This window comes from Caballeronia sordidicola (assembly GCF_000729995.1).
Classification (GTDB): domain Bacteria; phylum Pseudomonadota; class Gammaproteobacteria; order Burkholderiales; family Burkholderiaceae; genus Caballeronia; species Caballeronia sordidicola_A.
Genome location: NZ_JNFG01000202.1, coordinates 1 through 57671 on the forward strand (window position 1 = coordinate 1; position 57671 = coordinate 57671).

The 57671-nt window shown below is 61.9% G+C and carries 41 protein-coding genes and 1 pseudogene; 20 read left to right on the forward strand and 22 right to left on the reverse strand.

The window, feature by feature from the left end; all coding sequences use genetic code 11:
• Positions 1–2506, reverse strand: a pseudogene (locus FH08_RS0140320) (hypothetical protein); the annotation flags it as partial.
• Positions 2507–2908: 402 nt separating this feature from the next.
• A complete protein-coding gene (locus tag FH08_RS0140325) occupies positions 2909–3517 on the reverse strand; it encodes an META domain-containing protein (protein ID WP_031363787.1) in 609 nt (202 codons plus the stop codon).
• Positions 3518–3800: 283 nt separating this feature from the next.
• Between FH08_RS0140325 and purT the strand changes: the two genes are divergently transcribed.
• From purT to FH08_RS0140355, 5 genes are all read left to right on the forward strand, one after another.
• Entirely contained in the window at positions 3801–5075 is a 1275-nt protein-coding gene (gene purT, locus FH08_RS0140330) for a formate-dependent phosphoribosylglycinamide formyltransferase (RefSeq protein ID WP_081889743.1), read from the forward strand.
• Positions 5076–5142: 67 nt separating this feature from the next.
• Positions 5143–5298: a DUF6726 family protein gene (locus FH08_RS52285; RefSeq protein WP_326929010.1), complete on the forward strand. Its 156-nt coding sequence runs from the start codon at positions 5143–5145 to the stop codon at positions 5296–5298.
• Positions 5299–5428: 130 nt separating this feature from the next.
• Positions 5429–5839 carry an MliC family protein gene (locus tag FH08_RS0140340; protein ID WP_235210658.1) on the forward strand — a complete coding sequence of 137 codons (411 nt, stop codon included), beginning with the start codon at positions 5429–5431 and terminating at the stop codon, positions 5837–5839.
• A gap of 356 nt (positions 5840–6195) precedes the next feature.
• The gene (locus FH08_RS0140345; protein WP_031363790.1) at positions 6196–7665 is read left to right on the forward strand and encodes an aldehyde dehydrogenase family protein; all 1470 of its coding nucleotides are present in this window, start codon (positions 6196–6198) and stop codon (positions 7663–7665) included.
• Between the two features lie 552 nt (positions 7666–8217).
• On the forward strand, positions 8218–9825 hold the full coding sequence (locus FH08_RS0140355) for a DEAD/DEAH box helicase (protein WP_081889745.1): 1608 nt from the start codon (positions 8218–8220) through the stop codon (positions 9823–9825).
• Positions 9826–9937: 112 nt separating this feature from the next.
• On the opposite strand, the gene gluQRS is transcribed toward FH08_RS0140355, so the two are convergent.
• Together gluQRS and FH08_RS0140370 are read right to left on the reverse strand one after the other, a co-directional pair.
• Positions 9938–10840: a tRNA glutamyl-Q(34) synthetase GluQRS gene (gluQRS, locus tag FH08_RS0140360; protein WP_031363793.1), complete on the reverse strand. Its 903-nt coding sequence runs from the start codon at positions 10838–10840 to the stop codon at positions 9938–9940.
• Between the two features lie 99 nt (positions 10841–10939).
• On the reverse strand, positions 10940–11827 hold the full coding sequence (locus FH08_RS0140370; RefSeq protein ID WP_075583444.1) for a sulfurtransferase: 888 nt from the start codon (positions 11825–11827) through the stop codon (positions 10940–10942).
• A 238-nt stretch (positions 11828–12065) separates the two neighbouring features.
• Here FH08_RS0140370 and dnaE point away from each other — a divergent pair, with 238 nt between their 5' ends.
• Positions 12066–15626 (forward strand): DNA polymerase III subunit alpha, encoded by a 3561-nt coding sequence (dnaE, locus tag FH08_RS0140380; protein ID WP_031363796.1) that lies wholly within the window; start codon positions 12066–12068, stop codon positions 15624–15626.
• Between the two features lie 11 nt (positions 15627–15637).
• The gene (locus FH08_RS0140385) at positions 15638–16735 is read left to right on the forward strand and encodes a glycosyltransferase family 4 protein (protein WP_031363797.1); all 1098 of its coding nucleotides are present in this window, start codon (positions 15638–15640) and stop codon (positions 16733–16735) included.
• On the opposite strand, the gene FH08_RS0140390 is transcribed toward FH08_RS0140385, so the two are convergent.
• Entirely contained in the window at positions 16704–17471 is a 768-nt protein-coding gene (locus FH08_RS0140390; protein WP_031363798.1) for a glycosyltransferase family 2 protein, read from the reverse strand. The two genes, FH08_RS0140385 and FH08_RS0140390, sit on opposite strands and share 32 nt — an antisense overlap.
• A 441-nt stretch (positions 17472–17912) precedes the next feature.
• Between FH08_RS0140390 and FH08_RS0140395 the strand changes: the two genes are divergently transcribed.
• From FH08_RS0140395 to msbA, 6 genes are all read left to right on the forward strand, one after another.
• Complete coding sequence (locus FH08_RS0140395; protein ID WP_031363799.1) at positions 17913–19010, forward strand: glycosyltransferase; 1098 nt, start codon at positions 17913–17915, stop codon at positions 19008–19010.
• Positions 19007–19855, forward strand: coding sequence for a polysaccharide deacetylase family protein (locus FH08_RS0140400; protein ID WP_031363800.1), 849 nt, complete (start codon positions 19007–19009; stop codon positions 19853–19855). Before FH08_RS0140395 ends, FH08_RS0140400 begins: the two co-directional genes overlap by 4 nt.
• A 90-nt stretch (positions 19856–19945) precedes the next feature.
• A complete protein-coding gene (locus tag FH08_RS0140405; RefSeq protein WP_031363801.1) occupies positions 19946–21226 on the forward strand; it encodes a nucleotide sugar dehydrogenase in 1281 nt (426 codons plus the stop codon).
• Between the two features lie 103 nt (positions 21227–21329).
• Positions 21330–22466, forward strand: coding sequence for a glycosyltransferase family 9 protein (locus FH08_RS0140410; RefSeq protein ID WP_031363802.1), 1137 nt, complete (start codon positions 21330–21332; stop codon positions 22464–22466).
• Positions 22463–23755, forward strand: a complete 1293-nt coding sequence (locus FH08_RS0140415) for an O-antigen ligase family protein (RefSeq protein ID WP_031363803.1) — start codon at positions 22463–22465, stop codon at positions 23753–23755. Before FH08_RS0140410 ends, FH08_RS0140415 begins: the two co-directional genes overlap by 4 nt.
• Before the next feature lie 282 nt (positions 23756–24037).
• Entirely contained in the window at positions 24038–25756 is a 1719-nt protein-coding gene (gene msbA, locus FH08_RS0140420; protein WP_200878866.1) for a lipid A export permease/ATP-binding protein MsbA, read from the forward strand.
• A 208-nt stretch (positions 25757–25964) separates the two neighbouring features.
• On the opposite strand, the gene FH08_RS0140425 is transcribed toward msbA, so the two are convergent.
• The 3 genes from FH08_RS0140425 to FH08_RS0140435 all read right to left on the reverse strand — a co-directional run bounded on the left by FH08_RS0140425 (position 25965) and on the right by FH08_RS0140435 (position 30294).
• Positions 25965–26603: a VC0807 family protein gene (locus FH08_RS0140425; RefSeq protein WP_031363805.1), complete on the reverse strand. Its 639-nt coding sequence runs from the start codon at positions 26601–26603 to the stop codon at positions 25965–25967.
• A gap of 69 nt (positions 26604–26672) precedes the next feature.
• Positions 26673–26975, reverse strand: a complete 303-nt coding sequence (locus FH08_RS0140430) for a hypothetical protein (protein ID WP_031363806.1) — start codon at positions 26973–26975, stop codon at positions 26673–26675.
• A gap of 106 nt (positions 26976–27081) precedes the next feature.
• Positions 27082–30294 carry a multidrug efflux RND transporter permease subunit gene (locus FH08_RS0140435; RefSeq protein WP_031363807.1) on the reverse strand — a complete coding sequence of 1071 codons (3213 nt, stop codon included), beginning with the start codon at positions 30292–30294 and terminating at the stop codon, positions 27082–27084.
• 1004 nt (positions 30295–31298) lie between these two features.
• Here FH08_RS0140435 and FH08_RS53800 point away from each other — a divergent pair.
• The gene (locus FH08_RS53800) at positions 31299–31670 is read left to right on the forward strand and encodes a type II toxin-antitoxin system RelE family toxin (RefSeq protein WP_235210659.1); all 372 of its coding nucleotides are present in this window, start codon (positions 31299–31301) and stop codon (positions 31668–31670) included.
• The gene (locus FH08_RS0140445; protein ID WP_031363809.1) at positions 31667–32038 is read left to right on the forward strand and encodes a helix-turn-helix domain-containing protein; all 372 of its coding nucleotides are present in this window, start codon (positions 31667–31669) and stop codon (positions 32036–32038) included. Before FH08_RS53800 ends, FH08_RS0140445 begins: the two co-directional genes overlap by 4 nt.
• 20 nt (positions 32039–32058) lie before the next feature.
• Here FH08_RS0140445 and rng read toward each other — a convergent pair whose 3' ends face one another.
• From rng to upp, 9 genes are all read right to left on the reverse strand, one after another.
• Positions 32059–33528 carry a ribonuclease G gene (rng, locus tag FH08_RS0140450; protein WP_031363810.1) on the reverse strand — a complete coding sequence of 490 codons (1470 nt, stop codon included), beginning with the start codon at positions 33526–33528 and terminating at the stop codon, positions 32059–32061.
• Between the two features lie 7 nt (positions 33529–33535).
• Positions 33536–34156 carry a Maf family protein gene (locus FH08_RS0140455; protein WP_031363811.1) on the reverse strand — a complete coding sequence of 207 codons (621 nt, stop codon included), beginning with the start codon at positions 34154–34156 and terminating at the stop codon, positions 33536–33538.
• 76 nt (positions 34157–34232) lie between these two features.
• Positions 34233–34703 (reverse strand): 23S rRNA (pseudouridine(1915)-N(3))-methyltransferase RlmH, encoded by a 471-nt coding sequence (gene rlmH / locus FH08_RS0140460; protein ID WP_031363812.1) that lies wholly within the window; start codon positions 34701–34703, stop codon positions 34233–34235.
• Between the two features lie 107 nt (positions 34704–34810).
• The gene (rsfS, locus tag FH08_RS0140465; RefSeq protein WP_031363813.1) at positions 34811–35248 is read right to left on the reverse strand and encodes a ribosome silencing factor; all 438 of its coding nucleotides are present in this window, start codon (positions 35246–35248) and stop codon (positions 34811–34813) included.
• Positions 35249–35264: 16 nt separating this feature from the next.
• Complete coding sequence (locus FH08_RS0140470) at positions 35265–35990, reverse strand: nicotinate-nucleotide adenylyltransferase (protein WP_081889747.1); 726 nt, start codon at positions 35988–35990, stop codon at positions 35265–35267.
• Between the two features lie 67 nt (positions 35991–36057).
• Positions 36058–36981: an oxygen-dependent coproporphyrinogen oxidase gene (hemF, locus tag FH08_RS0140475; RefSeq protein WP_031363815.1), complete on the reverse strand. Its 924-nt coding sequence runs from the start codon at positions 36979–36981 to the stop codon at positions 36058–36060.
• Between the two features lie 218 nt (positions 36982–37199).
• Complete coding sequence (gene purD / locus FH08_RS0140480) at positions 37200–38489, reverse strand: phosphoribosylamine--glycine ligase (protein ID WP_031363816.1); 1290 nt, start codon at positions 38487–38489, stop codon at positions 37200–37202.
• 595 nt (positions 38490–39084) lie between these two features.
• Positions 39085–39813 (reverse strand): YebC/PmpR family DNA-binding transcriptional regulator, encoded by a 729-nt coding sequence (locus FH08_RS0140485; protein ID WP_031363817.1) that lies wholly within the window; start codon positions 39811–39813, stop codon positions 39085–39087.
• 417 nt (positions 39814–40230) lie between these two features.
• Positions 40231–40884, reverse strand: coding sequence for a uracil phosphoribosyltransferase (gene upp, locus FH08_RS0140495; RefSeq protein ID WP_031363818.1), 654 nt, complete (start codon positions 40882–40884; stop codon positions 40231–40233).
• 350 nt (positions 40885–41234) lie between these two features.
• Between upp and FH08_RS0140500 the strand changes: the two genes are divergently transcribed.
• The 5 genes from FH08_RS0140500 (at position 41235) to kdpE (ending at position 47444) form a co-directional block, all read left to right on the forward strand.
• Positions 41235–42014, forward strand: coding sequence for an SDR family oxidoreductase (locus tag FH08_RS0140500; RefSeq protein WP_031363819.1), 780 nt, complete (start codon positions 41235–41237; stop codon positions 42012–42014).
• 50 nt (positions 42015–42064) lie between these two features.
• Positions 42065–42451 (forward strand): methylglyoxal synthase, encoded by a 387-nt coding sequence (locus tag FH08_RS0140505; protein ID WP_031363820.1) that lies wholly within the window; start codon positions 42065–42067, stop codon positions 42449–42451.
• A gap of 46 nt (positions 42452–42497) precedes the next feature.
• On the forward strand, positions 42498–43472 hold the full coding sequence (locus FH08_RS0140510) for a quinone oxidoreductase family protein (protein WP_031363821.1): 975 nt from the start codon (positions 42498–42500) through the stop codon (positions 43470–43472).
• Positions 43473–43884: 412 nt separating this feature from the next.
• Positions 43885–46749 (forward strand): sensor histidine kinase, encoded by a 2865-nt coding sequence (locus tag FH08_RS0140515; RefSeq protein ID WP_031363822.1) that lies wholly within the window; start codon positions 43885–43887, stop codon positions 46747–46749.
• Positions 46746–47444 carry a two-component system response regulator KdpE gene (kdpE, locus tag FH08_RS0140520; protein WP_031363823.1) on the forward strand — a complete coding sequence of 233 codons (699 nt, stop codon included), beginning with the start codon at positions 46746–46748 and terminating at the stop codon, positions 47442–47444. The genes FH08_RS0140515 and kdpE overlap by 4 nt, the downstream gene beginning before the upstream one ends.
• Here kdpE and FH08_RS0140525 read toward each other — a convergent pair.
• The 5 genes from FH08_RS0140525 to FH08_RS0140545 form a co-directional block, all read right to left on the reverse strand.
• The gene (locus tag FH08_RS0140525; protein ID WP_031363824.1) at positions 47420–48076 is read right to left on the reverse strand and encodes an SDR family oxidoreductase; all 657 of its coding nucleotides are present in this window, start codon (positions 48074–48076) and stop codon (positions 47420–47422) included. The genes kdpE and FH08_RS0140525 overlap by 25 nt on opposite strands.
• A gap of 133 nt (positions 48077–48209) precedes the next feature.
• A complete protein-coding gene (locus tag FH08_RS0140530) occupies positions 48210–51533 on the reverse strand; it encodes an efflux RND transporter permease subunit (protein ID WP_031363825.1) in 3324 nt (1107 codons plus the stop codon).
• Positions 51534–51537: 4 nt separating this feature from the next.
• Entirely contained in the window at positions 51538–54666 is a 3129-nt protein-coding gene (locus FH08_RS0140535) for an MdtB/MuxB family multidrug efflux RND transporter permease subunit (protein ID WP_031363826.1), read from the reverse strand.
• Positions 54667–54699: 33 nt separating this feature from the next.
• Positions 54700–56055, reverse strand: coding sequence for an MdtA/MuxA family multidrug efflux RND transporter periplasmic adaptor subunit (locus FH08_RS0140540; protein ID WP_031363827.1), 1356 nt, complete (start codon positions 56053–56055; stop codon positions 54700–54702).
• A gap of 598 nt (positions 56056–56653) precedes the next feature.
• Complete coding sequence (locus FH08_RS0140545; RefSeq protein WP_031363828.1) at positions 56654–57484, reverse strand: IclR family transcriptional regulator; 831 nt, start codon at positions 57482–57484, stop codon at positions 56654–56656.
• Between the last annotated feature and the right edge of the window lie 187 nt (positions 57485–57671).

A 57671-nucleotide genomic window follows, 5' to 3' on the forward strand; every position in this document is an offset into this window, starting at 1 on the left:
TTTCAGGGGCGGGAGGCGGGCTCGTACTCGCGCGCGGAAAGTGGACGACGTTCGACGCGTGGTCCGGCATCGGGTCGGGTTGCGCTTCGGGCGCGGTTTGCCATTGCGGTTCGGTTGGGCGGTCGGATGGCGTTGGTGTCGCGTATCCGTTCGGGGTCTCGGTGCTGGTTTCAACGCTCGTGCCGGTTTCGTCCGGCGTGGTGTGCGGCGTCTCGACGACTCTGAACGGCGGACGTGCGGCGCCCGCATCTGCTTGCCACGGCGGCGTGTGGACGTGGCCCGTGGACGCGGTTGCGGGGCTTCCCGGTAGCGGCGATGCGGGTGTCACCGGGACGATTTCATGCGTCGTCTGCACGGGGTGCGTTTGACCGGCGCGGACAGCCCACGGCGGGAGATCGGCGAGATCAACGGGCGTGTGCGCTGGTGTTGGGGTTGGCGTTTGCGTAGAAGGTGACGTCGTCGCGTTCGGCGTTGCCGGTTCCAGGCGCGTAAATGAACCGTTCGATGGGTTGGGCGCGGGGTTGCCGGCAATGCCGGAAGAGGCCAGATGCGCGATTCCATCGATGTCGGCCAACCCTATCGGATTCGACGTCCGATTTGTGGCCGCGTCGTTGTCGGCGCGCTGCACAGGTGGTTGCGACAACGGGTTCGAACGTAGATCGATCGATTGAGTGGTGACCGGCGCCGTTGCCTGGGTTTGCTGGATACCGTTGTCGCGGGGTGTCGGCGATGCAGGATAGGGCAGGGCGCCGTTGTTGCGGATGTCCGCGTTGCTCGTGCTTGCGTACTCGCTGGTCTCCGGCTGCGTCGACTCTCGTACGCTAGGCTGGGTGCCCGAGGCGAACGTGTAGCCGTCGCGTAACGAAGCGCTCGACGAATACGTGCCCGCAATACTCGATGCCGACCTCGACGCGACGCCTTCCGCCTCTCCTGGCTGCTCGGTCTGGTTCGCGGATGAGCTGGTTATCGGCGATACCGGATCGGTCGGGAGCGTTGCCGCGGGCGTACTAATAGCTGAGGAGACTGGGGGAACGGAACCGGCGGGGGAACGAGCCGAGGCGGCCAGCGTACCCGAAGTACCCGAAGCGTTCAAGGCCGCTGCGTTATGTCCGTTGCCCGCACCATGTGTATCTGGCGACGCTCCCGCTTCCCGTGCGGCATCGGCGTCGCCTGCGCGCGTGGTCCATTGCGCCGTGATTTGTTCGATGGAGCGCAGCGTCTCCTTGATATGTTCAGGTGCTGGCGGAGGACCGGCGGGCTTGGCGGGAACCGCCTCGGACGCCGTTGTCGCAGCGAAAAAAGAGTCGATCGAGACGACCGGAGGAACCGACTTGCCGGAGCCAGGGTTCATCGATGTATTGCGCGAAGCGGCGTGAGGAACGCTGGAGGAACCCGACGCACGAACGGCGCTCGGTGCGCTCCGGTTCAGCGATGACCGCGATACGTCTGGACGCCGCGACGCGGCAGTATCCACCGAATGGGCGGTTGCGCGTGTTGTCGAGGTCCCAGCGACAGCAGAAGGCAAGGTACTCGCCGTACCCGCCGCACTCGCGCCGCGCGAGATGCCAGCCGATCCAGCTCCTGTCGCCGCCGCGTTCACACCCGCTGCACTTTCCCGCATTCCCGACGACGCTCCCGCCCCCGAGCCGGTCTTCAACCAGCCCGCCGGCGCGATGGGTTCGAGCGGCTCCCGCGCGCCTGCTCCACGAGCGCTGTGCGAAGCGGCCGGGCGTGCATCGGGGAAGCGGTCCGAATAGCTGTCTTTGGCCTCACCCGGTTCACGATGTGTCGGTGACAAGGGTTCGATCGGGCGCGCAGCCTCGGGTCCGCGCAACGGCCGCTCTGCGTCGCTACGCCGTGCCGGCTGCGGACGCCAGACTGTCGGCCGCTGATAGCGCCCGCCCTGGCGTTGCGTCGCTGTCGGCAAGCCGAGCGCCGGAGCATCGTGCGAGGCTCTGCCAGAAGTCGTGACACCGCTCCCCACCGCGCTCCCTGACTTGAAACTGCCGAGACCCGTGCTTGCACCCCGCGTTTCCGCCTTGTCGCGCGATGCTCGTCCGCGTGCCGGTTTCTCGCGGACCGTCCGTTCCCTTGGCGTGAACCACTCGGGTTTCAGACCCAGGCCGAACGCGCCGTTGGCCCAGCCAAGCGTTTCGCGCCACTGGAACCCGCAGAGCCACGGCAAGCTGATCAGGAACACGACGGCCGCACCGGCCCCCACGCTCAGCGCAGCCGGCGTACTGACGACGCCGGCCTGTCCGCCCAGGCCGACTAGCAACGCGTGCCCGAGATGGTCGATATCGGTGGCGAATGCGAAGGAATGAAACAGTGCGGCTTCGAGCGTGCAGCTCGCGAGGAGCACGCAGAAGAAACCTAGCCAAAGCCGAATCGTGCCCGGACCGCGCAGGCCGCCGCCGTTGGGAAGAACGGACTTGACGATGCGCCAGAGAAGGGGGATGAACCAGACGGCCGAAGCACCGAACCAGCCGAAAACTACCGTGTGCATGCAAGGAACCAGGAATGATGTAAGCGATGTGAGCAGCGAACCCAGGCTCGGACAAAATGAATCAGATGAATCGATAACACCGAGTTTAACCGCCCTGAACGCGGCGAGGGCGGGCGGTGGTCAAGCGATCAAGCATTCGGCCGCAGGTAACGATTGATGCATCGAGACGATGTCAGCCGGGTCAGTGGGCGTTCACATTCCGATTTGAAGTGGAATAGTCAAACGAGCCGCCAGACGAAAAATCAACACGTTTAACGAAGTCAAACGCCCGGGCGCAGAATCCCTTGACTCGACCAGGCGCCAACGCCCAACAGATTCCGCGACGACCGCCCTTAATGCAACGGCCGACTCTCGACCTCGACCGTCAAAACCCCCGACCCTCCAAATTGGCCCTCATCGATCTCAAGGTTGCGCTGCTTGTGTGAACGTCATTACGTCGCCGTTCTTGAGCGTGATCTGCAATTGCTGCGGCGGCTGCATTTGCACGCCGGTCTTTTCGATCTCCGTCAGCCCGTGCAGGAACGGTTGTTCGAGCGCGCTGCCCGGTCCCGGCGCGCAGGCCATCCGCGTGCTGGCAAGAGGGCCGAAAGAGAGCTTGCCGTCGGCCAGGTCGTAGGTGCCGGCGAAACGGTTGCATCCGGAAAAGCCGTTCGTTTTGCGTTGGCCGCCTTGCGTCGAAAAATTCAGGGTGATCGGCGCCCCGCCAGCGCTGTTGCCAGAACTACCCGCCGGACTCGACGGGACCGGGCGCGTCTTGCCATCGGCATCAGCCCAACTGGTGAGTTGCCATTGGGTATCGTCGAGAAGCTGGGTTGCGGCCGGGTTGTAAGGATCGGTCGGCGGTGCGGCGCTGTCCGGATGCGTCGGCATCGTGCAACCTGCTAACGCCGCTCCGAAAGCGAGGGTCACGATCGACGCCACGGCGGCAAATGTCGGCCTGGAACGCGGGAACGCAGCATGGACCCGGCTGCGCGCCGAAACACGCGCAGGTTGCGAACGGGAAGGCTGCATCGACATGGAATTTCCTCGGGAGCTGGCAAAACCGTAAGGGTATCGCACTCGTCCTAAGATTGACCAAGGCAGATTGCGGCAAAGTCATAGCAACATGTAAAGAAAAGTTAGCCGAGCCTCCCGTTCGATGAAGCGGAAGCGCCCGCGCATACGGCCGGTGGCCATCCTCCACGTCAACCCGGTTCTGCCGGGCCGCGGCCGGAGCCGCAACACCGATCGCGTCTCTGAAAGGGTGCGCATGTTAACATTGCGGGCTTATCAGGCCTCTTTTTCTGGAGCATCCATGCAGAGCGCGAAGTCCGCTGCGTCCGCCGTTTCTTCCCCTCAATCCGGCGCGCAGCCGGTGAATCAGCCGGCGAACATCGGCACGCCGCTCACGCCCGGCGCGACGCGCGTGATGCTGCTCGGCGCGGGCGAACTCGGTAAGGAAGTGATCATCGCGTTGCAACGCCTCGGCGTGGAGACCATTGCAGTCGACCGTTACGCCGATGCCCCCGGCCATCAGGTCGCGCATCGTTCGCACGTGATCGACATGACCGACGGCGCGGCATTGCGCGCGTTGATCGTTTCTGAACGGCCGCATTTGATCGTGCCGGAGATCGAGGCCATAGCAACCGATACCCTCGCTGAAATCGAAGCCGAGCAACTCGCCGTTGTGATCCCGACCGCGCGCGCGACGCAGCTCACCATGAACCGCGAAGGCATTCGCCGTCTCGCTGCTGAAACGCTCGGCCTGCCGACGTCGCCGTATGCGTTCGCCGAGTCGCTCGACGAGATGACCGCGGCGATCGGCAAGATCGGTTTTCCGTGCGTGGTGAAACCGGTGATGTCGTCGTCGGGCAAGGGGCAGTCGGTGCTCAAAAGCGCCGCGGATATCGAACCGGCCTGGCAGCACGCAATGGCCGGCGGCCGCGTCAATCACGGCCGGGTGATCGTGGAAGGGTTTATCGACTTCGAGTACGAGATCACGCAGCTCACCGTGCGCGCGGTCAGTCCGGAGAAGGGCGACCTGCAGACGTATTTCTGCGAACCGATAGGCCATGTCCAGGTGGCGGGCGACTATGTGGAATCGTGGCAACCGCAGGCAATGAGCGCAGCGGCGCTCGCAAAATCGCGCGATGTTGCCGAGAAAGTCACCACGGCGCTCGGTGGCCGCGGATTGTTCGGGGTCGAATTGTTCGTGCGCGGCGACGACGTCTGGTTCTCCGAGGTCAGCCCGCGACCGCACGACACGGGTCTCGTCACGCTCGCCACGCAGCGCTTCTCCGAATTCGACCTGCACGCACGCGCGATCCTCGGCCTTCCCGTCGATACAACGTTGCGCGCGCCGGGTGCATCGGCGGTGATTTATGGCGGGCTGGACGAAGCGGGCGTCGCGTTCGAAGGCGTCGCCGATGCGCTCGCCGTGCCCGACTCGGACCTGCGCCTGTTCGGCAAACCAGAAAGTTTTGCGAAGCGCCGCATGGGCGTCGCGCTCGCAACGGGACGCGATACCCACGAAGCGCGGGAACGCGCGAAGCAGGCCGCGTCTAAGGTAAGACCCGTCTCCACTCGATGACGGCAACACGCCGCCGGCGGCGAGCTTTTCGCGGGCGGCACGGAGGTTTCAAGTGAAATGGTGTGCGATGGTCGCGCTGTGCGCGACGTTGGTTGGTTTGGCGGGGTGCGGTGTGGCGGCGGCGCCGTGCCGGGTGGCATCGGCGGGATTGAAGATGGTGCCGTTGGTCGGCCATGTCGCGGCGGCGCCGACCGATGTATGCGCGGACGTAATCGATCCGTGACGAGCATTGGGTGAGTAGTTTGAAGGCGTCGGCTATTCCGGCAGGCCGGATTCGACGCCGCTCCGTGCATCTGAAGCCTGGCCGATGCACGGCGGGTTCATCGGGAAAGAAGCAACGAAAGGATGCAAAGATGAAGGATGGAAATAAGAAGGCGCTTATCCAGCGGGTCGAACCAATGATCAGATCGGTCGCTTTGACGGCCGGTACGCTGTGTCTCGCGGCCGTGACCCATTCGGCAGTCGCAATGCCGCTGACCGTGCCACAGATTCAGACGGCGACGACCAACACGCTGCGTTACGAATGCCACGGCGGCAGCACGCTGACCGTGCAGTACATGAACACGAAGAACAAGCAGAGTTTTGCGCTTCTGACCGTCGATGGCCGGAAAATGCTGTTTGTGAACGTGCTGGCGGGGTCGGGGGCGAAGTACGTCGGCGATCACTACACATGGTGGACCAAAGGCCCGGAAGGTTCGCTCACCGACGACACCGCCGATCCCAACGGCCCGCCCATGCTTGCCGACTGCAAGACGGGCAGCTAGAGCGCCGTTCGAACGCATGATGAAAGAAGAGCCCGTTCCGATTCACATCGGAACGGGCTCTTCGCATTCGACGTCCGATCCTGCAGAAAATCCTTAAACCTCAACGCACGTGAGGGTTGAAGGCTAACCCTGCTGCCGACTTGAAACCGGGCCGTGGCCGGCAACATCGAATGGCTATCCGGAGTAAGGTTGTGTTCTTTCGCGCAGACCGCGCGCGGGTCAACTGACCTTAAACGGACGGCCAGGCGCCGCGCGACCCTCGTGAAACCTCTGTGCGCCCTTCACGTGGCCATCATCCCGCAACGCCCGAAATCCAGCGGCTTAGCGCGCAACTTTAGACACATGGGGAGGCTGACATGCTGAAGAAAACCTATCCGTATTACCTGGCCAACGTTGCCGTCGCGGCGAACACGGACCTGGAAGTCACCGATAAATTCAGCGGCGAAGTGGCCACCCGCGTGGCAATGGCGGACGCCAAAGCGATCGATGCGGCCATCGGCCACGCCGTTGCCGCGCAACGCGCGATGCGCGAATTCAAGCCGTATCAGCGTCAGGCGGTGCTCGATCATTGCGTGAAGCGTTTTCGCGAGCGTTTCGACGAACTCGCCGAGGCGCTGTGCATTGAAGCCGGCAAGCCGATCAACGATTCGAAAGGTGAGGTCACCCGTCTTATCGATACCTTCAGGGTCGCAGCCGAGGAGTCGGTGCGCATTGACGGCGGCATGATCAACCTGGAGATTGCGCCGCGCGCGGCTGGTTATCACGGCTATTACAAACGCGTGCCAATCGGACCGTGTTCGTTCATCTCGCCGTTCAATTTCCCGCTGAATCTCACGGCGCACAAGGTTGCGCCGGCTATCGCGGCGGGTTGCCCGTTCGTGTTGAAACCTGCGAGCCGCACGCCGGTCGGCGCGCTCATCATGGGCGAAATCCTCGCCGAAACCGATCTGCCAAAAGGCGCGTTCTCGATCCTTCCCGCTCATCGCGACGGTGCTGATCTTTTCACCACCGACGAACGATTCCGTCTCCTGTCGTTCACCGGATCGCCGGCGGTCGGCTGGGAGCTGAAGAAAAAAGCGGGCAAGAAGAAGGTCATCCTGGAGTTGGGCGGCAATGCAGCGGCCATTGTCGATCGCGATCAGGCCGACCGGCTGGACTACGTCGTGGACCGGTTGGCGTTCGGCGCGTTCTATCAGTCGGGGCAAAGTTGCATCGGCGTGCAGCGGATCCTGATTCACGCCGATATCTACGACGCGTTGCGCGAAAAGCTCATCGCGAAAACGAAGTCGCTGAAAATGGGCGATCCGAAAGATGAAAAGACCTTCGTTGGCCCGATGATCTCCGAATCCGAGTCGAAACGGCTGGCCGGCTGGATGGAAAGCGCCGTGGCGAGCGGCGCGAAAATCATCGCGGGCGGCAAGGTCGAGGGCGCAATGTTCGAAGCGACGCTGCTGGAAGGCGTCAAGCGCGACCAGGACCTGTACCGGAAGGAAGCGTTCGGGCCGGTCGCCATACTCGAAAAGTTCACGGACTTCGGCCAAGCTCTTGAAACGGTCAATGACAGCGACTTCGGCCTTCAGGCCGGCGTGTTCACGGACAGCCTCACCAACGTGAATCTTGCGTGGGACGAACTGGAAGTCGGCGGCGTGGTCGTCAACGACGTTCCGTCATTTCGCGTTGATAACATGCCGTATGGCGGCGTGAAGGATTCCGGGCTGGGCCGGGAAGGCGTGAAATACGCGATCGAGGACATGACGGAATTGCGTCTGATGGTCGTCAGAGATGCGCCGAAACCCGCACCGAAACCGGCGCAGAAACCGAAATAGGCTGTTATGGCAATCGGGGTCGCCGCGCCGAGGCCCGTCCGGCCGGGCTTCCCGGCTATGGGCGGCCGCTGGAGGCGCGTCGCTGATGAACGTGATGGCAGGCGGGGGAGTGCTACAATAGCGGGCTTTCCCGGAGTCCGAACGCCTCACCCGACGGTGATTGAGAGTCGGACGGGAGGCCTGGTCGCTGGGCTGGCAGGCCGATGTTCTTCCCTGTCGCTTGCCAAAGGCTTGCCAAGGTTTTCATGCCCGCGGCGGTTGCCGTCATGTTGGCCGTCATGGTCAAGCAGCACCAGCACTTGCCACTCGTACTTAGCCGTTTGCACTTGCTTTGTACCGTACTACGCCATCCGGTTGCGTCAGACCGGATCAAGCGAGGATTCGCAGCAATCGAAACCCTGCGGGTCTGAAGTCCGCGCGTTGATCGTCGTTTGCCGGTTGCATCGACGAAACACGCGGTTCTTCTTCATCCGATGTCCATGAGCGGTGGAATGACCGCTCGCGCGCCGCTCCGGCGCATTTTTAGCGAAAGCGAAAGCCACCAAAGTCACCATGTCCGATTCCGTCGCCACGAACCCGTCCGCCGCTTCATCCGACGCCGCACCCGGGGCTGATTCCAGCACCGAAGTTCAAGCGAGTCTTGCCGCGCCTGTTGCCGCGCCCGCTCCCGCGCTTGAGTTGGGCGCCACTGAATCCGCCGTGCCCGGTCCCGTGCCCACGTTCGACCAGTTCGGCCTGTCCGCCGACATCCTGCGAGCGGTGGTCGATTCCGGTTACACGATTCCCACGCCGATCCAGGCGCAAGCTATCCCCGTGGTGCTGGCCGGCCGCGACATGATGGGCGCCGCGCAAACGGGCACGGGCAAGACGGCGAGCTTTTCGCTGCCGATCATCCAGCGCCTGCTGCCCATGGCCAGCACGAGCGCATCGCCCGCCCGTCACCCCGTGCGCGCGCTGATTCTCACGCCGACGCGTGAGCTCGCCGACCAGGTTGCCGCGAACGTGCAGGCCTATTCCAAGCACACGCCGTTGCGCAGCACGGTGGTGTTCGGTGGTGTCGACATGAACCCGCAATCGGAAGCGCTGCGGCGCGGGGTTGAAATCCTGATCGCCACGCCCGGGCGCTTGCTCGATCACGTTCAGCAAAAGACGCTGAATCTCGGCCAGGTGCAGATTCTCGTTCTCGACGAAGCCGACCGGATGCTCGACATGGGCTTCCTGCCAGATCTGCAGCGCATTCTGAATTTGCTTCCGAAGGAACGTCAGACGCTGCTGTTTTCCGCCACCTTCTCGGGTGAAATCAAGAAGCTTGCAGCGACCTATTTGCGCAATCCGCAAACCATTGAAGTCGCGCGCAGCAATTCCACGAACGCGAACGTGCGGCAGATCGTTTTCGAAGTCGCGGAAAGCGATAAATCCGGTGCGGTGACGCAACTGATTCGCGAGCGCGGCCTGAAGCAGGTTCTCGTGTTTTGTAACAGCAAGATCGGCGCGAGCCGGCTGGCGCGCGTGCTGGAGAAGGACGGGATCGTTGCGACGGCGATTCACGGTGACCGTACGCAGGGCGAGCGCATGCAGGCGCTCGATGCATTCAAGAAGGGCGAGATCGAGGCGCTGGTTGCAACCGATGTGGCCGCCCGGGGTCTCGACATCACCGACTTGCCGGCAGTGATCAACTTCGACCTGCCGTTCAGCGCGGAAGATTACGTTCACCGGATTGGCCGTACGGGTCGCGCGGGCGCAACGGGTGACGCTTTGTCGTTGTGCAGCCCGAACGAGCGCAAGCAACTCGCCGATATCGAAAAGCTGATCAAACGGCCGCTCGAAGTCATGGTGCTGAAGGTCGACGTGCCGGTGCGGCGCGAATCGTCTTCTGCGCCTCGTCGCGAAGAGCGCTCGGGCCGGCCGGAGCGCGGTGAACATCGGCATGCGCGCAGCGAGGAGCCGCGTCGCCGTTCGACGTCGTTCGAGCGTTCGCATACGCGTCAGCAACCTATCGACGATTTCTTCCTGAAGCCGTACGTGCCGTCGGCGGCATCGACGAGAAAAACGCAGGACGACGCCGCTGCGGAAGCCGAACGCAAGAGCACGCCGCGTCAGCCGCTGGCTGCGCTACTCGGCGGTTTGGGTATGCCGCGGAGAACGACTTCGGGGTCTTGAGGTTATTGGGTGGTTGTTAGGGTCAGGGTCAGTGGGAAAACGATGAAGCGGCAGAGATGCCGCTTTTTTGTTTTTTTTAACGCTCTTTTTTCAACGCTCTGAAATCAACGCCCTAAATCGCGAACCGCTTTGCCCACTGCGCCGTTACATCGGAGAAAAACGCTTGGAACGAACTGGCCGGGGACGGGTGCAGACCGAGATGCTTCGCCGCTTGCGTCAACTCAACCAGCGGGGCTCCGGTATCAAGTGCTGTTGCGCCCGTTTGCTTACTGAGTTTCTCACCTTGCTCGTTCACTATGACGGGCACGTGCAGATAAGCAGGCGTTGAAACACCCAGGCAGCGCTGCAAGTAAATCTGGCGCGCAGTCGAGTCCAGCAGATCGGCGCCCCGCACGATATGCGTAATGCCAGCATCCGCGTCATCGACGACAACCGCCAATTGATACGCCCACTCGCCATCCGCACGCTTCAGCACGAAGTCGCCGACGTCGCTTGCCAGATCCTGCGTCTGCATTCCCTGCCAGCGATCCTTGAAGCTCATAACGGCGGCGTCGCCATCAGGAACGCGCATCCGCCACGAGCGCGGTGCTTTGCCATGCAGCCCGTTGCGACACGTGCCCGGATAAGCCAGCGTGGCGTGTCGAGCGTGGCCGGCGTGGCGGTTTTGGCCGACCGCGAGCGAATCAGCTATCTCGCGGCGCGTGCAACCACACGGAAACACGAAGCCGGCGGTCAGTAATTGGTCGAGCGCCCGCTGATATGCAATTTCACGCTGACTCTGCCAGACCGGTTGTTCGGCGGAAAACATGCCAAATCTGCCGAGCGTGTTGAGGATTTCCTCGGCCGCGCCCGGCACTGTGCGCGGGCCGTCGACATCTTCAATCCTTACCAGCCACGTTCCGCGATGAGCCCGTGCATCGAGAAAACTCGCCAACGCGCTCACCAGCGAGCCGAAATGCAGCGGACCCGTGGGTGAGGGCGCAAAGCGGCCCCGATAGCCCGGTTCAGGGTTCATCCCGCCCGCCGACCTGTCGACGTAAGCTGCAACGCGGCCATCAGATCAGCGCGGAGCACGCGATGAAAGATCGTCCGCTTGCGTTTCAGCGATGCATGCCTACGATTCATGCCGGCCATGGTTCGGACCGGGGAACGACGCTTGGCCGTCTGCGGTGATCGCCGCGTGTGCCTCGTCGGTATCGGCTGCGTCGTCTTCCGTGCTTGCCGTGGCTGCCGAAGTTCGATCCTCTCCGTTCTGCGCAATCGCCGCGGGTTCGAGCGCGGCATTCAACGCCGTCCGGTGATCGAATACAAAACACTCACCGTGGTAATGCGCACCGCCCACTTCCTCGAAGTACTTGAGAATGCCTCCCTCGAGTTGATAGACGTGGTCAATACCCACTTCCTTCATGTGGATCGCCGCTTTCTCGCAGCGAATCCCGCCCGTACAGAACGACACCACCGTCTTGCCTTCGAGATCCGCACGATGCTCCTCGATCACGCCTGGAAACTCGCTGAATTTCGCGATGCGGTAATCGAGCGCCTGATCGAACGTACCGACGTCGACTTCGAACGCATTGCGGGTATCCAGCATGACAACGGGACGGCCCTCGTCGTCATGGCCCCGATCAAGCCATGACTTCAGCGTGGCAGCGCCGACGGACGGCGCGCGCCCCGATTCAGGCCGGATCGCCGGCTTTTTCATGGTGATGATTTCGCGCTTCAGCTTCACGAGCATCTTGCCGAACGGCTGAGTCGCTGACACGCTTTCCTTGAACTCGAGATCGGCGAATTTGCCCTCGAAGAGCGGATCCGTACGAAGGTAGTGCATGAACGCGCCAATCTGTTCCGGCTCGCCCGCGACAAACAGGTTGATGCCCTCCGGCGCGAGCAGGATCGTGCCGCGCAGGCCGAGTCGGGTGCACCGGTCCACAATCAGCGGACGCCAGTCGGCGCCGCTCTCAATGGTCACGAACTTATACGAGGAAAGGTTGACGATGCTCATGACGCAAATGCTCTTAAAGTGCTGGAAAACGGGCGTTGCCGGAGGAAAAAGCGGTTTCAACAAGCGCCTGAGGCGTTCATCGAATTCGTATTATCCCGCAAACGGCGCGCGCTTCCGACTAGACCGATCGGCCGATGCCTCCACGCCGATGCGGCACTTTTTTCAAGCAACTTGATTCGCCTAGACCAAACGGCTAACGCAGTCTTCGGAGCGAATTTCGCGAATAGGCGCATGTACAATATCGTTCATGTCAGATCCCCGCTTTGTCCATCTTCGTGTTCACTCCGAATTCTCGATTGCCGACGGCATCGTGCGCCTTGACGACGTCGTTAAAGCCGCTGCCAAGGACGGTCAGGGCGCGCTCGCGCTGACCGATCTCGGCAACGCTTTCGGCCTCGTCCGTTTCTACAAAGAAGCGCGCGGCAAGGGTGTCAAACCCATTGCCGGCTGCGACGTCTGGATCACCAATCCCGCAGATCGCGACAAACCCGCGCGGTTGCTGTTGCTGGTGAAAAACCAGCGCGGTTATCTCAACCTGTGCGAGTTGTTGTCGAAAGCCTGGTTGACGAATCAATACAGGGGTCGCGCAGAAGTCGAATACGAGTGGCTGGAAAGCGGGTTGTCGGAAGGCTTGCTCGCGCTGTCGGGCGCGCAGCATGGCGATATCGGCATGGCGTTTGCCGCCGGAAACGACCAGGCAGCGGTTCGTCACGCAGAGCGCTGGAGCAAGCTCTTTCCGGGCGCGTTTTATATCGAGTTGCAGCGCGCTGCGTTACCGGGTGGCGAGACCTATATTCAACAGGCCGTCGCACTGGCCGCGAAGCTCAAGCTGCCGGTAGTCGCTACGCACCCCATGCAGTTCATGACGCCGGACGATTTCACGGCGCACGAAGCCCGTGTGTGTATTTCCGAGGGCGATATCCTCGCAAATCCGCGGCGTCAAAAGCGCTTCACGACTGAGCAATATTTCCGCACGCAAGAAGAGATGTGCGCGTTGTTCGCGGACATTCCGTCGGCTCTCGCCAACACAGTCGAAATTGCGAAGCGCTGCAACCTGAAGCTCGAACTCGGCAAGCCGAAATTGCCGCTGTTCCCAACGCCCGATGGCATGTCGCTCGACGACTACCTTGTGCATTTGTCGAAGGAAGGTCTCGAGAAACGGCTGGTCCAGCTTTATCCCGATGAAACCGCGCGCGAAGCGCAGCGCGAGACGTATTACGCGCGCCTGGAATTCGAGTGCAAGACCATTATCGGCATGGGCTTTCCTGGCTACTTCCTGATCGTCGCCGACTTCATCATGTGGGCGAAGAACAACGGCGTACCGGTCGGTCCGGGCCGTGGCTCGGGCGCGGGTTCGCTGGTCGCGTATGCGCTGTTCATTACCGACCTCGACCCGCTCAAATACAACCTGCTGTTCGAGCGTTTCCTGAACCCGGACCGTGTGTCGATGCCTGACTTCGACATCGACTTCTGTCAGGAAGGGCGAGACCGCGTCATTCAGTACGTGAAGCAGAAATACGGCGCGGACGCCGTGTCGCAGATCGCGACCTTCGGCACGATGGCGGCGAAGGCCGCCGTGCGGGATATCGGCCGGGTGCTGGATCTCGGCTACATGTTCACCGATGGCATCGCCAAGCTGATCCCGTTCAAGCCGGGCAAGCACGTGACCATTGCGGACGCATTGAAGGAAGAGCCCACGCTGCAGGAACGCTTCGACAACGAAGACGAAGTGCATCAGCTGATCGAACTCGCGCAACGCGTGGAAGGGCTGACGCGTAACGTCGGCATGCACGCGGGCGGCGTGCTGATCGCGCCGGGCAAGCTCACCGACTTCTGCCCGCTTTATACGCAGGGCGAAGACGGCGGTGTGGTCAGCCAGTACGACAAGGACGACGTGGAAGCGGTCGGGTTGGTGAAGTTCGACTTCTTGGGACTGACCACGCTCACCATTCTCGACTGGGCGGAGAGGTACATCCGCCGGCTGGATCCATCGAAGCAAGACTGGAATTTGTCGCAGGTTCCGCTCGACGATCCCGCCTCGTTCCAAATCCTCAAGAAAGCCAATACGGTGGCAGTGTTTCAGCTGGAAAGCCGCGGCATGCAGGGCATGCTGAAGGATGCACAGCCTGACCGTTTCGAGGACATCATTGCGCTGGTGGCATTGTATCGGCCGGGTCCAATGGACCTGATCCCGAGCTTCTGCGCGCGTAAGCACGGCCGCGAGATCGTCGAGTATCCGGACCCGCGTGTGGAGTCCGTCCTGAAAGAGACCTACGGCATCATGGTCTATCAGGAGCAGGTGATGCAGATGGCGCAGATCATCGGCGGATACTCGCTCGGTGGCGCCGACTTGCTGCGTCGCGCGATGGGTAAGAAGAAGGCCGAGGAAATGGCCGAGCATCGCGAACTGTTCCGGCAGGGCGCGGCGAAGAATGGACTGACCGCGACAAAAGCCGACGAAATCTTCGACTTGATGGAGAAGTTCGCGGGCTACGGTTTCAACAAGTCGCACGCGGCCGCTTACGCGTTGCTCGCGTATTTCACGGCATGGCTCAAGGCGCATCATCCGGCCGAATTCATGGCGGCGAATATGTCGCTCGCCATGGACGACACGGACAAGGTCAAGATCCTGTTCGAGGATTGCATCGTCAACAAGATGGCCGTGTTGCCCCCGGACATCAACCAGTCGGCGTACCGGTTCGAGCCGGTTGCCGAAGCTAACGGCACGCGTTCGAAGACCATTCGATACGGCCTCGGCGCGGTGAAGGGCAGCGGGCAGAGTGCTATCGAAGAAATCTTGCGCGCGCGGGAAGAAGCGCCGTTCACCGATCTCTTCGACTTCTGCATGCGGGTTGACCGGCGCATGGTGAACCGGCGCACGGTGGAAGCGCTGATCCGTGCCGGCGCGTTCGATTCGCTGCATGACAACCGGGCGCAATTGATTGCATCGGTGCCGCTTGCCATGGAAGCGGCCGATCAAGCCGCGGCCAACGCCATGCAGTCCGGTCTCTTCGACATGGGCGACGAACCGCAACAAGGCCATGATCTCGTCGATGAAGCCATGTGGTCGGACAAGAAGCGCTTGCAGGAAGAAAAGAGCGCGCTGGGCTTCTACCTCTCAGGCCATCTTTTCGATGCCTACAAGAGCGAAGTGCGGCGCTTCGTGCGCCAGAAGATCGGCGAGTTGAAGGAAGGGCGCGACAAGCTTGTCGCAGGCGTGATCACCACCATGCGCACCCAGATGACCCAGCGCGGCAAGATGCTGATCGTGAATCTGGACGACGGCACCGGCCAGTGCGAAGTGACCGTGTACAACGAGCAGTTCGAGGCGAACAAGGCGCTCTACAAGGAAGACGAGTTGCTGGTCGTGCAGGGCCAGGCGCGCAATGACGCGTTTACCGGCGGCATCCGCTTCACGGTGGAAGCGGCCATGGATCTCGAACGCTCACGCAGCCGCTATGCGCAGGCGGTGAAGGTGGAAATGAACGGCAACGCTGACGCACTGCGGCTGAAGAAAGTGCTGGAAGCGCATAGCGCGCCGCCTGAACAGGCTGTTGCACCGGCCGCGGTGCAGGCGCCATCGCGCGGAGGTTCGCGAGGCGGCGATCGCGACGGTGGTCGTGGCCAGCGGCCGCCCGTCCATATCCCGAATGGCCTAAACGTGAGCATCGTGTATCGCAGCGAGCATGCGGAGGGCGAAGTACGGCTCGGCGACGCGTGGCGCGTCAAGCCGACCGACGATCTCATCACGGCATTGCGCGGCGAATTCGCGGGAAGCTCAATCGAAATCGTGTATTGATGCGCGCCGGGATGAAAGTCGCCATCTCCGCCAACGCGCTGAAACTGAGCGGTGGACTTGAGCGTTACGCGCTGGACCTGATCCGGGGGCTCAACGCGGCCGGATTCACGGGCGAGCGTAAGCCGGTGTTTTTCGCGCGCAAGATCGATACGTCGCAGCCGGAAAGCCAGATGGTCGATACGCGCCGGATCAACGTATCGTTCCTGCCTTCCAAGCTGCGCGACACGTACTACAACTGGGCGCTCAAACGGGCGCGCAAGAAAGCGCGAGTGGATCTTCTGATTGGCTGCAATCGTGTGGAGTCCTCCGAGATAGCGATTTGCGGCGGTACACATATCGGCTTTCTCGCCGCGACCGGTCGGCACGAGCGCCGCTCGGACAGCCGCCAGATTGTGCTTGAGCGTTTGCAATACGAGCAAGCCGGCGTGATCGTCGCTCACTCCGACATGATGCGCGACGAATTGCGCTCGCTCTACGGTGTGGCCGACTCTAAGATCCGCGTGCTTTATCCCCCGGTGGACGGCACGCGCTTTTCCCCCGTGCCGGACGAAAAGCGCAGCGAGCTGCGCCGCCAGTTTGGTTTCGCCGATCACGAAATCGTGCTGCTGTTTCCATCGAGCAGCCACGAGCGCAAGGGATTGCCGCTGATCGAGGCGGCGCTGCGCGACAGCGGCCTGCCGGTGGTGGTTGCGGTGGCTGGGCGGCCGCCCGCGCAGACCTCGGCGCAGGTGCGTTACATCGGCTATGCAAAGAATATCGAGGATGCTTATCGGGCTGCCGATTTCACCGTGCTAGCCTCGAAGTACGAGCCGTTCGGGCTGGTCGGTATCGAATCCGTGATGTGCGGCACGCCGGTGATTTTTCCAACCAGCGTAGGCTGTTGCAGCGCGATTTCGGACAACGCAAAATTTACCTTCGAGCCGGGCGACGCAGATGGCCTGCGGCACGCCGTTCGGCGTGCACTGGATGCAAAAAGTACCAAAGTGACAGCGGCGTCCATTCTCTACGACACCAGCATTGCCGCGCACATTGCGTTGTTGCTGGCGCTCGCCGAGGGCATCGCTGCCGACATGCCGGTCAGCGCATCCGGTTCAGTTCAGAGAGCTTGAGAAACCGGTAATACACGGTCTGCGCGTTGAACACGGCAATCATGAAACCTGCACGGCCGTCGAGAAAACCGCGTCGCAGAAGGTAGGTACGGACAAAAGCCCACGCCCCGCGCAGCACCGCAGTGGCCAAGCTGCCGCGTTTTCCCGCCGCGTGGCGTTGACGCGCCCCGGCCGTGGAATAATTATCCAGCTTGCGCAAGACAGTCTCGAAGTCCTCGTAGGAATAGTGCATCAGCTTGCCCTGCAGGCGCGCGACCTTGGTGGCATCGGGGTTCGTCAGCACCAGCCGCTCGTGCACGAGGTCATCGGAGAAACGGGCTGTGCCTCGTTTGAACAAACGCGGAATCCAGTCTGGATACCAGCCGCTGTGCCGCACCCATTGCCCGCAAAAATTCGACAGCCTGTCTACCGCGTAGACGTCGGCTTGCGGCTTCGAGAGGGCCGCACGGATCGCGGCGCCCAGATCCGGCGACACCACTTCGTCCGCGTCGATGGACAACACCCAGTCGGTCGTGAGCGCATCGAGTGCACGATTTTTCTGCGGCCCGAAGCCAGGCCAGTCGGGCGCCTCGACCACGCGCGCGCGATGCGCCTCTGCTATGCCGACGGTTGCATCGGTACTGCCGCCGTCGATCACGACGATTTCATCGGCGAAGGAAACCGCTTCCAGACACTGCGCGAGGCGTGCGGCTGCATTGAAGGTAATGAGGGCAATACCGAGCGTTGGACGGGTCATGGGGCTTAAGCGTGGGGTATGCGAATTGCTATAATTTGATGCAAAAAATTTCAGCGGTGAATGCTGCGTTTATAGTCGCTGTCTCGTTGCTTGTCTCGTCCGTAACAGGGCCTGCCAGGCTTGGCGAGACCGGGTGAATTCACGCCATACGCGTTCCGCATCAATCCTGGCCGCCCGGCCACCGTTATACCAGACGAATGACCACATGCCGCCGGTCGGCAGGGCCATGGGCTTGAAAAGCCGCGGCCGGCCGGGACCGAATGCCTCGCCGGAGAAGATGCAAACGCAAGCGACCAGGCGCACGGGATTCAGCGCGCTGACATTGCACATGAAGCACATGAGGCGCATGAAGTACACCAAACGCGGGGCCACGGCCCGAAGTCCAACGTCAGCGCCATTTCCCTTGAAACTATCAAGATTTACCCGGAGTTCGCCATAGTAATGAAACCGCTGAGAATTTTGCACAGCGAATCGTCCAACGGGTGGGGCGGTCAGGAGCATCGGACGTTCAAGGAAATGCTCGCGCTGCGCGAACGCGGTCATTCGCTCGAACTCGTGTGCGTGCCGGGTGCGCGGCTCGGCGAGCGCCTTGCTGCGGAAGGTTTTACGGTCCACACCACGACCATGCGTTCGGGCGCCGACGTCAGCGCGGTTGCGCACATGCGGCGCATTCTCAAGCAAGGCCGCTTCGATGTGCTAAACACCCACAGCGGCCGGGACAGCCTGCTTGGCGGCGCTGCCGCGCGGCTTGCGGGCACGCCGCTGATCGTGCGGACCCGGCATCTGGCGCTCGCCATCACGTCGCGGGCGACCTACACCTGGCTGCCGCACAAGGTGGTGGCGGTGAGCCAGTCGGTGATGCGTTACCTGGTGTCCGAGGGTGTGCCGCAGAAGGATATCGTCACGATCTATACGGGCATCGTCAAGTCGCAGTCCGTGAGCCGCGCCAGCTCCACGTTGCGCGCGGAACTGGGTCTTGGCGAGGATGCCGTGATCGCGGGCACGGTGGCGATCATGCGCGACAAGAAGGGGCATCCCGACCTGATCCGGGTCGCGAAACCGTTGATCGACCAGCGGCCGAACCTGCACTTCGTCTTCGCCGGCGACGGTCCGCTCTTCGACGAAATTCAAGCGGACGTGCAAGCGCAAGGTCTTGCCGGCCACATCCACTTACTCGGCCTGCGTCGTGATATCCCGAACGTATTGGCGGGTTTCGACCTGTTCGTGCTGCCGACTCATCAGGAGGCGTTGGGCACGTCGTTCATCGAGGCAATGGCAGCAGGCCTTCCGGTGATCGGGACGGCGGTGGACGGGGTGCCGGAAGTGATCGATGACGGCGTGAACGGCCTGCTCGTGTCCGCACACGACGACCCCGCGCTGGCCGCTGCAATGCTGCGCCTGGTCGACGCGCCAGACGAACGCCGCCGTATGGGCGCGGCCGGTTTGCGGACCACGCAGACGCGCTTTTCCGTCGATACCATGGCTAGCGAGATGGTCGCGTTTTACCGAAGCAGCCTGAGCGAGCGGGGTGTTGCATGAACAAGCCGCTGAACACGAAACGGAACCCGGCGCGCTCCGTGCCCGTGCTGATGTATCACCACGTGAGTCCGGCGGCGGGGGCGGTGACGGTGTCGCCCGAGCATTTCGCGGATCAGATGGCCATGCTCGCACGCGAGGGGTACACCACGCTCGGCGCACGGGCGTTCAGCGAATATCTGGCTGGCAAGCGTGTGCCGGCGAAGTCGGTCGTGCTCACGTTCGACGACGGTTATCTCGATAACTGGGTTCACGCGCATCCGGTGCTCGCCGAACACGGTTTTACGGCGCTCGGATTCCTTGTGTCGGGCTGGGTGGCGAGCGGCCCTGTGCGCCCGAACGCGGCGGACTCCGCATCTGCCGAAAGCTTGCCGAACCTGCTGGGCCACTCGGCAGCGAAGGCGGCAATCGAGGCCGGTGAGACCGACCGGGCCGTCATGCGCTGGTCGGAAATCGATGCAATGCGTCAAGCCGGGACGTTCGAGTTTCACAGCCACACGCACACGCATACTCGCTGGGACCGCGTGAGCGCGAATGCATCCTCCAAACGCGCGAGCCTGCGCGACGACCTGCTGCAAGCAAGGGCGGCACTCGCGCAGCACCTCGGGGACGTCTCGGATCATCTGTGCTGGCCGCAAGGCTACTTCGATACCGACTACGTGGAAGAAGCGCAAGCAGCGGGTTTTCGCCATCTGTACACCGTTGAGCCCGGCACGAACCGGCGTCACGGCGATCCAGCGCGCATCTTGCGCCTGGACGTGCGCGACAAGCCGGCCGCGTGGCTGAAAAGCCGTCTGTGGGTGCATAGCCGGCCGCTTCTCAGCCGCCTTTACCTGAAGGTCAAATGACGGCGTGCCGCCGGTTTGCACGTCGCTTGCTGAGTCACCGGGAGCGGCCTTCGGGCATGCCCATCTTGAAAATTATGAGTACTTCTTACCATGCATGATCGCTACATTTCTGTTATTGGGCTGGGCTATGTGGGTTTGCCTGTCGCCATCGCGTTCGGCCTGCAACGCCGCACGATTGGTTTCGATACGAGCCCGGGTCGGCTCGCCGATCTGCGTGCAGGCCTCGATCGCAATGGCGAAACCAGCCGCGAGGAACTGGCTGCTGCTTGCCTCGAGCTGACCGATAGCATCGACACACTGCGGCAAGCCGATTTTCATATTGTCGCGGTCCCTACGCCAATCAGCTCGGGCGCGCAGCCGGACCTGATGCCGGTGAAGCAGGCGTCGGAAACGGTCGGCCGCGCACTCAAACGCGGCGATGTGGTGGTGTATGAATCAACGGTCTATCCGGGTGTCACCGAGGAAATCTGCATCCCGATCCTAGAGCGTGAATCGGGCCTCAAGCTGGGCATCGATTTCACGGTTGGCTACAGTCCGGAGCGTATCAATCCCGGCGACAAGCAGCACACGTTTCACAATATCGTGAAGATCGTGTCCGGTTCGGATGCCGCAACGCTTGATCTCGTGGCGAAGGTCTATGGCTCGGTGGTGATGGCCGGTGTGTACCGTGCCGGTTCGATCAAGGTGGCCGAGGCCGCGAAGGTCATCGAGAACACGCAGCGTGATCTGAATATTGCGCTGATGAACGAGGCGGCCATCATCTTTGATTACCTCGATATCGACACACGCGAAGTCCTGGACGCCGCCGGCACCAAGTGGAACTTCCTGGATTTCACGCCGGGACTGGTGGGCGGACATTGCATCGGCGTGGATCCGTATTATCTGACGCACAAGGCGCAGGTCTCCGGTTATACGCCCCAGGTGATCCTGGCCGGGCGCCGCGTGAACGACGGCATGGGCCGGTTCGTGGCCGATCGCGCCGTCAAGACGCTGATCCGGACCGGGCGCGCGCCGCTGCGTGCCAAGGCGACGGTGCTTGGGCTAACGTTCAAGGAAAACTGTCCGGATTTGCGCAATTCGAAAGTGATCGATATCGTGCATCACCTGCAAGACTACGGGCTCGAGGTTCAGCTTCACGATCCGCTCGCGGATGCCGTGGAAGCCTTCGATGAATACGGCGTGACGCTGACGGGTTTCGACGCACTGGAACCCGCCGATCTGATTGTGCTGGCGGTTCCACATCGCGAGTTCTTGATGAAGCCGGACGCGTTGCTGGCGCTGGCGAAACCCGGCGCCGTGTTCGCCGATGTCAAGTCGAGCCTGCCGCTTGATGCAATCAGCGCGGCCGGTCTCGTAGTATGGCGTCTGTAACAACCCGGAAAACAACTCGGATAACAACTCGAAAAACCCGGAAATTCGGGGCTCACCGCGACCAACCGGCATAATCTGGGTTTCACGTAGGAACGCCACCTGAATGAGCCGACTTTCCGGACGCGTTCGCATCTTCGCTCGCGCGTTGCCCCGGCTGGCGTTGAAGCCGCTGCGCCGCAAGCCGCAAGCCTTGAAGCGCATCCTGATTGCGCATCATTTGCTGCTCGGCGACACCCTGCTGCTCACGCCGCTCGTCGCGAAGCTTCGCGCGCAATATCCTGACGCGCACATCGTGCTGACTTGTCCCAAGCCGATCGTGCCGCTCTATGCGGGCAGGCCGTTTGGTCTCAACGTCATTGCCTTCGACCCGCGCGACTTCCGCTCGGTCAACGCGGTGCTGCGTTCGGGACCGTATGATCTTGGCATCGTGGCCGGGGATAATCGGCACGCGTGGCTTGCATTAGGGGCCGGGTGCCGCTGGATCATCGGACATGCCGCGGACACACCGGCCTGGAAAAACCTGCCGCTCGACGAAGCCGTGCCGTATCCCGACGCGCCCGCGGCATGGGCCGACCTCGCCGCCGAACTGGTGGCCGGGCCGCCGCCCCGGCCGTATCGGTTGAGCGATTGGCCTGCGCCTGCACCCGCCGTATTTTCAGAACCCGATGCGCGTGCGTTGCGAAGTCCTTACGTGGTCTTACATCCGGGCGCGAGCACTGAGGTCAAACGCTGGCCCGATGACCGCTGGAAAGCACTGGCGGCGTTTGTCGAAGCACGGGGTTTCACGCCTGTGTGGAGCGGCGGACCGAGCGAGACGGCGTTGATCGATGCAATCGATCCCGATGGCCGTTATCCAAATTTCGCGGGCCGGATCGACCTGGGACAGGTGTGGCATCTGTTCTCCGGTGCGCGGGCGATCGTCTGTCCGGACACGGGCGTGGCGCACCTCGGGCGTCTCACCGGTGTGCCGACGATCACCTTGTTCGGCCCCGGTAACGCGTTGATACACGGCGCGGGGAATTACTGGCGCGATGCACCGTTCATGCCGGTTACTATCGCGGACATGCCGTGCCGCGATGAACCGAATATCTTCAGACGGCACGTGGCCTGGGCTCGCCGCTGTGACCGCAATACGACGACGTGCGTCGCGTGGCGCGGTGACCATGCGGACTGCATGGGATTTATTTCGCTTGAGGTCGTCTGCAACAGCTTGCAGGCGGTCCTTCCGGGAGTGCAATGACGAAGACGTGCAAGCTGGTGGAACGCGTTTTGTGGGTGGCGTGTCCAGTGATTATGTTTGTCGCGATGTTTGCCCATATGACCGCGCTCGAGAATATGGCGCTGGTGCTGGTGGGCGTCGGCACGATTGCCGCGGCTTGTTCTTCGGCGCGGCCGTCGCCGCTGCATTGGCCGCTGCTGTGGCCTATTGTTGTCTGGAGTGCGTGGGCGCTGGCGTCGATCGCGTGGTCGCCGTATCCACGCGACAGCATGCACGCCTGGCTCGATGAAGTGCTGTATCCGCTAGTGTCGTTCTTCGCGTTCTGGCTGATCGGCACGCGCACGGCCAGACCTGAGCGGATGGTGTTGATCAACTGGGTGGCCTGCGTGTTGCTGGCCGCCGGCAGCCTGTATTACTGGGGCCGTTTGCAGCCGCCCACGAACCCCGCCGACGTCCTTCTCCACTATTACAACCGCGTCGGCCACACGAGCACCCTTGTCATCTTTTCGATGACGCTCTTCACCGGCCTGATGCTGAACCGCCGCTGGTGGCCGATCGGTCTGAGCGGGCTCGTGCTGGCGCTGGTCATCGGGCTGGCGACGCTCAACCGTTTCTTCTGGCCCGCTGCGGCCGTGACGCTCGTCGTTGCGTGTTACCCGCTGTATCGCAAGCACTTGGTCATCGCAGGCGTGTGCATTGCGGTGATCTGCGTGGCGGCGGTCGGCACGCTCGAATTGAGCGCACGGCTTCGTTACGGCCATGCCATGCCGAAGCCCGCTGCACGGGAGCTGAGAATGGGCGGCGACCAGGTGTATGTACCCCAGGCGCTCTCGGGGATTGGCGATGTCATGTCTTCCGATACCCGTCCCAAACTGTGGGCGTTCTACGGCCGGGAAGGTGAGTCGCATACTTGGACGGGCATTGGTTTCGGCAAGCCGTTGCCGGGGCGGGTATTTCAGAACGAAATACCGCCTGCATTGCTGGAGACGGAACCGCAGGCGCTGACCCATGCGCACAACCTGTTTTTGAATACCTGGCTGGAGACGGGGATAGTGGGCGTGGTGCTGGAGGCTGCGTTGCTGCTTGCGTTGATCCGGCGTTTCTGGCGGCTGCGGCATGTGGTGCCCTGGCTGAGCGCGGCGGGCATGGCGCTGGTCATCGGCATGATTGCAAAGAATTTCACCGACGACTTCATGTGGCAGACCACCGCGCTCGCCTTTTGGTGTTTTTCAGGGTTTCTGCTCGGCCGCGGCGAGCGCTTGGCGGGGAGGGTTGCGCCGGCACGAGGGGCTTTATCGGAGCAGCAGTAGGGCCGGGCTTGCGAGCCTGCTGTGGCGCTCGCCCGGCCAAGGCTCTTAATGAGACAAAAGGGGCCGGCGCATTACAATAGCGGTTTGCCGAGCCGGCTTGCCGTGTCGGCGGGATTCAGCGCGCTCAGAGCCGCCCCGGCGCAGGTTCAGTCCTGCTCCGCCCGCCGTCCGACCCACGAATTTACGCATTCACGCATCCACGATTAGGGACACCTTTTGAGTCAGAAGCCAACCTTGAGCAAGACGATCGGCAGCGGGGAGACCACGTCCCCGTCCGCCGTGATGAACCGGCTCTGGCCGTACATCCGGCCCCTGATCTGGATTGTTGCGCTCGGCCTTATCGCCATGGGTTTCGTCGCCGCAAGCGAGGCGGGCATTCCCATGCTGCTCAAGCCGTTGCTTGATCACGGCTTTGGCGCGAAAGGCAGCTCGGACGCCAAGTGGATCGTGCCGGCCGCCGTGGTGGGGCTCGCGGTCGTGCGGGGCGGCGCGCAATACGCGTCGGGCTACTTGCTCTCCTATGTCACGAACAAGATCCTGCTGCAGCTGCGCCTGAAGATGTTCGACCGCATGATTCACACCAGCGCCGGTTTCTTCCAGCGGGAAACAGCCAGTACGATCATCAATGCGATCGTGTTCGAGGTGAACCAGATCCTCAACGTGCTCCAGAGCGTGGTCGTCACACTCGTGCGCGATTCGCTGACCGTCATATTCTTGCTGGGCTACCTGTTCATCCTCAACTGGCGCCTGACGCTGGTGATTGCGGTGATCCTGCCGGCTATCGGCTGGCTGGTGAGCAAGATCAACCGACGGCTCCGGCGGCTCAATCGCGAGTCGCAGTTGCTGACGAACGAACTGTCGTACATCGTGGAAGAGACCGTTGGCGGTTACAAGGTCGTCAAGGTTCACAACGGCCAGCGCTACGAAAACGACCGTTTCACCGAGATGAGCAATCGCCTGCGCGGTTACCAGATGCGCATGACGGTGTCCGGCGGTCTCGCGCAGCCGCTCACGCAGTTTTTGGCATCGATTGCACTGGCCATCGTGATCACCATCGCCGTGGTGCAGTCGGCCAACGACCAGACGACCGTCGGCGGTTTCGTGGCGTTCGTCACGTCCATGCTGCTGGTGATCTCGCCGCTCAAGCACCTGATCGATATCAACCAGCCGATGCAGCGCGGCATGACGGCGGCGGAACTGATCTTCGGTCTGATCGATGAACCCGTCGAGCCCGAAGGCGGCGGCCGGCCGCTCGAGCGCGCCAGCGGCGAGGTGGAGTTCCGCGAGGTGTCGTTCAGTTATGGAACGACCGGAACGCCAACGCTCGATGCGATCTCGTTCAAGATCGCCCCCGGCGAAATGGTGGCGCTGGCCGGTGCGTCGGGAAGCGGCAAGACCACGCTGGTCAACCTGTTGCCGCGTTTCTTCGATCCTGCCAGCGGCGCGGTGCTGGTCGACGGCGTGCCACTGCAGGAGTACAGCCTGCACGATCTGCGCGGACAAATGGCGATGGTGAGCCAGGACGTGGTGCTCTTCAACGACACGATCGCGGCCAACGTCGCGTACGGCCAGACGCCGGATCGTGAGCGGGTGATGGCGGCGCTGGCTGCAGCGAATCTCGCCGATGTCGTCGCGGCCATGCCCGAGGGCGTGGACACGCGCGTGGGCGGCAATGGCATGCGCCTGTCGGGCGGGCAGCGGCAACGGCTGGCCATTGCGCGGGCGATCTACAAGGACGCGCCTATTCTCATTCTCGACGAAGCCACATCCGCGCTCGATTCCGAGTCCGAACGGCACGTGCAGCAAGCCTTGGAAACGTTGATGAAGGGGCGCACGACGCTGGTGATTGCGCACCGCCTTTCGACCATTGAACGGGCCGACCGGATCCTGGTGATGGACGCCGGAAAAATCGCCGAGCACGGCAGCCACGCCGAATTGTTGCGCCAGAACGGGCTGTACGCGAACCTTCACCGGATCCAGTATCAGCAGCAGGCAGCCTGAAGCTATTTCGATTTAATCGATGCGCGCCCCTGGCCGGAACGGCCGGGGGCGCGTTTTTGTTTTGGGGAGCGTGGAGGAGCCCGTTGTGTGCTGTGCGGTGGATCGTGTTTCTGTGGAGCCAAGGATGGAAGGCAACGCGACGATCGGCGGGCTTGCGAACCGGCCATCGCGTTTATGCAGCCCAGCAGGCTGAGGCAACCTCTTGGTGTTATGGACCAACGGCCGCTGTAGGCGCAGCCGTAGCGCGCCTCTGCATCTTCTTGCGATACATAAACGTCCACACGGTGAGCGCGCCATAGATGGCATATCCGATGAACGGCGAAACCACTAGGAATCGCTCGACCGGCCAGTGCCACGCCAGCCAGCTTCGCAGCGCATTTTCGCCCGTCAGGCCGAGGCCCCACACAGCAGTCATTAGGCGAACCGACCGACGCAGGCCAGGCCGCTCATTCCACATCCCTTCGAAGCGTGCCGCGCCGCCTTCTTCCTTACGCGCGACCGTTGCACGCGCGAGATAAAAGGTGAGCGGACGCTGCATCGCGAGGGACAACAAGAACACGACGCCGACAGCACCCGAGGCCATCGATTCACGCATCAACAGCAGCCGTGGACTGCCGCCGAGCGCCATCAGTACGATGGACAGCGCGATCCCGAGCAGGACCACAATACTAAGGGCATCGACGCGACGGGTTCTCGCGAACTCCACGAGACTCCACGCGACAGGCGGTACCGCCGATGCGTAGAGCGCGCCGAGTTCGCCCCAATGCGGCAACGCGAGCCGATACGCAAGCCACGGCAGGACAAGATTGACTGCGAGCTCAACGACAACACCTGCTCGTATCTTCATGACTTCATGACGAAAGGGGTCCGGGGAAGGGAACAGGAAGCACTAAGGAAACCATGACGCGAGCGATCCTCATTGCGTGAACACAGACACGACAATCGCCAGCCACAGCGCACCTACGCCACCCAGAAACGCATGACGGGCGACGTGCAGGCGGAATTCATCGTCGGGGCGTTTTGTTGGAGACGTGGCGAGCCAGGGCACTAAACCGAGGCACGCGAAACCGGCGAGTGCCAGCAAGGCGACGGAGATATCGCCGGAGCGCCAATGCGAGCCCTCGTGGATACCCCAGTAACCGAGGAACACGATGCCGATGGAAAACACCGTCGATGCGGCCGAACTGAGTGCCTGGACCGATCCCGCTGGAAATTGCATGAACTGCCTCCCGACACGCGTGAAAGCACGCGAGATGTCGCCATGATAGGGGAATCGGATCGGTGGAACGGGGAGGCTGCGCCGCGCGCGAATCTACAGCCTCTCGCTATCCTTCCTGCGGGCCTTGAACGTCGCCACGCGGCGCCTCGGACTCGACGACGTTTGCCGTGGCCTTCTCCCGTGTCATCGACTTCACCCGGTCTTGAATAAACCGCTGCCCCGACACGACGATATAAAACGCCAGCGGCGTGAACACGAGCCCGAGCACGGTCGCCGTAATCGCACCGCCGAATACGCCGGTCCCGATCGACCGCCGGCTCTCCGCCCCGGCGCCGCTCGACACGAGCAACGGCACGACGCCCAGCAAAAACGCCGCCGATGTCATCACGATCGGCCGGAAACGCGCACTCGCCGCCGCGACAATGGCGTCCTTCAACGGCGCGCCATCGGCGTAAAGCGTGCGCGCGAACTGCACGATCAGGATCGCGTTTTTCGCCGATAACCCGATCACCGTGATCATGCCGACTTTGAAGTAGACATCGTTGGGCATGCCGCGCAGAAGCATCGCGATCACTGCGCCGATCACGCCCAGCGGCACGATGGTCAGCACCGCGAGCGGGATGGTCCAGCTCTCGTAAAGCGCCGCGAGCGCCATGAACACGGCCAGTAGCGACAAGCCAATGAGTATCGGCGTGAGGCGGGCGGCGCGCGTCTCTTCAAGCGCCGTATCGGTCCAGTCGTAACCCACGCCCACCGGCAGCGCTTGCGCGAGCCGCTCCATCGCGGCCATCGCCGCACCGGAACTCGTGCCGTTGGCGGGACGGCCGCTGACATCGAGCGAAGGCGAACCGTTGTAGCGCGTGAGGACCGTCGGTCCGGTCGTCCAGTGCAGCGACGCTACGGACGATAACGGCACCATCTGCCCCGCGGCGTTACGCACCGATAGGTTCATGAGACTGTCTTCGGTCATGCGCGACGACGCGTCGGCGGCGACCATCACGCGGCGCATGCGGCCGCCCGAAGGGAAGTCGTCGATATACGACGAGCCGAAGGTGTTCCCGAGCGCGTCGCCGATCTTGTCGAACGAGACGCCCAGCGCATAAGCCTTCGCGCGATCGACATCCAGCACGATGCGCGGCGCATCCGGCAACGCTTCCGAGTGCACATCGGCGAAAGCGGGATTGTTGCGAGCCTGCTCGAAGAGCTGTTCGCGCGCGGCGGTCAGTGCTGCGATACCGATGCCGCCGCGATCTTCCAGACGCATCACAAACCCTTCCGAATGGCCCATGCCGGGCACCGATGGCGGCATCTGGGCAGCCACGTCGCCGTCCATGATCTTCGAGAACGAGCGGTTCAGCGTGTCGCGCAGCGTGGCGGCGTCGGTATTGCGCGCTGACCACTCCTTCAAATCGACGAAACACATCGCCACGTTCTGGCCGCTGCCCTGGAAACTCCAGCCGACCACGCTCGTCACGTTCGCCACCGCCGGTTCGCGTTTCAGGATCGCTTCCGCCTGTTCGACGACCGCGAGCGTGCGCGCCTGCGTGGCGCCCGCCGGCAACTGCACCATCACCTGAAGCTGCGCCTGGTCTTCCTGGGGCAAGAAGCCACCCGGCATATGCAGGTAAAGCGCCGCGCACGCGCCGGCTAGCACGAGATACACCACGAACATGGGACCCGCGCGGCGCAGGACGCGCGCGACCAGCCCGCGATATCCCCGCGAGGTCCAGTCGAAGGCCGCTGTGAAGCCGAACGAACGGCTACCGGCTTCGTGTGAGCCGCGTGAATCGTGTAAACCACGGCGCAAGGCGCTTCGCGGCGGCGCCTTCAGCAGGTTCGCGCATAGCGCCGGCGTCAGTGAAAGGGCGGTGAATGCGGACACGAGAATCGACGCGATCATCGCGACCGTGAACTGCCGGTAAATCCCGCCGACACTGCCGGGGAAAAACGCCATCGGCACGAACACGGCAGTCAGCACTGCAGTAATACCGACGATCGCGCTGCCCATCTGCTGCATCGCCCGGCGGGTGGCCGCGCGTGGCGCAAGACCCTCTTCACGCATCACGCGATCGACGTTCTCGACCACGACAATGGCGTCGTCGACCAGGATCCCGATCGCCAGCACCATCGCGAACATGGTGAACACGTTGATCGACATGCCGAGCACATAAAGCGCAAGCAGCGCGCCGGTCAATGCAACCGGAATGACCACGGTGGGCACCAGTGCATAACGCAAGTCGCGCAGGAATAGCCACATGACCAGGAACACCAGCAGCACCGCTTCGAACAGCGTCAGCGCCACTTCGTGCAGCGCGACGTGGACGAACTTGGCGCTGTCGGCCGGGATCTCCACGGCCACGCCCGGCGGCAGGCTGCGCGACAGTTCCGCAAGCTTCGCGCGGATCGCGGCGGAGGTTTCCATCGCGTTGCCTTGCGGCGAGAGCCGGATACCGACGGTTGCCGCCGGCTTGCCGTTCAGCCGCGAAAACGACGCGTAGCTGTCGCGGCCCACCTCCACCCGCGCGACATCCTTCAGCCGAACGGCCGATCCATCCGCGCGCGCCTTCAGCACGATCTCGCCGAATTCGGCCGGCGAGACCAACTGCCCCCTGACCGTGACCGATGCCGTCAGTTGTTGACCGGTGACAAAGGGCACGTCGCCGAGCGTGCCGGCGGTGACCGTCGCGTTTTGCGCCGCGATGGCTTGAGTCACATCGGCGGCGGCCAGGTTGAATTCGCGCAGCTTCATCGGATCGATCCAGACCCGCAACGCTTCTCCGGCATCCCACAATTCGGCTGAGCCGACGCCCGGCGCACGCTTCAAGTCGCGCAGCATGTAGCGATTGACGTAGTCGCTCAGTTCCACGGAATCGCGATGGTCGTCGGTGGACGTGAGCGCGACGAGCATCAGGAACGTGCCGGTCGACTTGAAGACGGTGATCCCTTGCTGCACGACTTGCTGCGGCAGCCGCGACTCGATCTGCTTCATCCGGTTCTGGACATCGACCATGGCGATGTCCGGGTTCGTGCCCGCCGAAAACGTGGCGGCGATCTCGAGTTCGCCCAGGCTGTCGCTGGTAGTTTCGTAGTATTGCAAGCCTTCGGCGCCGTCCAGGCTTTCTTCGATCACGCTCGCGACGGTGTTGTCCACGCTTTCCGGCGATGCGCCCGGGTACATCGCAGCAATCACAATGCGTGGCGGTGTCAGCCGCGGATACTGCGAGACAGGCAGGAAGGGCGTGACCAGTGCACCTGCCACAAAAATGGCCAGGGCAACAATCCACGCAAAGACAGGACGATCGATGAAAAAAGACGGCACGCAAGTCCTCGCGATTCAAGGAGGTTGATTGAAGGCTACCGGGATTTGCCGATCTTCATCGGGGGCAGTCGCGGCCGGGATGCCGCGGCATTCCCGCGGGGATCCGCGAGTGATAGTTGATCCGGGATTACGCCAATCTTGCGTGGCGATCGTTGTGCTGAGACCGTTGCGTCGGATAAGCGAGCTTTGAAGATTGCGACGATGGGCTTTTGTGTTGCGTTCGACCAAACGTCAGCGGAGTGATATTAAAAATATAAAATAGTTGTGTCCAGCATTATTAAGAGCGGCTTTTGAGATCGCGTTTTATCGCGATCTTGCTGAACACGTAATTTAATATTGGACGATGACGAGATTATGCTTTTAAAGCATGGACTATTATCAAATGTGATATTCGACAATGCCGTTGCGGGACGATCGTGGTCGAAATGAGTCAAGCTGGATAACTGATCATCGACAGGCTGTTCGGGCGGCCTGTCGAAGCTGGCCCAGTCACAACGCGTCATCAACCGAATCGGGAAGTCTTGCTCGAAGCCGCTTGCTCGAGCATCGAGATGACGGCATCTATGTGACCTATGCGCTTGCGTTGCGCCGGCATGAGGCTCATCGACAATACGGAATTAACACGGCTTCGCCAATAGGATAAGGACAGCCCGTGACTGGATGCAATCCGGTTGATTATCTGTTCCAGATGCGCAAGATCGGTTTCTATGAGCTGGTGATTCATTGTGTTCCCCAGTAGCGCCGTCTTTTTTTACGGTCGCTGGTTTTTGCCGTCGGGTTCAACGCTTTTTTATGCGTTATAGAAGCCGGCACGGCTTGGTGCTTCAGTAACATCCGGCTCTGGTCTGGCATGTTGAAGAAGAGCCGCTTCGCCGTTGCACTGGTCAATGCCCGGCTTATAGGGCTTTCAGCATGAGTCGTGCCACACTCCACTGGGCTACGGGGAAACGCTATCGGCCCTTTACTGACAACGGTAGCGGGCGACGGGAAGTAGCCGGAAAACGATGAGCGGTGCTTATGCGCATGGCGTCGTTACGACCGTTGTTACGGCGTTACGTCGCACGAAGTTACGTTTGTTCCTGGGGCAGTGCAGGTGGGTGCGGAACTGTGCGCCGAGGAGGCGCCTGAAGCAGCGGCGCAACCAAAACGCCGCCAAGGTACTCAGAACAATGGCGCGAAATGTCGCTGCCACGATCCAGGCGAAGATAAAGGTGCTTGCGAACGATCCGTATTCGGCTACCAATGTGAAGAAGCTAACCGGACGCGATGGCTATCGGTTACGTGTTGGTGACTGGCGTGTTTTGTTTGAAATCAACGATGGCAAACTGGTGATCCTGGTGCTTGCCGTCAGACCTCGAGGAGGGGCTTACGAATGACTGCCATTCAATTTATCGAGCGCGACGGTCGTGCTGAATTCGCGATCGTGCCTATCGAAATCTGGAACCGCGTCGCGCCGTTGATCGAGGATCTCGATGACGAAGCGCTTTTTGATCAAGCGAAAGCCGCCGACGATGGTTTCCACGTGCCAGCCGTTGTGCTTGATGCTGAGTTGGCCGGCGTACACCCGATACGCGCCTGGCGCGAATATCGCAATCTCACTCAGGACGCATTGAGCGAAGCATCTGGCATTAGCAAGCCGTATTTGAGCCAGATCGAAAGTGGCAAGCGAAACGGCACCTTCAAAAAACTGGCTGCTATAGCCAAGGCGCTCTCTGTCCCTGTGGATATCCTTGCGCAGCAGTAGTTTTTTGTGCCGCCGAGTTCCTACATCAAAACGATGTCGTACTGCTCCTGACTCAGATTCGACTCAACCTGCAGTGAAACCGGCTTCCCAATAAAGTCCATCAGCATCGCCAGATGTTGCGACTCTTCTTCGAGAAACAAATCGATAACCTGCTGCGACGCCACCACGCGAAACTCACGCGGATTGAACTGCCGCGACTCACGCATGATCTCGCGCAGCACGTCGTAACACACCGTGCGCGGCGTCTTCACCTGCCCTTTGCCATCGCAGGTCGGGCACGGTTCGCACAACACATGCGCGAGCGACTCACGCGTACGCTTGCGTGTCATTTCCACCAGCCCTAACTGCGAAAATCCGTTGACCGTCACCCGCGTCCGATCCCGCGACAACGCTTTCTTCAACTCGCCCAGCACCTGATCGCGATGCTCGACGTTCTCCATATCGATGAAATCGATAATGATGATCCCGCCAAGATTCCTCAACCGCAGTTGCCTTGCAATGGTGTGCGCTGCTTCGAGATTGGTTTTGAAGATCGTATCGTCGAAATTACGGGCACCTACATAACCGCCCGTATTCACGTCGATGGTGGTCATTGCCTCGGTCTGGTCGATCATCAGATAACCGCCTGACTTCAAGTCGACCCGGCGTGACAACGCTCGCTGAATCTCGGCTTCAATGTTGTACAGGTCGTACAGCGGCCGCTCGCCCGCGTAGTGATGCACGCGCGAAGCCACAGCCGGCGTGAACTCGATCGCGAAGTCAGCCAACATCTGGTAAGTCTCGCGCGAATCGACCTGAATACGCGAAGTCTCGTCGTTGACGAAATCGCGTAATACTCGCTGGGCAAGATTGAGATCCTGATGTAGCAGGGAGGTCGGCGCCACGCGCTGCGCTTGCGCGACAATCGCCGTCCACGTCTTGCGCAAATAAGCGACGTCGGCCGCCAGTTCTTCACTCGATGCATCTTCCGCAATCGTCCGGACGATGTACCCGCCTTTTTCATCGACAGGAAGAACGGCCGTGAGCCGTGCCCGGATAGCCTCGCGTTCGGCCTCGCTGGCAATCTTCTGCGAGATCCCAATATGCGGTTCCTGCGGCAGATAAACCAGCGTTCGCCCCGCGATACTCACCTGCGTGGACAGCCGTGCACCCTTCGTGCCGATAGGATCCTTGACAACCTGCACCATCAGCGCCTGTCCTTCGAACACGATCTTCTCGATAGGCGTGTGCGGTGCGTTCGAATGCGTTTCGCCTGCAATACGGGGATGCCAGATATCCGCTACGTGCAGGAACGCTGCGCGCTCTAGCCCGATATCTATAAAGGCCGACTGCATGCCGGGCAGCACGCGCACGACCTTGCCGAGATAGACATTGCCGACCCGTCCGCGCGACAACGTGCGCTCGACGTGAAGCTCTTGCACCGCGCCTTGCTGAACGAGGGCAACGCGGGTTTCCTGCGGTGTGACGTTGATCAGGATTTCTTCGTTCATGGACTGTTTAGAAGTCGACGCGCGCCACGCGCAGGAGTGCTGCTGTTTCGAAAAGAGGCAGGCCCATGATACCCGAATAGGACCCTTCGATTCGTTCGATAAACGCCGCGGCACGTCCCTGAACGCCATATGCACCGGCCTTTCCGAGCGGTTCGCCGGTGGCCGCGTAACGCTGCAGTGCAGCACGTTCGACAGCGGCGAACTGCACAAGCGAACGCGACAGAACAGGCGGGAGCAGAACGCCGTCGGCATCGACGACGGCAAGCGCTGTCAGCACCTCATGATCGCGCCCGGATAGCCGTTCGAGCATCGCGACGGCATGGTCCGCGTTGTCGGGCTTGCCCATGATCGCGCCATCAAGCGTGACGGTCGTATCGGCAACCAGGATGGGGGCGGCACGATGCGCGCCTTTTACGCAGCGTGCGTAGGCCGCTTGCGCCTTTGCTGCGCAAACACGCAGGACATAGGCGTCCGCCGCCTCGCCGGGCAACTCGGCTTCGAGCGCTTCAGCGTCTTCATCGGGACGCGGCAGCAGCAACTCGAAGCGAACGCCGAGTTGCTGCAACAGTTCTTGCCGCCGGGGACTTTGCGACGCGAGGTAAACAAAAGGGAAATTGGACGATGGCATGTTCGCGGATATTGAAGGTCACGCGCCGGCAAGCTCCAAGCGCGCTCGTTCAACGCCCGATGCGCCGCCTCTCACTTCAAGCGCGATGATAGGGATGGTTCTGCGTGATGCTCCACGCGCGATAAAGCTGTTCGGCCAGCAGCACGCGGACCATGCCGTGCGGCAGCGTGAGACTTGAAACACGCAGCAGGACTTCGGCGCGCGCCTTGACCTGCGGGTCGAGACCGTCGGCTCCGCCGATCACGAACGCCACATCGCGGCCTTCCTGCTGCCAGTCCGGCAATGCGCCGGCGAGTTGCATGGTGGTCCAGTCACGGCCGCGTTCGTCGAGCGCGACGACCCGCGCATTCTTGGGCAACGCCGACTCGATTCGCAGGCGTTCGGCGGCCATCACGCTCTCGGCGTTACGTCCCGATGAACGCTGTTCGGGCTTGATCTCGCGCAACTCGATACGCAGCTCTGGCGGCATGCGCTTCGCATACTCGTCGAAGCCGGTCGCAATCCAGTCAGGCATCTTGTGGCCGACCGCAAGGATATGAAGTTTCATGGCGACATGGCAACGCGCTTGGACCGCGCTTTGGTTCCCGCTTTGCGTCCCGTTACGCCCGCGCTACGCCCGTGCCGTGACAGCGCGACGTTCGCGTTCGGCCAGTCTCAGCGGCGCGTGGTCTTGCGAGCCGGCTTGGCGGCGGGCTCGTCGTCTTCGTCGTCCGGCGCGCTCACTTGTGCGCCACTGAAGCCACCCGAGCTTTGCAGCTTGACGCGCACGGGTTTGTCGCCCCAGACCTCTTCGAGGTTGTAGTACTGGCGCAGCGCCGGTTGCAGGATATGGACGACCGCGTCGCCGCAATCGACCAGCACCCACTCGCCAACCTCTTCGCCTTCGGTGCTGATGACGTCGCCGCCCAGCCCCTTGACCTTGTCGCGCACGCTGTTGGCGAGCGCCTTGGTCTGACGATTCGACGTGCCGCTCGCGACGATGACACGGTCGAAGAGGGCGGTCAGGTGGGTGGTGTTGAACACCTTGATGTCCTGCGCCTTGACGTCTTCGAGACCGTCGATGATCGCGCGTTGAAGCTTTGTGATTTCCATATTTTTACCGATGGTTTTACCGATGATACAAGTGGTGATGAACAATATAGTCCCATACGGCGGACGGTACATGACTCTCGGCGTCTATCTCACCCGCCGCGTGCGCTCGTAGCCGTTCGCCCAACTGCTCGCGGATTTCCGTAGCGGACACTTCCAGCTCCAGCGCCGAATCGATCAGCAGATGACCGTGCGGCGTGGCCTGGAGCACTTCAGCCGGGGCGCTGCGCGTGACAATTTCCTCGGCCACCGCGGGAGAAACCGTTGAGACGTCAAATCCTGCGCGGGTTTCCACGCACACGTGCGCAAATTCAAACAGGCGTTTCCAGTCGCGCCATGAATCCAGGTGCACGAGCTGGTCGGCGCCGATCAAAAGCGACAGCGACGCGTCCGGACCTTCGCGCGCGCGCCAGCGAGCCAGCGTCTCCACGGTATAGGTCGGGCCGTCGTGATCGATTTCATCGGTGGCGACGATGACTTGCAAGCCTTCCGCATGCAGAGAATCGGCCGCCGCGCGGGTCATGGCAAGCCGGTGATGCGCCGCGGTTACATCCTTTTTCTGCCACGGCTGGCCGGCCGGCAACAGCACGAGTTCGGTCAGGTCGAGCAACTCGGCGAAACGGCGCGCAAGGGCTAGGTGCGCGTCGTGAATCGGGTCGAACGTGCCGCCCAGCAAACCGACGCGTCGAGCGCAAGGGAGGTTCGATTTCAGTGGACGATCCTCTTCGGGGACAGATTGCACCAGGGGCCGCGATCAGGTCTCATAGTCTGCAGCTTTCTTGCGGCTTCTTTGTGCTGCTCTCGTAGTTCTTTTATAGCCACTCTCGCGCCACCAGGAAATCCGAGTAAAGCCGAGCTTCGGGCGTACCAGGCTCCGGTTTCCAGTTGTAGCGCCACGAGACGGCCGGTGGCATCGACATCAGGATGGATTCCGTACGGCCGCCGCTTTGCAGCCCGAACAGGGTGCCGCGGTCGAAGACGAGGTTGAATTCCACGTACCGGCCGCGCCGGTACGTCTGGAATTCACGCTGCGCTTCGCTGTAAGGCGTGTCGCGCCGGCGTTCGATGACCGGCAGATACGCGGCCAGGAAGCTGTCGCCGACGCTGCGCACCATGGCGAACGATTCGTCGAAACCGGGTTCCGAGACGTCGTCGAAGAAAATCCCGCCGATCCCACGCGCTTCATTGCGATGCTTGAGATAAAAATATTCGTCACACCATTTCTTGAAACGCGGGTACAGATCCGTGCCGAAGGGTGCCAGCGCATCCCGGCAGACGCCGTGAAAATGCCGCGCGTCTTCCTCATAGGCGTAGTAAGGCGTGAGGTCCATGCCGCCGCCGAACCAGAACAGCGGCGGTTCGCCCGCTTTTGTCGCGATCAGCAGACGCACGTTCATGTGCACGGTAGGGCAGTGCGGATTGCGCGGATGCATGACGAGCGACACGCCTATGGCCTCGAAACCACGCCCGGCAAGTTGCGGACGCGCGGCGCTCGCCGAGGCTGGCAAAGCGTCGCCGGCTACATCGGAGAAACCGATGCCGCCACGTTCGAAAAACTGGCCACCTTCGAGAATCCGCGTGCTGCCGCCCCCGCGCAACCGTTCTTCCGGGCCACGCTGCCAGGAATCGATGAGGAATTCGTTGCCGTCGAACGCGCCAAGCGTCTGCGCGATCTGCTTTTGCAAACCGGTCAGATAAGTGCGGACAGCTTGTACGTCGTAGGTTGGAGCGGTCATCGTCGACTGTTTTACGGCTTGCGGGAAAAGAGCCCGGAGCGGGTGAACCCTGGTTTAGCCCAAAGTTGCCTGGCCCTGCGCGTTCCTTCTAAAACCCGCTGCCGGACGCGAAGGTCCGGCAGCGGGTTGCTCAATTTGCTGCGTTTTGCATGTCTGGCTAAAGTTTCGCGCTACGTGCGCCACGTGAACCGGCCCCCGGTTGCGCTTCCGGTTCCGCTTCAGCTCTGCCGGTCTGCCGTTTTACGGTTCAGTGCGCGATAACCAATGTCTCGCCGATACTGCATGCCGTCGAACGTGATTTGATTGATCGTATCGTAGACGACAGACTGCGCGCCACGTACCGAGTCCGACAAACCCACGACGCACAGCACACGTCCCCCCGACGTGCTGAGCTTCTCGTTTTCCAGCGTGGTGCCTGCGTGGAAAGTCACGGCTTCCGGCGTCTCCGGCGGAATGCCATTGATCCGGTCACCCTTGCGCGGCGTGTCCGGATAGTTGTGCGCGGCCAGCACGACGCCGAGGGCCGTGCGCCGGTCCCATTCGATCTCCGCCGTCGCCAGCGTCCCGGCAATCGCGAGTTCCACCACCTTCGAGAAATCGCCCTTCAGGCGCGCCATGATCGGCTGGGTTTCCGGATCGCCCATCCGGCAATTGAATTCGAGCGTTTTCGGATTGCCGTGTGCGTCGATCATCAGGCCGGCGTAGAGGAAACCGGTGTAGCGGATGCCTTCCTGCTCCATGCCACGTACCGTCGGCAGGATGATTTCGCGCATGACGCGGGCGTGCAATTGCGGCGTGACAATAGGCGCGGGTGAATACGCGCCCATGCCGCCGGTGTTCGGGCCCTTGTCGCCGTCAAGCAGGCGCTTGTGATCCTGACTCGACGCCAGTGCCAGCACGTGCTTGCCGTCCACCATCACGATAAAGCTGGCTTCCTCGCCGTCCAGGAATTCCTCGATCACCACGCGCGCACCGGCGTCGCCCAGTTTGTTGTCGGCGAGCATGGAATCGACGGCCGCGTGGGCTTCTTCAAGCGTCGTTGCCACGACCACGCCCTTGCCGGCAGCCAGTCCGTCGGCCTTGATGACGATGGGCGCGCCTTTCGTGTCGAGATACGCGTGAGCAGCAGCGATGTCCGTGAACGTTTCGTACTCCGCCGTCGGAATAGCGTGGCGCTTCATGAACGCCTTCGCGAAATCCTTCGAGCTTTCCAACTGCGCCGCTTCCTTGGTCGGGCCGAAAATCTTCAGGCCACGTGAGCGGAACAGGTTGACGATACCCGCCGCAAGCGGACCTTCGGGGCCGACCACGGTCAGCGCAATCTGCTCTTTCTCGGCGAAATCGGCGAGCGCGGCAGGATCGGTGATGTCGACATTGAGCAGACGCTCGTCCTGAGCCGTGCCGCCGTTACCCGGCGCGACATAAACCATTTGCACGCGCGGCGACTGCGCGAGTTTCCAAGCGAGCGCATGTTCGCGACCGCCGGAACCGACGACGAGTAACTTCATTTAAATCCTCGAAGATCTTAAGAAATTCATGGCGGTAGGAGGGCAGACCGGTTCGAATCGATTTGTACCAATTCGAGCTGATTTAAACGGGTCTGCCGCGCCTGATCCGCGGAAATCTGCTTTGCCTGCGCCGGATCTTGGCCGGTCGTCTGCCGAATTCCCGGCGGGCGCATTGACGCGGGGAAGTGCTTCGCGCCATCACGCGGCTGCGTCACTCGATTCCCGGCTGTCAAACGCGGCTCCCGGCCTGGTTCGGCCCACTTCAACAACACTATCCAGCCTGTATTTCAGGCCTATATTTCGGAGAGCATGTCCGGCGTGGTCTGCCGGCCTGCCTTTCACATATCGCGCGAGACCGCGGGGCATTCATCCATGGCCAATGCTTTCGCCTGTGGACGTGTCCGGGTCCCGCTCTTCAAACAAACGACCAAAGCACAACAGCAACACCAGCTGCCTATGCACCAATCGAGCCAGGGACACGCACTGGCGTGTACGGCGTCCCGCCGGCACATTGTTGCTGCGCGGGCGTTCAGGCAAGCCGGGTCGGTGTTACGCGGTGGCCGGCCTGCTCACGCGCTGCTCATTTACCCGGCAATCATTCCTGGTCGATGGCCGCGTTGGTGTACACCTCTTGCACGTCGTCCAGATTTTCCAGCGCGTCGAGCAGTTTCTGCATTTTCAACGCTTCCTCGCCGGTGAACTCGACTTCGGTCTGCGGTTTCATGATGACTTCCGCCACTTCGGCCTTGAAACCTGCGGCTCCCAGCGCGTCTTTCACCTTCTGGAAATCGTTGGCCGGGCACACCACTTCAATACTGCCGTCGTCATTGGTCACCACATCGTCTGCGCCGGCTTCGAGCGCTGCTTCCATCAGCTTGTCTTCGGACGTGCCGGGAGCGAACAGGAACTGGCCGACGTGATCGAACATGAACGCCACCGAGCCGTCCGTGCCCATGTTGCCGCCGAACTTCGAGAACGCGTGGCGGACTTCCGCGACGGTCCGGGTACGGTTGTCCGTCATGGTGTCCACGATGATCGCCGCGCCGCCGATACCGTAGCCTTCGTAGCGAATTTCTTCATACGTCGCGCCGTCGACACCACCCACGCCGCGCTGGATCGCGCGGTTGATGTTGTCCTTGGGCATGTTGGCGTCGTAGGCTTTTTCGACGGAGAGCCGCAGGCGCGGGTTCGTGTCCATTTCTCCGCCGCCCATGCGGGCAGCGACCTGAATTTCCTTGATAAGACGCGTCCAGACCTTGCCACGCTTGGCATCGGTCGCCGCTTTCTTATGCTTGATGTTGGCCCATTTTGAATGACCCGCCATACCTTTCTCCATCGCGCGCGAGCTTCTCTCGCACGCCTGTGTGTCAATGATGCCGCCCTATCCCGAAAAGGCGCTTCTCGCCGGCCGGCATTTTATGTTCGCGCTGCCTGGTTGCAGGGCGCAAATGGCATGGCGTAGCACCGCGCACGCCCCGTATTTGCTGTTCTGCGGGACCGGGCCGGTTGCCGACAATCCGCGAATCCACAATTCCGCGAATTGACACACCCGCCGACAACCTGCTGCTGGCCAAATGACGCCAGCTTTTTCCGTCGGTTAGTCCCGTCAGCCAACCCAATGCGCGAACCGCTTATTTGGCGGACCCGAATTTTATCATGGCGCGCCGCTTCAGCAGGCGTCGGGCTTGCCCGGACGGCGCGAACGTCGTGGCATGCTCCCGTGCTGGAGCTTGGTTCCGGGCTAGTTCTTCGTACCGAATAACCGGTCGCCGGCGTCGCCCAAGCCCGGCACGATATACGCGTGCTCGTTCAAATGCGAGTCGAGCGAGGCCACATACAGCTTCACGTCCGGGTGGGCGTCCGAGAAAACCTTCACGCCCTCTGGCGCCGCAACCAGCGCTACAAAGATGATGTTTTCACCAAGCACCTTGCGCCGTTTCATGACATCCACGGCATGGACCGCCGAATAGCCGGTTGCCAGCATTGGATCGCACAGGATGAACACGCGCTCTTCCAGATCCGGCGGCAGGCGCACGAGATATTCGACCGGCCGGTGATCCTCCGCGCGATACACGCCGATATGGCCGACCCGCGCCGACGGAATCAGGTCCAGGAGCCCGTCCGACATGCCGATACCGGCCCGCAGCACCGGCACGATAGCCAGTTTCTTGCCTGCAATCACGGGCGAGTCGACGGTGACCAGCGGCGTTTCAACACGCTTCGTGGTCAGCGGCAGGTTGCGGGTGATTTCATAACCCATCAGCAGCGTGATCTCGCGCAGCAACTCGCGAAACGTTCGCGTGGACGTGTCCTTGTCCCGCATGTGCGTCAGCTTATGCTGAATCAGCGGGTGGTTAAGGATGAAGAGATTGGGAAAGCGGCTGTCCTGTTTCATGGAATTCGCGCGGTTGCCGCGGCATTAAGTGTGGATTCGGGTGAATCGGGTAATTCGTTCGGTGCTGAAGCCGCGCAAGTTTTGCATGGCTGGGCTCAAGCAATGACGCCAGTTTACCCAAATTAGGCACGCCAAAAGCGGAGATTGCGGCCGATAGGTCGTCCGGTCTATTGCGCGGCCGACGTCCGATCCCTCATTCTTCTAGAATTGCATCACGCGGTCGCAACAAACGGACGGTGAACCAGGATTTGGCACAAGATTTCAATAACCCGGTTTTAATCGTTTCCACCGGTTTGATGTGGGCAACCAAACGCGGGCAACTAAACGCGGGCAACCAGAAAGGGACAGCAATGGACATGGGAATCAAGGGGCGCACGGCGCTCGTGTGCGCGGCCAGCAAGGGTTTGGGACGCGGTTGCGCCGAGGCGCTGGCGGCCGAAGGCGTCAATCTCGTGATCCTGGCGCGCACGGTGGGACCACTCGAAGCCACGGCCGAGCATCTTCGTGCAAGCTTTGGCGTGACGGTGACGGCGGTAGCGTGCGACATCACCACGGCCGAAGGCCACGCCGCGGCGCTGGCCGCGTGTCCTGCGCCGGACATCCTCGTGAACAATGCCGGCGGTCCGCCGCCGGGGGATTTCAGGCAGTTCTCGCGCGACGACTGGATCAAGGCGCTTGATTCGAACATGCTGACCCCGATCGAACTCATCAAGCGGACGCTCGACGGCATGATCGAGCGTGGCTTTGGACGTATCGTGAATATCACGAGCTCATCGGTGAAGGCGCCTATCGACGTGCTGGGCCTGTCGAACGGTGCGCGTTCAGGGTTGACGGGTTTTGTCGCGGGTTTGTCGCGCAAGGTCGCGGCGACCGGCGTCACCATCAACAACCTGCTGCCGGGCTCCTTTGATACCGACCGGCTCGTCACCACGTTCGAGGCGGATGCGAAGGCGAACAACATCTCGGTGGAAGAGGCCAAGAAGCGCCGCATGAGCCGGCTGCCGGCGGGCCGCTTCGGAACGTCGGAGGAGTTCGGCCGGGCGTGCGCGTATTTGTGCAGCGTCCATGCCGGCTACATTACCGGGCAAAACCTGCTGATCGACGGCGGTGCTTATCCGGGCACGTATTGATCGTCGAATCCTATAAAACTTCATAGTCCATCAAACCCCGGAGGCATTCGATGAACCCACGCGTCGCGCTGATTGCGCACGACATGAAGAAAGATGACATCGTGGCGCTGGCTGGTGAATTCGCGGCCACGCTGGCGCAGTGCCGGCTGGTGGCGACCGGCACGACCGGTGCGCGGATTGCAGCGGCCCATGGTCTGGAGGTCGAGCGCAAGCTCTCCGGACCGTTCGGCGGCGATTTGCAGATTGGCGCTGAACTGGCCGAGGGACGGGTCGACGTGGTGGTTTTCCTGCGCGACCCCATGACGCCGCAACCGCACGAGCCGGACATCAATGCGCTGGTGCGCGCGTGCGACGTCCACAACGTGGCGTGCGCGACGAATCTCGCGACAGCACGCATGATTCTCGATGATCTGAAGCTACGCCTGGATCGGGTTTAGGCCGCGCTGAATAGTGACCGGCTGACGCCGGCAAAAGGAGACAAGGGTGACAAAGGCAATTCGATTCGATAAAACCGGTGGCCCGGAAGTGATGAAATGGGTCGACGTCGAAGTGGGCGAGCCGGGCAAGGGCGAGATTCGCGTGAAACATCATGCGGTCGGCTTGAACTTTATCGACGTGTACTTTCGTACAGGGTTATATCCCATGCCGCTGCCGGCCGGACTTGGCATGGAAGCGGCTGGCGAGGTGACAGCGGTCGGTGAGGGCGTGACAGGCTTCAAGGTGGGCGACCGGGTGGCCTACGCGTCGCGGCCGCCGGGCGCGTATGCGCAGGAGCGGGTCATGTCGGCGCAATACGTCGTGCGCCTTCCCGATGCAATAGCGTATGAGGATGCGGCGTCGGTGATGTTGCAGGGCCTGACCGCGCAATATCTGCTGCGACGCACGTATCGCGTGAAAGCCGGCGATACGATCCTGATCCACGCGGCAGCGGGCGGCGTAGGCATGCTCGCGTGCCAGTGGGCGAAGGCGCTCGGCGCGACGGTGATTGGTACGGTCGGCTCGGACGAGAAGGCCGAGCTCGCGAAGGCGCACGGCTGTGATCATCCGATCGTCTATACCCGTGAAGACTTCACGAAGCGGGTGCGCGAGATCACGAATGGCGCAGGCGTCCCGGTGGTCTACGATTCCATCGGCAAGGACACGTATACGGCATCGCTCGATTGCCTCGCACCGTTGGGCCTGTTCGTGAGTTTCGGCAATACATCGGGGCCGTTGCCACCCATCGATTCGTCCGAGTTCGCCGGACGCGGTTCGTTGTATTTCACGCGGCCCACGTTGTTCAGCTATATGGCCAAACGCAGTGATCTCGAGGAGATGACAGGCGAACTGTTCGATGTATTGAGTACAGGCCAGGTCAAGACGAGCGTGCGGCAGCGGTATCCGCTGGCCGAAGCGGCCAAGGCGCACGAGGATCTGGAGGCGCGCCGAACCACGGGATCGACTATTTTCCTGCCTTGATAAGAGCGTGAAGAGGGGCGGACGCGGCGGTCTGCATTGCCGCGCCGTCCATTGCGGGCAGGACGATGAATGCGAAAAAAGTATTCGACGGATAACGCAACGGAGGGACCATCTTGCGATCCGCTTTATTCAAATGCGCGCTGTAAGACCACCGCAGCCAAGCCTTGGTGCGAAGGTCTTTCGCACGTCCATTTACACATTCTTTACGTGCGCATCCCGATCTTTGACCCGTCTTTTATGTCGGCGCGCTTAATGTTCGGGCCATCGTTCAATATTTGGGGAAAATGCCCGGCAGAGGGGATGCGAACCGTACAGGCTCGTCATATCGGGAACTGCCGCCAGTCAGGATGTTGATGTTGAAACACAGAAAACGAACCTCGCCTCGGATGCGATTGCGTCAAGAAGCTAAAAAATGAACCGCCCAAACCCAGACGAGCTACTCGGAAAACTGCAAAGAGAGGAAGAGAAGCGTCATCGCGGACGGCTGAAGATATTCTTTGGCGCGTCGGCGGGAGTCGGCAAGACCTACGCCATGCTGCTGGCGGCGCGAAGCAGGAAGCAGCAGGGCGACGACGTAGTCATCGGCATAGTGGAAACGCATGGCAGAAGCGAAACGGCCGCGTTACTGGAAGACCTCGAACAACTGCCGTTGGCGAACATGACGTACCGCGGTCATTCGCTCCAGGAATTCAACCTCGACGCAGCGCTTGAGCGCCGCCCGCAGCTTGTGCTCGTCGACGAACTCGCGCATTCGAACGTGCCCGGCGCACGTCATCTGAAGCGCTGGCAGGACGTGCATGAACTGCTGGACGCGGGCATCGACGTTTACACCACGGTCAATGTCCAGCATCTGGAAAGCCTGAACGACATCGTTGGCCAGATCACGCAGATCCGCGTGTTCGAGACGGTTCCGGATCGTGTGCTGGATCAGGCCGATGAAGTGACGCTGGTCGATCTTCCGCCCGAAGAGCTGCTGGAGCGGCTTCGCCACGGCAAGGTCTACATGCCGCAGCAGGCGGAACATGCCGTCCGCAATTTCTTTCGCAAGGGCAACCTGATCGCGTTGCGTGAACTGGCGCTGCGGCGCACGGCGGATCGCGTCGATGCCCAGATGCGCGAATACCGCGCGGATCGTTCTATCGACAGGATCTGGCAGGCGCGTGACCGGCTGGTAGTGTGCATTGGCCCGGGACCGGAAGCGCCTACGCTCGCGCGCGCGGCCGCAAGGCTCGCGGCAAGCCTGCGCTCGGACTGGATCGCGGTGTATGTCGAAACGCCGCGGCTGCAGAAACTGTCCGATGCCCGCCGCGAACGCACGCTCGCCGCGCTCAAGCTCGCCGCTGAACTGGGAGCCGAGACGGTGACGCTGGCCGGTGAGGACGCAGTCGCGACGTTGATCGGATATGCCCAGGCGCGCAACGCGTCGAAGCTGGTGGCGGGCGCGTCGAAACATCGCGGTTTCGCACGATGGTTAAATCGGTCGTTTGGCGAGCGGCTGGCGGAACACGCGGGCGACCTCGATCTCACGCTGATTCGAGCGCGGGAGAGCGATCGAAGCGATGCAAGCGACTCGGGTGACCGGAACGGATCGTCGTCGCAAGAAGAGGGGATCGCCCCCGACTGGCACGACGCGTTGAGCGCCGCGCGCGAGCAGCGCTCGGCGCCGCGGGGCTACGCGTACGCCGTCGCTATCTGCGCAGTTATCACGGTGCTCGCAAGCCTGATCCGCGATCATTTCGATCTCACGAACCTCGTGATGTTTTATCTGATCGGCGTGATTTACGCGGCGGCGCGTATTGGCCGTGGTCCGGGCGTACTGCTGTCGTTCCTGAGCGTCGCGGCGTTCGACTTCTTCTTCGTGCCGCCGCGCTTGTCGCTGTCCGTCTCCGATACCCAGTACCTGCTGACTTTCGCCGGCATGCTGCTGACGTCGCTGGTGATCAGCCATCTCACATCGAGTTTGCGACGCGAGGCGCGCGTTGCGTCCAAGCGCGAGCGGCGCACGGGCGCGATGTATGCAATGGCTGGTGAACTCGGCGCGGCGCTTGGCGTCGAGCAGATCGTGGGTATCGGCATGCGGCATGTGAGCGAAGTCTTTCGCGCGAAAGTGGCGATGCTCCTCCCCGATTCCGGCGACAAAGTCCGCCAGAAACTCGATCCATCGGATACGTCCGTGGCCGCGCTGCTGCTCGACGCAAGCGCGCTGGATCTCGATGTTGGCCAATGGGTCTACGACCAGCAGAAGCCGGCCGGTCACGGCACGGACACGCTGCCTGCCGCCGCCGCGCTTTATCTGCCGCTCAAGGCGCCGATGCGCACGCGCGGCGTGCTCGCGGTCGTTACGCGCAACGCCGGCGAGCTCGATGTCCCCGAACAAAAGCGCATGCTCGATGCATTCGCCGCGCAGATCGCGCTGGCGCTCGAACGGGTGCATTACGTCGAGATTGCGCGCGACGCGCTCGTGAGCATGGAATCCGAGCGCCTGCGCAATTCGCTGCTGTCCGCCATCTCGCACGATTTGCGAACGCCGCTTACGACCATCGTCGGGTTTGCGTCCATGCTCGCGGAAGCGCGCGGGGACACCCGCTCGCCTGCCAATGCCGAATTGATCGCGGCGATCCATGATGAATCGCTGCGCATGACCAGCATTGTCACGAACTTGCTGGACATGGCGCGCTTGCAGGCGGGCGGTCTGCGGCTGAACCGGCAATGGTCGCTCCTTGAAGAGACGGTCGGCGCGGCGCTACGGGCGTGCCGGCGAGTATTGAACGGCCGCCCGGTCGAAGTTCGTCTGCCCGCCGATCTGCCGTTCCTCCAACTCGATGCCGTGCTGATGGAGCGGCTCTTTTCGAACCTGCTCGAGAACGCTGCGAAATACACGGCGCCCGGATCGAAGCTCGTCATTGGCGCGGAAAGCACAGAGGCGAACGGCAAACCATTCGTACGTGTCACTATCGACGATAACGGCCCGGGTTTGCCCGCGAACATGGAGGACCGCGTGTTCGAGAAATTCACTCGCGGCGAGAAGGAGTCGGCGAAGCCGGGCATTGGGCTCGGGCTCTCTATTTGCCGCGCGATCGTGCAGGCGCACGGCGGTACAATCGGCGCGAATAACCGGCTGGACGAGAGCCTTCCGGACCCGAAAGTCCTGGGCGCGCGCTTCTGGTTTACCTTGCCCGTGGATGCACCACCACCCGTACCCAGTTTCTCCGATGAAGCCGAGCAGGACTTCGTCGATTCTCCCCCGTCGGACCCTATAGCACCGCAAACCCCATGAGCGAACCTAATCTCACTGTTGTGCTGATCGAGGACGAAAAGCAGATTCGCCGCTTTGTGCGCGCGTCGCTCGAGGCTGAGGGTATTACCGTGCACGAGGCGGAAACCGGCAAGCAGGGGCTGGTGGAGGCGGCGACGCGCAAGCCGGATCTGGTCATCGTCGATCTCGGTTTGCCCGATACCGACGGTCTCGATGTAATCCGCGAACTGCGAAGCTGGACCGAGCTGCCGGTGATCGTGTTGTCGGCGCGCACGCAGGAAGAGGAGAAAGTCGCTGCGCTCGATGCGGGCGCCGACGATTACCTCACCAAGCCGTTTGGCGTGTCGGAACTCATGGCGCGGATCCGGGCGCATTTGCGGCGCCGCAACCAGGCGGCGTCGAGTGAATCGCCTTTGGTGAAATTCGGCGAGGTAGTGATCGATCTCGGTCTGCGCCAGGTCACGCGTGCGGGCGCGCCCGTGCATCTGACGCCGATCGAATACCGGCTGCTTTCAACGTTGGTGCGGCACGCCGGCCGCGTGTTGACGCATCGCCAGTTATTGCGCGAGGTGTGGGGGCCGTCGCATGTGGAAAGCCACCACTATCTGCGCATTTACATGGCGCACCTGCGGCAGAAACTCGAGCGCGATGCCGCGCAACCGGAGCATATCGTCACCGAAACGGGCGTGGGTTATCGGCTGATCGGGGCTGTCTGAACGGCGTCGAGCACATCGTCTATTCGCGCGTCACCGCCGACAAAGCCGATCACCTCGTCACGCACATCGCGTTTGATGCATGCCACCGCGATGCGCGCGACGTCTTCGCGTGAAACGGGTGCTGCATCTGCGCTGCGTTGCGTGGAGAGGGCGATTGTGCCGCGGGCGATGTCGTCGGAGAGCGGTCCTGGTCGCAAGATCACGTACGGGACGCCGCTTGCCTGGACATAGTCGTCGGCTTCGCGCTTCATTTTCGCGTAGTGCTTGAGCGCAAGCGGGTTGGATTTCGGCCAGTAGGCGGAGATTGCGCTGATGACCACCAGTTGTTTGGTCCGGCGGCGTTTTGCGTAGTCGGCGGTGCGTTGGACAGCGTCGCGATCGATTGCGCGTTCTTCGTTGACGCCTTCGTTTTCCGCTGATCCCGCGGCGTAGATGACGTGCGTGATGTCATCGAAGGTGTGGGAGAAATCGTTTGTCAGGTCGCCGAGTACGATCTCGGCGCCAAGTGCGGCAAACTCACCGCGGTGCGCGGATTTGCGCAGCAAGACCTTGAAGGGGAGGGATTCGGCGCGTATTTGCCGGGCAATGTGGCGACCGGTGCGGCCGTGCGCGCCGATGAGCAGGACTTTCATTGCTGGTTCGCTCCTTCTGTTTGTGGGCAGAAGCTAAAACGGTAAGCGATTTTTGAGATTGATGCATTGGGGTGAGCACCTACGGGCCGCCTTGAATTGATCTGCGCTCACCTTTCCCTCGCCAGCAAATACGTCACTCGGTGACTTGAGCCGGCCCTGTCTGACCCCTGCGCGCGCGCCGTTGCTCCGACCAGATCCGGATCCGGTCCATGTAAAGATAAACCACCGGTGTTGTATAGAGCGTCAGCAACTGACTCACGATCAGCCCGCCCACAATCGCGATGCCCAGCGGTGCGCGCATCTCCGATCCCTCGCCCGTTCCGAACGCCAACGGCAGCGCGCCCAGCAACGCCGCCGCGGTCGTCATCATGATCGGCCGGAAGCGCAGCAAGCACGCCTGTTCGATTGCCTCGCGCGATGTCGCCGCTCCATGCCGCTGCGCCTGGATCGCGAAGTCGACCATCATGATCGCGTTCTTCTTCACAATCCCGATCAGCAAGATCACCCCGATCAACGCGATGATGCTGAACTCCGTCTGGAAAAGCAGCAGCGCGAGCAACGCGCCAATCCCCGCCGACGGCAAGGTCGAGAGGATCGTGATCGGATGGATGTAACTCTCGTACAAAATCCCAAGCACGATATACACCGCCGCCAGCGCGGCCAGAATCAGGATCGGCTGATCCTTGGTGGAATCCTGGAACTGCTGCGCGGTGCCCGCAAAACTGCCGTGAATCGTGCTGGGCACGCCGATGGTCGCCATGGTGTCGTAGATGGCGGCCGTGGCGTCGGAGAGTGACTTGCCGGGCGGCAGGTTGAACGAGATCGTCGAAGCGACGAACTGGCTCTGGTGATTCACCGACAACGGCGTGTTGCCCGGCCCGAACTTGGCAATGGCGGAGAGCGGGATCATGGTCTCCTGCGATGTCGACACAGCCGCGCCCGCCGACGAACTGGACTTCCCGCTCGCGGCAATGGCGTTGGTCGCTGCATTGCGGATGGACGCCAGCGCCAGCGAACTGGTGGTGCCGGTGGACGAAGCGCTAGCGCTTGAACTCGTCAACGTGGACGTAGATGTGGATGTGGATGTGGAAGTCGTCGTGGTCGCGTTCGTCGATGCCGCACCGCTCGCGGTCCCCCCCGACGTGCTCACATAAATCTGCTTGAGCATCTCCGGGTCTTGCCAGTATTTCGGCGCGACTTCCATCACCACGTGGTACTGGCTCAACTCGTTGTAGATGGTCGATACCTGGCGCTGGCCGAATGCGTCGTAGAGCGTATTGTCGATCTGCGCCGGCTGAATACCCAGGCGAGCGGACGTCGCCCGGTCGATCGTCACGAACGATTCCAGGCCGCCTTGCTGCTGGTCGGAATTGACATCGGTGAGTTCGGGGCGGGTGAGCAGGGCGTCGGTGAGCTTCGGGCCCCATGTGTAGAGATCGGTGGTGGAGTCAGCCAGAAGCGTGAACTGATATTGCGCATTCGATTGCCGTCCGCCCGCGCGAATGTCCTGCACGGCCTGCAGGAAGGTCCGTACCCCCGCGACGTCGGAAAGCGGTGTGCGCAGACGCTGGATCACCTGTTCAGCTGTAACCTTGCGATCCCTTTTGGCTTTCAACGAAATGAACATGAAGCCCGAGTTGGTCTGCCGGCCGCCCGTAAACCCGGCGACGCTTTCCACCGCCGGATCGGCTTGCACGATCCGCATCATCTCGGAAAACTTGCCTTTCATCGCCTGGAACGACGTGCTCTGGTCAGCCTGAATGCCGCCAACGAGCCGTCCCGTATCCTGCTGCGGGAAAAATCCCTTCGGCACGATGATGTACAGATAGACATTCAACCCGACGGTCGCGAGCAACACCAGCAACACGATCCTCGGATGCGCGAGCGCCACGCCGAGCGTGCGCGCGTACCCGTTTTGCATCCGTACGAACTGGCGTTCAAGCCAGCGCGAAAACCGGCCGGGCGCTTTCTGTTCGTGCGGTTCATGCAGCAAACGCGCGCACATCATGGGTGTGACGGTCAACGAGACGACCAGCGATACGGCAATCGCCAACGACAACGTCAACGCGAATTCGCGGAACAACCTGCCGACAATGCCGCCCATCAACAGGATAGGAATAAACACCGCGACCAGCGAGATACTCATCGACAGCACCGTGAAACCCACTTCCTGCGCACCTAGAATGGCGGCTTTCATGCGTGGGACGCCGTTCTCTATATGTCGCGAGATGTTTTCAAGCACGACAATGGCGTCATCGACCACGAACCCCGTCGCAATGGTCAAGGCCATCAGCGAGAGGTTATCGAGCGAGAAGCCGAGCAGATACATCGCGGCGAAGGTGCCGATAATCGAGATCGGCACGGCCACGCTGGGAATCAGCGTTGCGCGCCAGTTGCGCAAGAACAGGAATACCACCATTACGACCAGTGCCACCGCCACAATCAGCGTGAACTCCGTATCGTGCAGCGACGCGCGGATCGTGGTCGAGCGATCGGAGGTCGGCGTGATCTCGACATCGGCGGGGAGCGCGGCCTGAAGTTGCGGCACCATTGCTTTCACGCGGTCGATGGTGTCGATAATGTTCGCGCCCGGCTGCCGGTAAAGGATCACGAGCACGGCGCGCTTGTTGTTGATGAGACCCAGGTTGCGCAGGTCCTCGACCGAATCGACTACTTCACCTACGTCGCGCAGATGCACCGCCGCGCCGTTCCGGTAAGCCACCACCAGGTCGCGATACTGATCGGCCTTGCTCGCCTGATCATTCGTATAGAGCTGGAAGTGGGTGCCGTTGAACTCGATGGCGCCCTTCGGGCTGTTCGCATTCGCTGAAGCCAGCGCCGCACGGACATCTTCCAGCCCAATGCCGTAGTGGAACAGCGCGTTCGGTTCCAGTTCCACCCGCACGGCTGGATTCGCCGAGCCGCTCACGTCCACTTCGCCGACACCGGGCACGGTGGAGAGCGTTTGCTGCAGCACGGTCGCGGCCGAATCGTAAAGCGATCCGGCGGTACGCGTAGGGGAGGAGAGCGCGAGAATCAGGATCGGCGCATCGGCGGGGTTGACCTTGTGGTACGTAGGATTGCTTTTGAGCGCCGTGGGAAGATCGGCGCGTGACGCGTTGATGGCGGCCTGCACGTCGCGGGCGGCGCCATCGATATCGCGGTTCAAGCCAAATTGCAACGTGATCCGCGCCGAGCCGACCGAGCTTTGCGACGTCATTTCGGTGACGTCGGCAATCGAGCCGAGATGACGCTCGAGCGGACTCGCCACGCTGGTCGCGACGGTTTCCGGACTCGCGCCGGGCAGGCTCGCCTGGACCGAAATGGTCGGAAAATCGACTTGCGGCAACGGCGCAACTGGCAGCTTGGTGAACGCGAACAGGCCTGCAAGCGCAATACCGATAGCCAGCAGCGTGGTAGCGACGGGGCGCGCGATGAACGGTTGCGACAGGTTCATGCGCTTACTCCGTATCGCTCACCGGACTCGCCGGGCGGGGCGGCGCGTTCCGGTAGAAACGCGCACGCACGCGGCGCGCGAGCGAATCGAAGCCGAGATAGATCACCGGCGTGGTGAAGAGCGTGAGCGCTTGCGACACGATCAACCCGCCAACAATCGCAATCCCCAGCGGCCGCCGCAATTCAGAGCCCGCACCCCAGCCGAGCATCAGCGGCAGTGCGCCGAGGAGCGCGGCCATGGTGGTCATCAGGATCGGCCGGAATCGCAGCAAACACGCTTGGTAGATCGCATCGCGCGGACTCTTGCCTTGCTCTCGTTCGGCCTCCAGCGCGAAGTCGATCATCATGATGGCGTTCTTTTTCACGATACCGATCAGCAACACGATCCCGATGATCCCGATGATGTCGAGATCGTGCCCGGTGATCATCAGCGAAAGCAGCGCGCCGACACCCGCGGATGGCAGCGTGGACAGGATCGTGATCGGGTGGATAAAGCTCTCATACAGCACGCCGAGCACGATGTACATGGTGACGACCGCGGCCAGGATCAGGAACAGTTCGTTTGACAGCGACGCCTGAAAAGCCAACGCCGCGCCCTGGAAACGGATCTGGAACGAGGCAGGCAAGCCGATGTCCTTTTGCGCCTGATCGATCGCTTTTACGGCGGCGCCCAGCGAGGCGCCCGGCGCGAGGTTGAATGAGACGGTGGTCGCGGGGAACTGTCCGAGGTGCGTGACCAGCAGCGGCGCCGCGCGTTCATGGAACGTTGCGATGGCCGACAGCGGCACCTGGCCCGAACTTGCCGTGGAGGACGGCAGGTAGATGCCGTTCAACGTCTCGCTGTAATGCTCTTCGGTCGGCTGCGACTCCAGGATCACGCGATACTGGTTCGACTGCGTGAAGATGGTCGAGATGATGCGCTGGCCGAATGCGTCGTAGAGGGCGTTATCGACGGTGGCCGGCGTGATGCCGAAGCGCGCGGCCGTCGACCGGTCGATTTCCACGTACACCGACTGACCGTTCTGCTGCAGGTCGGTTGCCACATCCGCCAGTTCCGGCGATTGCTGCAGCCGCGCCGTCAGTTTAGGCACCCATTCCGCGAACTCCGCCGAGTTCGGATCCGTCAGCATGAACTGGTACTGGGTTGGGCTGACGGTGGAGTCAATAGTCAAATCCTGCACCGGCTGCATGTAGAGCCGGATGCCGGGAATGTTCGCCACGTCTTTCTGCAGCGAGCGGATCACGTCGCTCGACGTATTGCTACGGTCGTCGCGTGGTTTCAGGTTGATCAGCATCCGGCCGCTGTTCAGCGTGATATTGGTCCCGTCCACACCAATGAACGAGGTCAGGCTTTCAACGTCCGGGTTCTTCAGGACCTGTTCGGCGAGCGCTTGTTGCTGTTGCGCTACCGCCTGATAAGACGCGGCTTGCGGCGCCTGCGTAATCGCCTGGATCACGCCGGTGTCCTGGATCGGGAAGAAACCCTTCGGAATCCAGATATAGAGCAGGGCGGTCAGCACGAGCGTGAGCAGGGCGACCACCAGGGTTGACCGCTGCCGGTCGAGCACCCAGGTCAACGCAACGCCATAACGGCCGATCACATAATCGATGAACTGATGCGCGCGCGCTTCGAAGCGATGACTCTCCTTCGGCGGTGTATGACGCAGCAGCTTCGCGCACAGCATGGGCACCAGCGTGAGCGAGACGATCGCGGAGATCACGATGGTCACCGCCAGCGTGATCGCAAATTCGTGGAACAGGCGCCCGACCACATCGCCCATAAACAGCAGCGGAATCAGCACCGCGATCAGCGAGACAGTCAGCGAGATGATGGTGAAGCCGATCTGCTTCGAACCCTTGAGCGCCGCTTCGAGCGCCGACTCGCCTTCCTCCACGTAGCGCGCGATGTTCTCGATCATGACGATGGCGTCATCGACGACGAAACCCGTCGCAATGGTCAATGCCATCAGCGAGAGGTTATCGAGCGAGAAACCGCACAGATACATCACGGCGAGCGTGCCGATCAGCGAGACCGGTACGGACAAGCTTGGGATCAGTGTGGCCCAGACGTTCGCAAGGAACAGGTAGATCACCAGCACGACCAGCACCACGGACAGCGCCAGTTCGAACTGCACGTCGCGCACAGACGCACGGATGGTCGTGGTGCGGTCGGTGACGATCCGCACGTCTAGCGCGGCCGGCAGCGCCGATTGCAATTGCGGCAGGATCTTCTTGATGCCGTCGACCACCGCAATCACGTTCGCGCCCGGCTGGCGCTGCACGTTCAGGATGATGGCCGGCGTGTTGTCCACCCACGCGCCGAGCTTGGTGTTTTCCGCGCCCTGAATGACGGTTGCGACGTCCGTCAGCATCACCGGCCGGCCATTCTTGTACGCAATGACCGCGCTCTGGTACGCGCTGGCGTCGGTGAGCTGGTCGTTTGCGTTGATCGTGTAGGCGCGCGTGGGGCCGTCGAAATTACCCTTCGGCGTGTTGACGTTCAGGTTCGAAATGGTGGTGCGCAAGTCGTCGATGTTCAGGCCATACGACGCCAGCGCGCGCGTGTTCGCCTGGATCCGCACAGCCGGCCGATTACCCCCGCTGACCGACACGAGCCCGACGCCTCCGACTTGCGAGATCTTCTGCGCGAGACGGGTATCGGCGAGGTCCTGGACCTGCGTGAGCGGCAAGGTCTTCGAACTGATTGCGAGCGTGATGATGGGCGCGTCGGCGGGGTTCACCTTCGCGTAGATCGGCGGCGCGGGCAGGTCGGATGGCAGCAGGTTGCCCGCTGCGTTAATGGCCGCCTGGACTTCCTGCTCGGCGATATCGAGCGGCAGGTCGAGACTGAATTGCAGCGTGATGACCGACGCGCCCGCCGAACTCTGCGACGACATCTGGTTCAGGCTCGCCATCTGCCCGAACTGCTTTTCAAGGGGTGCCGTGACCGACGTGGTCATCACATCCGGCGAGGCGCCCGGATAGAACGTCTGCACCTGGATGGTCGGATAGTCGACGGCGGGCAGCGCGGACAACGGCAGAAAGCGCAGCGCGACGAGGCCGACCAGCATGATTGCCGCCATCAGCAGCGCCGTGCCGACCGGACGCAGAATAAAAGGACGTGATGGATTCATGCGGGTGCAGTGCGGTTAAGGATCATGAGCGCTTCACTGCGACTGTTTGCGATGGTGGCCGTGATGCGCGCCCGAAGCAGCAGATGCTGCAGCAGCGCCTGAGGCACCGGAAGCAGCCTTGGGCTTGTCTGCCGGGATAGTGATCTTCGCGCCTTCCTTCAGGCGGTCGGAGCCGTCGATCACCACGCGTTCGCCCACTTCCAGACCTGTCCTGATGCTGGTGCGTTCGCCATCGACCGGACCGATCTTCACATTGCGTACGCTCACCGTATTGTCCGGCTTCACCACATAGACAAACGCGCCCGATGAACCGTTGAGCACCGCGGGCGTGGGCACGATGGTCGCGTCCTTGATTACATCGACCAGTAGTTTCGTGTTCACGAACTGGTTCGGAAACAGCATGCTTTCCTGGTTGTCGAAGGTCGCGCGCAGCTTGACCGTGCCCGTGGTGGTGTCAATCTGGTTATCGATTGTTTCCAGATAACCGCTTTCGAGCGACTTGGTGTTGGCCCGGTCATAAGCGGTCACCGACATCTTCGTCCCCGCATGCAACGGCTTCAGGATGGCGGTGAGGTTGTCTTCCGAGGTCGTGAAGATGACGCTGATGGGCTGCAGTTGCGTGATGACCACCACGCCATTCGTGTCGCCGGTCGTCACGTAGTTGCCCGGATCGACCTGCCGCAAGCCGACACGGCCCGACACCGGCGCCGTGATGCGCGCGTATGTCAGGTCGAGCTTGTAGGTATCCACATTGGCCTGATCCGACTTGACCGTGCCCTCGTACTGCTGGACAAGCGACGCCTGCGTGTCCACTTGCTGGCTTGCGATCGAGTCTTGCGAGAGCAGCATCTGGTAGCGCTTCAGGTCGAGGCGGGCGGTCTGCAGCAGCGCCTGGTCTTTCGCGAGCGTGCCTTGTGCGTTACGCAACGAGATCTCGTAGGGGCGAGGGTCGATCTGAGCCAGCACGTCCCCCTTCTTGACCATCTGTCCTTCCTGGAAGGCGACGTCCTGCAGCGTGCCGTTGAGCTGCGTCTTGACCGTCACCGACGCCAGCGGCGTCACCGTCCCGAGCGAGTTGATCACCACGGGCATTTCGCCTTGGCTGACCGTCGCGACATGCACGGGTTGAGGTGGCGCCGCCATGCCCGGACCGCCGCCGCCGCGCCGGCCACCGCCGCCTTGCCGCGCCTGCTGCGAGTTATCACCCCCACCACGGTTCCACGGATGCCAAGCGAACAGGCCCGCCACGATCAAAATTGCGACGACGATCCATACAAGCCGGCGCCGGCGGGGCCGGTTGGCGGACACAGGGGCAGTCGAGGCTTGGGAGGTGGGCGAACGGAGGTCAGAGTAAGGCGGTGGTGCTGGGTGTTTTTTTTGTTCGTCCATCGTTTCAGTGGCTCGGTGAGTCGGTGGGCTTGGAAACTGTCTTGAGGTGCCGGTGTCTTGAGTGCTGGCGGGTTGGCTTGCCCGCGTTCGCGCGGACGGTTCTGAAGCGTGCCGGGAACGCCGTGGATTTACGCCACGCACTTTACGCGACGCAGTGGTCAGTCACGTGGCGAACACGCCATTGGCGGCCGATGTGCTCGCGAAGTGTTCGATTGAGTGAAAGCTTCGAAAGGTGACCTGGGCGCGCGAAGCATGATGCTACGTCCCGTGCTTCGTTGCAGTCCAGCTATCTTTCTTTCGATTGATTACGAACGTTACGATTCCCGGTCGGCACAGAAGGCCATTCGGAAACAACGCCTCGGAGGGAGGTGAACGCCGACCGGCATCGGATCGTCTTGCGCGTGCGCGGGTCACGCCAAGCCCACGCAAAGGCACGCTCAACGGGGCTTGCGCCGCTGCGCAGGCACGGCAGGAGACGTCATGCACCGGGGGAGTATGCGCGAGGAACCGCAACGATGGACAGCGAAACGTCCCGATGTGCCGATGCTGACACTCAGCGGCACACCGGTGTTTCGCCTTCAACCCAGCGTGAAGCGCGTTATTCGCTCAGCCGCGCGGACGGTGTTCCGCCGATCTCGTGCGTGATCTTCGCGACACATTCGAGCAACGCGGGCGCAACCTTGTTCAGCAGCACGTCCCGTGGCGCTTGATATTCGGCGCCGCCGCAATTGACCGCGTAGCGTTGTCCCGATGGTCCCACGAACCCCGCTGCCACGGCGTTGAGCCCTTGATGCCACTCCCCGGTGGAAATGGCGAAGCCACGGCGCACGGCGTCTTCCAGGCCCGGCTGCAGACTGCTGTCGATACTCGGCCAGTCGTCGCCCGATGCGGTCCGCAGGCTGTCGAGCAGGCCGGCCCGGTCGGGTTCCGCGAGCGCCGCCAGATATGCCCGGCCGACCGCCGTTCGTCCCAGGTCCATCCGCGAGCCGACTTCGAGCCGCGATACAAGCACGGCCGAGCGCGGCCGGATGGTATCGATGACGACCATGTCCAGCCTGTCACGCACGGCCAGATGGACGCTTAGCGTAGTCCGGTCAGCCAGTTCGATAAGGAACGGCCGAGCCCGCGCCCGGATGTCGAAGTTGCGCAGGAAACCGTTGCTCAACTCCAGGACTGAAGCGGTCAGGACGAACCGCTCACTGTCGGGTAATTGAAACAGCAAGTTGGCGCTGACCAGAGTCGCCGTTAAACGCGAGATGGTCGGTTTTGGAATGCCCGTCCATTCGGCTAACTCGCGATTGCTGACGGGTGCGTCAGCGGCGGCAATGCGCCGCAGTACGTCGAGGCCTCGCGACAACGCGACGACTTCTTCTCCGTCACGCCCTTTTTCCTTTTCCCGGCTCGTAGGCCGGCTCTCAGTGGTTTGCATTATTTTTCGGAACTTGGTTTCGTTGGAAAGGCCGGAGACGCCATTCATCGAAGCTGACTGAGCACGTGCGCCGCCGCTCACCGGAATCGTATTATCCAGCAATGAAAACAAGCATCTGCCGGACCCGTTTTTGTCATCAAACCCACGTACCTTGTTGTCAGATAGTCGCTCAATCCTCGAAATTTCG

Excerpts from the sequence above, each read along its gene's own strand:
- FH08_RS53800 (WP_235210659.1), top strand. The coding sequence starts at position 31,299 with ATGAGCGGTGCTTATGCGCATGGCGTCGTTACGACCGTTGTTACGGCG.
- FH08_RS0140525 (WP_031363824.1), bottom strand. The coding sequence starts at position 48,076 with ATGAAAGTCCTGCTCATCGGCGCGCACGGCCGCACCGGTCGCCACATT.
- rng (WP_031363810.1), bottom strand. The coding sequence starts at position 33,528 with ATGAACGAAGAAATCCTGATCAACGTCACACCGCAGGAAACCCGCGTT.
- FH08_RS0140410 (WP_031363802.1), top strand. The coding sequence starts at position 21,330 with ATGAGCCGACTTTCCGGACGCGTTCGCATCTTCGCTCGCGCGTTGCCC.
- FH08_RS0140385 (WP_031363797.1), top strand. The coding sequence starts at position 15,638 with ATGAAAGTCGCCATCTCCGCCAACGCGCTGAAACTGAGCGGTGGACTT.
- FH08_RS0140345 (WP_031363790.1), top strand. The coding sequence starts at position 6,196 with ATGCTGAAGAAAACCTATCCGTATTACCTGGCCAACGTTGCCGTCGCG.
- FH08_RS0140535 (WP_031363826.1), bottom strand. The coding sequence starts at position 54,666 with ATGAATCCATCACGTCCTTTTATTCTGCGTCCGGTCGGCACGGCGCTG.
- gluQRS (WP_031363793.1), bottom strand. The coding sequence starts at position 10,840 with ATGAACCCTGAACCGGGCTATCGGGGCCGCTTTGCGCCCTCACCCACG.
- FH08_RS0140370 (WP_075583444.1), bottom strand. The coding sequence starts at position 11,827 with ATGAGCATCGTCAACCTTTCCTCGTATAAGTTCGTGACCATTGAGAGC.
- purT (WP_081889743.1), top strand. The coding sequence starts at position 3,801 with ATGCAGAGCGCGAAGTCCGCTGCGTCCGCCGTTTCTTCCCCTCAATCC.
- FH08_RS0140390 (WP_031363798.1), bottom strand. The coding sequence starts at position 17,471 with ATGACCCGTCCAACGCTCGGTATTGCCCTCATTACCTTCAATGCAGCC.
- FH08_RS0140405 (WP_031363801.1), top strand. The coding sequence starts at position 19,946 with ATGCATGATCGCTACATTTCTGTTATTGGGCTGGGCTATGTGGGTTTG.
- FH08_RS0140340 (WP_235210658.1), top strand. The coding sequence starts at position 5,429 with ATGAAGGATGGAAATAAGAAGGCGCTTATCCAGCGGGTCGAACCAATG.
- hemF (WP_031363815.1), bottom strand. The coding sequence starts at position 36,981 with ATGACCGCTCCAACCTACGACGTACAAGCTGTCCGCACTTATCTGACC.
- FH08_RS0140415 (WP_031363803.1), top strand. The coding sequence starts at position 22,463 with ATGACGAAGACGTGCAAGCTGGTGGAACGCGTTTTGTGGGTGGCGTGT.
- FH08_RS0140425 (WP_031363805.1), bottom strand. The coding sequence starts at position 26,603 with ATGAAGATACGAGCAGGTGTTGTCGTTGAGCTCGCAGTCAATCTTGTC.
- FH08_RS0140540 (WP_031363827.1), bottom strand. The coding sequence starts at position 56,055 with ATGGACGAACAAAAAAAACACCCAGCACCACCGCCTTACTCTGACCTC.
- FH08_RS0140505 (WP_031363820.1), top strand. The coding sequence starts at position 42,065 with ATGAACCCACGCGTCGCGCTGATTGCGCACGACATGAAGAAAGATGAC.
- FH08_RS0140530 (WP_031363825.1), bottom strand. The coding sequence starts at position 51,533 with ATGAACCTGTCGCAACCGTTCATCGCGCGCCCCGTCGCTACCACGCTG.
- FH08_RS52285 (WP_326929010.1), top strand. The coding sequence starts at position 5,143 with ATGGTCGCGCTGTGCGCGACGTTGGTTGGTTTGGCGGGGTGCGGTGTG.
- FH08_RS0140445 (WP_031363809.1), top strand. The coding sequence starts at position 31,667 with ATGACTGCCATTCAATTTATCGAGCGCGACGGTCGTGCTGAATTCGCG.
- FH08_RS0140545 (WP_031363828.1), bottom strand. The coding sequence starts at position 57,484 with ATGCAAACCACTGAGAGCCGGCCTACGAGCCGGGAAAAGGAAAAAGGG.
- rlmH (WP_031363812.1), bottom strand. The coding sequence starts at position 34,703 with ATGAAACTTCATATCCTTGCGGTCGGCCACAAGATGCCTGACTGGATT.
- FH08_RS0140430 (WP_031363806.1), bottom strand. The coding sequence starts at position 26,975 with ATGCAATTTCCAGCGGGATCGGTCCAGGCACTCAGTTCGGCCGCATCG.
- kdpE (WP_031363823.1), top strand. The coding sequence starts at position 46,746 with ATGAGCGAACCTAATCTCACTGTTGTGCTGATCGAGGACGAAAAGCAG.
- FH08_RS0140485 (WP_031363817.1), bottom strand. The coding sequence starts at position 39,813 with ATGGCGGGTCATTCAAAATGGGCCAACATCAAGCATAAGAAAGCGGCG.
- FH08_RS0140455 (WP_031363811.1), bottom strand. The coding sequence starts at position 34,156 with ATGCCATCGTCCAATTTCCCTTTTGTTTACCTCGCGTCGCAAAGTCCC.
- FH08_RS0140355 (WP_081889745.1), top strand. The coding sequence starts at position 8,218 with ATGTCCGATTCCGTCGCCACGAACCCGTCCGCCGCTTCATCCGACGCC.
- purD (WP_031363816.1), bottom strand. The coding sequence starts at position 38,489 with ATGAAGTTACTCGTCGTCGGTTCCGGCGGTCGCGAACATGCGCTCGCT.
- FH08_RS0140395 (WP_031363799.1), top strand. The coding sequence starts at position 17,913 with ATGAAACCGCTGAGAATTTTGCACAGCGAATCGTCCAACGGGTGGGGC.
- FH08_RS0140325 (WP_031363787.1), bottom strand. The coding sequence starts at position 3,517 with ATGCAGCCTTCCCGTTCGCAACCTGCGCGTGTTTCGGCGCGCAGCCGG.
- rsfS (WP_031363813.1), bottom strand. The coding sequence starts at position 35,248 with ATGGAAATCACAAAGCTTCAACGCGCGATCATCGACGGTCTCGAAGAC.
- FH08_RS0140500 (WP_031363819.1), top strand. The coding sequence starts at position 41,235 with ATGGACATGGGAATCAAGGGGCGCACGGCGCTCGTGTGCGCGGCCAGC.
- FH08_RS0140515 (WP_031363822.1), top strand. The coding sequence starts at position 43,885 with ATGAACCGCCCAAACCCAGACGAGCTACTCGGAAAACTGCAAAGAGAG.
- FH08_RS0140400 (WP_031363800.1), top strand. The coding sequence starts at position 19,007 with ATGAACAAGCCGCTGAACACGAAACGGAACCCGGCGCGCTCCGTGCCC.
- upp (WP_031363818.1), bottom strand. The coding sequence starts at position 40,884 with ATGAAACAGGACAGCCGCTTTCCCAATCTCTTCATCCTTAACCACCCG.
- msbA (WP_200878866.1), top strand. The coding sequence starts at position 24,038 with ATGAACCGGCTCTGGCCGTACATCCGGCCCCTGATCTGGATTGTTGCG.